The sequence below is a fragment of the Phycisphaerae bacterium genome, assembly GCA_035275405.1.
Lineage (GTDB): Bacteria > Planctomycetota > Phycisphaerae > UBA1845 > UTPLA1 > DATEMU01.
The window spans coordinates 57,672-115,342 of the sequence record DATEMU010000005.1 but is presented as its reverse complement, the minus strand read 5'-3'; the positions used below and the strand labels follow the sequence as shown (position 1 = coordinate 115,342).

The 57,671-nt window shown below is 61.9% G+C and carries 45 protein-coding genes and 1 tRNA gene (2 of these 46 cut by a window edge); 22 read left to right on the top strand and 24 right to left on the bottom strand.

Going from position 1 to position 57,671, the window contains the following annotated elements:
• Nucleotides 1-1,736, bottom strand: the 5' portion of a protein-coding gene (locus VJZ71_08295) for a tetratricopeptide repeat protein (GenBank protein ID HKQ48052.1). It extends 637 nt beyond the left edge of the window; the window shows 1,736 of its 2,373 coding nt (coding positions 1-1,736); it begins with the start codon at nt 1,734-1,736; the stop codon falls past the left edge of the window.
• 210 nt (nt 1,737-1,946) lie between these two features.
• On the opposite strand from VJZ71_08295, the gene ilvC reads away from it, so the two are divergent.
• The 7 genes from ilvC to VJZ71_08260 all read left to right on the top strand — a co-directional run bounded on the left by ilvC (nt 1,947) and on the right by VJZ71_08260 (nt 8,029).
• Nucleotides 1,947-2,945 (top strand): ketol-acid reductoisomerase, encoded by a 999-nt coding sequence (gene ilvC, locus VJZ71_08290; GenBank protein HKQ48051.1) that lies wholly within the window; start codon nt 1,947-1,949, stop codon nt 2,943-2,945.
• A gap of 50 nt (nt 2,946-2,995) precedes the next feature.
• A tRNA-Ala gene (locus tag VJZ71_08285) sits at nt 2,996-3,068 on the top strand.
• A 118-nt stretch (nt 3,069-3,186) separates the two neighbouring features.
• On the top strand, nt 3,187-3,666 hold the full coding sequence (locus tag VJZ71_08280) for a hypothetical protein (GenBank protein HKQ48050.1): 480 nt from the start codon (nt 3,187-3,189) through the stop codon (nt 3,664-3,666).
• A gap of 135 nt (nt 3,667-3,801) precedes the next feature.
• Nucleotides 3,802-4,410: a site-specific integrase gene (locus tag VJZ71_08275; protein HKQ48049.1), complete on the top strand. Its 609-nt coding sequence runs from the start codon at nt 3,802-3,804 to the stop codon at nt 4,408-4,410.
• Nucleotides 4,411-4,455: 45 nt separating this feature from the next.
• On the top strand, nt 4,456-5,004 hold the full coding sequence (locus VJZ71_08270; GenBank protein ID HKQ48048.1) for a hypothetical protein: 549 nt from the start codon (nt 4,456-4,458) through the stop codon (nt 5,002-5,004).
• Nucleotides 5,005-5,201: 197 nt separating this feature from the next.
• Nucleotides 5,202-5,510 (top strand): DUF1580 domain-containing protein, encoded by a 309-nt coding sequence (locus VJZ71_08265; protein HKQ48047.1) that lies wholly within the window; start codon nt 5,202-5,204, stop codon nt 5,508-5,510.
• Nucleotides 5,511-5,959: 449 nt separating this feature from the next.
• Nucleotides 5,960-8,029: a hypothetical protein gene (locus VJZ71_08260; GenBank protein ID HKQ48046.1), complete on the top strand. Its 2,070-nt coding sequence runs from the start codon at nt 5,960-5,962 to the stop codon at nt 8,027-8,029.
• 569 nt (nt 8,030-8,598) lie between these two features.
• Here VJZ71_08260 and VJZ71_08255 read toward each other — a convergent pair.
• From VJZ71_08255 to VJZ71_08245, 3 genes are all read right to left on the bottom strand, one after another.
• Complete coding sequence (locus VJZ71_08255; GenBank protein HKQ48045.1) at nt 8,599-8,772, bottom strand: hypothetical protein; 174 nt, start codon at nt 8,770-8,772, stop codon at nt 8,599-8,601.
• An 85-nt stretch (nt 8,773-8,857) separates the two neighbouring features.
• A complete protein-coding gene (locus VJZ71_08250) occupies nt 8,858-11,902 on the bottom strand; it encodes a serine/threonine-protein kinase (GenBank protein ID HKQ48044.1) in 3,045 nt (1,014 codons plus the stop codon).
• Between the two features lie 105 nt (nt 11,903-12,007).
• Complete coding sequence (locus VJZ71_08245; GenBank protein HKQ48043.1) at nt 12,008-12,643, bottom strand: RNA polymerase sigma factor; 636 nt, start codon at nt 12,641-12,643, stop codon at nt 12,008-12,010.
• Between the two features lie 169 nt (nt 12,644-12,812).
• Here VJZ71_08245 and VJZ71_08240 point away from each other — a divergent pair, with 169 nt between their 5' ends.
• The 3 genes from VJZ71_08240 to VJZ71_08230 all read left to right on the top strand — a co-directional run bounded on the left by VJZ71_08240 (nt 12,813) and on the right by VJZ71_08230 (nt 17,856).
• Nucleotides 12,813-13,145: a helix-turn-helix transcriptional regulator gene (locus VJZ71_08240; GenBank protein HKQ48042.1), complete on the top strand. Its 333-nt coding sequence runs from the start codon at nt 12,813-12,815 to the stop codon at nt 13,143-13,145.
• Between the two features lie 319 nt (nt 13,146-13,464).
• Nucleotides 13,465-15,000 carry a hypothetical protein gene (locus VJZ71_08235; GenBank protein HKQ48041.1) on the top strand — a complete coding sequence of 512 codons (1,536 nt, stop codon included), beginning with the start codon at nt 13,465-13,467 and terminating at the stop codon, nt 14,998-15,000.
• A 243-nt stretch (nt 15,001-15,243) separates the two neighbouring features.
• The gene (locus VJZ71_08230) at nt 15,244-17,856 is read left to right on the top strand and encodes an SBBP repeat-containing protein (GenBank protein ID HKQ48040.1); all 2,613 of its coding nucleotides are present in this window, start codon (nt 15,244-15,246) and stop codon (nt 17,854-17,856) included.
• A 466-nt stretch (nt 17,857-18,322) separates the two neighbouring features.
• Here the strand turns inward: VJZ71_08230 and VJZ71_08225 are convergent, their stop codons facing one another.
• From VJZ71_08225 to VJZ71_08170, 12 genes are all read right to left on the bottom strand, one after another.
• On the bottom strand, nt 18,323-19,375 hold the full coding sequence (locus tag VJZ71_08225) for a PilT/PilU family type 4a pilus ATPase (protein HKQ48039.1): 1,053 nt from the start codon (nt 19,373-19,375) through the stop codon (nt 18,323-18,325).
• A complete protein-coding gene (locus tag VJZ71_08220; GenBank protein ID HKQ48038.1) occupies nt 19,375-20,160 on the bottom strand; it encodes a hypothetical protein in 786 nt (261 codons plus the stop codon). Before VJZ71_08220 ends, VJZ71_08225 begins: the two co-directional genes overlap by 1 nt.
• A gap of 10 nt (nt 20,161-20,170) precedes the next feature.
• Complete coding sequence (locus VJZ71_08215) at nt 20,171-21,202, bottom strand: S26 family signal peptidase (protein ID HKQ48037.1); 1,032 nt, start codon at nt 21,200-21,202, stop codon at nt 20,171-20,173.
• A gap of 65 nt (nt 21,203-21,267) precedes the next feature.
• Nucleotides 21,268-21,471, bottom strand: coding sequence for a DUF2997 domain-containing protein (locus tag VJZ71_08210; protein ID HKQ48036.1), 204 nt, complete (start codon nt 21,469-21,471; stop codon nt 21,268-21,270).
• Nucleotides 21,472-21,506: 35 nt separating this feature from the next.
• Nucleotides 21,507-21,962: a DUF1257 domain-containing protein gene (locus VJZ71_08205; GenBank protein HKQ48035.1), complete on the bottom strand. Its 456-nt coding sequence runs from the start codon at nt 21,960-21,962 to the stop codon at nt 21,507-21,509.
• Between the two features lie 47 nt (nt 21,963-22,009).
• Nucleotides 22,010-23,596: an AAA family ATPase gene (locus VJZ71_08200; protein ID HKQ48034.1), complete on the bottom strand. Its 1,587-nt coding sequence runs from the start codon at nt 23,594-23,596 to the stop codon at nt 22,010-22,012.
• A complete protein-coding gene (locus VJZ71_08195; protein ID HKQ48033.1) occupies nt 23,593-23,790 on the bottom strand; it encodes a hypothetical protein in 198 nt (65 codons plus the stop codon). The genes VJZ71_08200 and VJZ71_08195 overlap by 4 nt, the downstream gene beginning before the upstream one ends.
• 4 nt (nt 23,791-23,794) lie before the next feature.
• Complete coding sequence (locus tag VJZ71_08190) at nt 23,795-24,673, bottom strand: radical SAM protein (protein HKQ48032.1); 879 nt, start codon at nt 24,671-24,673, stop codon at nt 23,795-23,797.
• A 544-nt stretch (nt 24,674-25,217) separates the two neighbouring features.
• Nucleotides 25,218-26,909: a response regulator gene (locus VJZ71_08185; GenBank protein HKQ48031.1), complete on the bottom strand. Its 1,692-nt coding sequence runs from the start codon at nt 26,907-26,909 to the stop codon at nt 25,218-25,220.
• Between the two features lie 62 nt (nt 26,910-26,971).
• A complete protein-coding gene (locus tag VJZ71_08180; GenBank protein ID HKQ48030.1) occupies nt 26,972-27,988 on the bottom strand; it encodes an HD domain-containing phosphohydrolase in 1,017 nt (338 codons plus the stop codon).
• A complete protein-coding gene (locus VJZ71_08175; GenBank protein HKQ48029.1) occupies nt 27,963-31,580 on the bottom strand; it encodes a response regulator in 3,618 nt (1,205 codons plus the stop codon). Before VJZ71_08175 ends, VJZ71_08180 begins: the two co-directional genes overlap by 26 nt.
• Nucleotides 31,581-32,023: 443 nt before the next feature.
• Nucleotides 32,024-32,974, bottom strand: a complete 951-nt coding sequence (locus tag VJZ71_08170) for a hypothetical protein (protein HKQ48028.1) — start codon at nt 32,972-32,974, stop codon at nt 32,024-32,026.
• Nucleotides 32,975-33,373: 399 nt separating this feature from the next.
• Between VJZ71_08170 and VJZ71_08165 the strand changes: the two genes are divergently transcribed.
• From VJZ71_08165 to VJZ71_08155, 3 genes are all read left to right on the top strand, one after another.
• Nucleotides 33,374-34,309 (top strand): OmpA family protein, encoded by a 936-nt coding sequence (locus VJZ71_08165; protein ID HKQ48027.1) that lies wholly within the window; start codon nt 33,374-33,376, stop codon nt 34,307-34,309.
• A 425-nt stretch (nt 34,310-34,734) separates the two neighbouring features.
• Nucleotides 34,735-35,295: an AraC family transcriptional regulator gene (locus VJZ71_08160; protein ID HKQ48026.1), complete on the top strand. Its 561-nt coding sequence runs from the start codon at nt 34,735-34,737 to the stop codon at nt 35,293-35,295.
• 102 nt (nt 35,296-35,397) lie between these two features.
• The gene (locus VJZ71_08155) at nt 35,398-35,559 is read left to right on the top strand and encodes a hypothetical protein (protein HKQ48025.1); all 162 of its coding nucleotides are present in this window, start codon (nt 35,398-35,400) and stop codon (nt 35,557-35,559) included.
• Between the two features lie 59 nt (nt 35,560-35,618).
• Here the strand turns inward: VJZ71_08155 and VJZ71_08150 are convergent, their stop codons facing one another.
• Entirely contained in the window at nt 35,619-37,343 is a 1,725-nt protein-coding gene (locus VJZ71_08150; GenBank protein HKQ48024.1) for a sodium/solute symporter, read from the bottom strand.
• A gap of 119 nt (nt 37,344-37,462) precedes the next feature.
• On the opposite strand from VJZ71_08150, the gene VJZ71_08145 reads away from it, so the two are divergent.
• From VJZ71_08145 to VJZ71_08105, 9 genes are all read left to right on the top strand, one after another.
• Complete coding sequence (locus VJZ71_08145; protein HKQ48023.1) at nt 37,463-38,101, top strand: 2Fe-2S iron-sulfur cluster-binding protein; 639 nt, start codon at nt 37,463-37,465, stop codon at nt 38,099-38,101.
• 21 nt (nt 38,102-38,122) lie between these two features.
• Nucleotides 38,123-39,124, top strand: coding sequence for a xanthine dehydrogenase family protein subunit M (locus VJZ71_08140; GenBank protein ID HKQ48022.1), 1,002 nt, complete (start codon nt 38,123-38,125; stop codon nt 39,122-39,124).
• Between the two features lie 27 nt (nt 39,125-39,151).
• Nucleotides 39,152-39,907 (top strand): SDR family oxidoreductase, encoded by a 756-nt coding sequence (locus VJZ71_08135; GenBank protein HKQ48021.1) that lies wholly within the window; start codon nt 39,152-39,154, stop codon nt 39,905-39,907.
• A gap of 72 nt (nt 39,908-39,979) precedes the next feature.
• Complete coding sequence (locus VJZ71_08130; GenBank protein ID HKQ48020.1) at nt 39,980-40,411, top strand: organic hydroperoxide resistance protein; 432 nt, start codon at nt 39,980-39,982, stop codon at nt 40,409-40,411.
• A 22-nt stretch (nt 40,412-40,433) separates the two neighbouring features.
• Nucleotides 40,434-42,659, top strand: coding sequence for a xanthine dehydrogenase family protein molybdopterin-binding subunit (locus VJZ71_08125; protein HKQ48019.1), 2,226 nt, complete (start codon nt 40,434-40,436; stop codon nt 42,657-42,659).
• 248 nt (nt 42,660-42,907) lie between these two features.
• Nucleotides 42,908-45,109 (top strand): type IV pilus assembly protein PilM, encoded by a 2,202-nt coding sequence (gene pilM / locus VJZ71_08120; GenBank protein ID HKQ48018.1) that lies wholly within the window; start codon nt 42,908-42,910, stop codon nt 45,107-45,109.
• Nucleotides 45,110-45,142: 33 nt separating this feature from the next.
• The gene (locus VJZ71_08115; GenBank protein HKQ48017.1) at nt 45,143-46,405 is read left to right on the top strand and encodes a hypothetical protein; all 1,263 of its coding nucleotides are present in this window, start codon (nt 45,143-45,145) and stop codon (nt 46,403-46,405) included.
• A gap of 21 nt (nt 46,406-46,426) precedes the next feature.
• Nucleotides 46,427-48,088: a hypothetical protein gene (locus VJZ71_08110; protein ID HKQ48016.1), complete on the top strand. Its 1,662-nt coding sequence runs from the start codon at nt 46,427-46,429 to the stop codon at nt 48,086-48,088.
• 128 nt (nt 48,089-48,216) lie between these two features.
• Nucleotides 48,217-49,419, top strand: a complete 1,203-nt coding sequence (locus VJZ71_08105; GenBank protein HKQ48015.1) for a YgeY family selenium metabolism-linked hydrolase — start codon at nt 48,217-48,219, stop codon at nt 49,417-49,419.
• Between the two features lie 10 nt (nt 49,420-49,429).
• Here VJZ71_08105 and VJZ71_08100 read toward each other — a convergent pair whose 3' ends face one another.
• From VJZ71_08100 to VJZ71_08070, 7 genes are all read right to left on the bottom strand, one after another.
• Nucleotides 49,430-50,734, bottom strand: a complete 1,305-nt coding sequence (locus VJZ71_08100) for an amidohydrolase family protein (GenBank protein ID HKQ48014.1) — start codon at nt 50,732-50,734, stop codon at nt 49,430-49,432.
• On the bottom strand, nt 50,731-51,840 hold the full coding sequence (locus tag VJZ71_08095; GenBank protein HKQ48013.1) for an ATP-binding protein: 1,110 nt from the start codon (nt 51,838-51,840) through the stop codon (nt 50,731-50,733). The genes VJZ71_08100 and VJZ71_08095 overlap by 4 nt, the downstream gene beginning before the upstream one ends.
• A 62-nt stretch (nt 51,841-51,902) precedes the next feature.
• A complete protein-coding gene (locus VJZ71_08090) occupies nt 51,903-52,766 on the bottom strand; it encodes a hypothetical protein (protein HKQ48012.1) in 864 nt (287 codons plus the stop codon).
• Nucleotides 52,763-53,752 carry a DHH family phosphoesterase gene (locus VJZ71_08085; GenBank protein ID HKQ48011.1) on the bottom strand — a complete coding sequence of 330 codons (990 nt, stop codon included), beginning with the start codon at nt 53,750-53,752 and terminating at the stop codon, nt 52,763-52,765. The genes VJZ71_08090 and VJZ71_08085 overlap by 4 nt, the downstream gene beginning before the upstream one ends.
• A gap of 20 nt (nt 53,753-53,772) precedes the next feature.
• The gene (locus VJZ71_08080) at nt 53,773-54,726 is read right to left on the bottom strand and encodes a bifunctional riboflavin kinase/FAD synthetase (GenBank protein ID HKQ48010.1); all 954 of its coding nucleotides are present in this window, start codon (nt 54,724-54,726) and stop codon (nt 53,773-53,775) included.
• A gap of 1 nt (nt 54,727) precedes the next feature.
• A complete protein-coding gene (locus VJZ71_08075) occupies nt 54,728-56,935 on the bottom strand; it encodes a heavy metal translocating P-type ATPase (GenBank protein HKQ48009.1) in 2,208 nt (735 codons plus the stop codon).
• Nucleotides 56,936-56,950: 15 nt separating this feature from the next.
• Nucleotides 56,951-57,671: the 3' portion of a nucleoside hydrolase gene (locus VJZ71_08070; protein HKQ48008.1), read on the bottom strand. Its footprint extends 206 nt past the window's final position; only the last 721 of its 927 coding nucleotides appear in the window; the start codon falls outside the window, past its right edge — the gene reads right to left on this strand; the stop codon is at nt 56,951-56,953.

The window sequence follows — 57,671 nt, the reverse complement described above, 5'->3', positions numbered from 1 at the left end:
ACGGTCTTCTCGATCGCGTCGCCGGGCTTGAGGACCGGCCGGGAGTTCATGAGCACTTGCAGGAAGTCTTTGAACTCGATGTTCTCGCGACCGGTGAGCTTCGCGGTGACGGCGAGGAGCGGGCGGGCCATGAAGCCCTCGCCGAAGGTGATGGGGAAGGGGCCGGCGTTTTCCAGGCGGATGACGACGTTGATCGGGCCGGTGGCGGGCAGGCGATCGGTCGCGAAACGAAGCGTGACCTTGAGGAAATCGCCGGTGCGGCGGTAGTAGTCGAAGACGTCGCGCTGGAACTTGTCGAGAGCGGAGACGATCTTGTTGTTGAGCGGCTGGACGGACGCCGTCTCTTGGTGCTGCGCGAGCGTGTCCTTGATCAGGTTATAGGCGATGCCGCTGGGTTGGATCGACGCGGCCTTGTGCAGGATGGTGATGGCCTGGGGCTTGTTGCCGCGCAATAGCTGAATCTTCGCCAATTCGAGCGCGGCCATCTGGTCCGTCGCGGCGAGGGGTTCGAGTTCCTTGACCGCCGCTTCTACCTCGCCGTTCATGGACAGGGCGTAGGCGTGGGCCAGCCTCGCCAGCGAGCCGGGGTTTCGCTTGGTCAGGGCGATTTCTGAAAGCTGCAGGGCCAGGGCCTTATCAGGATGATGAAAGCAAAAATACCAGGCGACTTCGGCCGCGTCGTCACCGTCTTTGTTGGAGGCGATGTCGCCGGCCCGTGCCAGGTACACTTTCAAGACCTCCTCTTGATCGGCGTTGGCCGCGGCGGCATTGCCGAGTTTGGCCTGGGCATTGCCGCGCAGCAGCCGCGCGGGCTGGAATTTCGGGTCGGCCTTGAGGGCCTCGTCCGCGGTTTCCACCGCCTTGGCGTAATCTTCGGAACCGAGGTAGGAGATGGCGAGCTTTTGGAGGAGCGAGGCGGAAAGCGGGCCGGCCTCGGCGCGGCGATGCAGGTCGATCGCCCGGTTGTACCACTCCTGGGCCTGCTTGTGCATCGAGAGCCGATCGAGAAACTCGGCGAGGTCCCAGACGAGATTGACCTGGCTGGGATTCATGGCGATCAGTTGCAGTGCCATCTCCACGCGCTGCAGCGCCGCCTCGGTCTCGCCGTACATCTCATACGCAAGCTGCCGCGCGGGGACGTTCATTGCATTCAGCCGCAGGGCCGTCTCAATCTCGCGACCGGCGGGTTCTTTTTCGCCGCGCTCGTAATAGAACTTGGCCATCCAGCGATGCAGCTCGCTTTCGTAGATCGGTGAGAGGTTCTTGGCTTTCAATTCATTTCCGATGAAGCCCGAGCGCGATTCGGCGGTCTGGCGATCATCCATTTCCATTGAAAGGAGCTTGATGCGGGCGGTGTCGTCGTTTGGGGTTAGCCGGACGTAATTGGCCAGGGCGACCTTCGCCTCGGCCGTGCGGCCCATGCGCTGATACAAATCGTGCAGCCAGAAGTAGGCCTCGCCGCAGTCCGGCGCGATTTCCTTCGCCGCCTCCAACATCGCCATCACGTGCAGCGCGGCGCTGCGAGGATTAGAACGACCGACGAGATGGCCCTGGTGCCGGGCGAGGTGGACGAGCCAGCTTCCGACATCAAGCACTTCGGGCGTCGTCGACCTGGCAGGAGAGACCGGCGTGACCGTGGTTTCGGACGGTGGCGCAGCGGCGGGCTGCGCATTGGCGTCAGGCGGATCACCGGCCCCGAGGAACAACAAAGTACATGTGAGAATCCATCCGGACATTGAGACGCTCCCTCGAAAACACTGCCCGCCGCCGGGGCTCACGGACGATCATAATGCAAGCCTGGAGCGGCACCTACGACGGGTCGGCTGTTCCATTATGGGCACTTGTAACTGGCGCGGGCAAATCCCGCAAGAAGGCTATGATGTGCGGCGGTGCCGCCGTCTGCTTCATTGCAGACGACCCGAACTTTCCGACTGGAGGCCGTACCCATGCCGCTCCCCGTTTATTACGAAGCCGACGCCGATTTGTCGGTGCTCCGGTCACGAACCATCGCGGTGCTCGGATACGGCTCCCAGGGGCAGGCTCACGCGCAAAACCTCCGCGACGCGGGGTTGCGGGTCGTTGTGGCTCAGCGACCGGGCGGACCCAATCATGCGCTGGCGATTCAGCACGGGTTCCAACCTGTCGCCATCCCGGAGGCGACAAAGTTCGGCGATTTGTTAATTTTCGCCCTCCCGGACGAACAGATGGAGGAGATCTTTGTCGGCGAGGTGGCCCCGCAACTTCGCGCCGGTCAGGCGCTGGGGTTCATTCACGGGTTCGCGATCCGGTTCGGGCTCATCACGCCGCCGAAGGACGTGGATGTCATCATGATTGCGCCGAAGGGACCGGGTTCGCTCGTGCGCGAGGCGTTTGTTCGCGGCGGCGGTCTGGCGTGCATTCTGGCGGTTCATCAGGATGCGACCGGCAGCGCGAAACCACTCGCCTTGGCCTGGGGGGCGGGCATCGGCGGCGGCAAGGGCGGGATGATCGAAACGACGTTCGCGGCGGAGTGCGAGAGCGACCTCTTCGGCGAACAGACGGTGCTGTGCGGAGGGATCATCGAATTGATGAAGGCGGCGTACGAGACGCTCGTCGCGGCGGGGTACCCGGAGGAAATCGCGTATCTGGAGTGCATCCACGAGGTCAAGCAGATTGTGGACTTGCAATACGCCGAGGGGCTGGCGGGGATGCGCCGGCGGATCTCCAACACGGCGGCGTATGGGGGGCTCACGCGCGGGCCGAGGCTGGTCGGTCCCCAGACGAGAGCGGAACTGAAGGCGATCCTGGGAGAGGTTCAATCCGGGCGATTTGCAACGGAATGGATAAACGAGTGTCGCTCCGGTAAGGTCCGTCTGACTGAAATGAGCCGAACGGAATCGCTGCATGCCAGTGAAACGGCGGGTCGCCGGGTCCGAGAGCAGGTCCGCAATGCGCTGCCCGAATAGGAGTCAAACTTGCAGACAAGGCCGCGTGAGGCTAAAGTTTATCGCTCAACGGGGACGTAGCTCAGTTGGGAGAGCGTCGCGTTCGCAATGCGAAGGTCGAGGGTTCGAACCCCTTCGTCTCCAATCCGTAAGTTACGCCGATCGCTTGATTAGCATACCGGCGTGCGGCAGTGCGGCTCGTGAGCAGCGGACAAAACGGTAAATACCGTTTTATCCCGCCTTGCTCGCAGGAGTACCGCACATGTCTCGCACAAAAATCACGGACACACCACGCTACCGAAAACACAAGGCCTCTGGCCAGGCGATCGTCAGCCTTGGCGGCAATGATCATTACCTCGGGCCATTCGCCTCAGCGGCGAGCAAGTCGGAGTACGACCGACGCGTCGGTGAGTGGCTGGCGTCCGGTCGCACGTCGCCGGCCGATACCGAGTCCGGCCTATTTGTCGTCGAGATCATCAGTCGGTATCGACAACATGCCCGCGTTTATTATCGCAAAAACGGGCGCGTCACTAAGGAAGTCGCGGGCGTCGACATGGCTGCACGCTACCTCAAGCGCCTGTACGGCCAGACTCCTGCTGCGTCATTCGGTCCGCTCGCGCTGAAGGCAGTTCGCGAGGCAATGATCGAGAGCGACCTTTGCCTCACTACGATTAATACGGCGATCGGCCGGATCAAGCGGATGTTTAAGTGGGCGGTCAGCAACGAGTTGGTGGCGCCGTAGGTCTATCACGGGCTACAAACAGTCGATGGACTCAAGAACGGACGATCAGAAGCACGTAATCCTCGAATCGTCCGGCCCGTCGCCGACAACGTCATCGATGCTGTATTACCCCACGTCTCGCGTCAAGTCGCCGCGATGATCCAGCTTCAGCGACTAACGGGAATGCGGTCGGGCGAAGTCGTGGTCATGCGAGTCTGCGATATCGATACTCCGGGCAAGATCTGGCAATACACTCCGCCAACGCATAAGACGCAGCACCATGGCCACATGCGTTCGATCTATCTCGGTCCGCTCGCCCAGGCGGTTGTGCGGCCATTCCTGAAAGCCGATCTCTCGGCCTTCCTGTTCAGCCCAGCCGAGGCGGAGGCCGAGCGGAAGATTGAAATACGGCAGCATCGAAAGTCGAAAGTGCAGCCGTCGCAAGTCGATCGCCGAAGGCGGCGACCGAAACGCAAGCCGGGCGAGCGATACGACGTGCAATCCTACAAGCGAGCCGTTTACCGGGGGTGCGCCAAGGCATGCCCGCCCCCGGACGGCTTGTCGTCGGAAGAGGCGCGATCGTGGGAGTTGTCGCACCGCTGGCACCCTCACCAGCTCCGGCACAACGCCGCGACGCGGATGCGGAAGGAATTCGGGATTGAGGCGGCGCGGGTCGTATTGGGCCACCGGTCGGCGGCCGTCACAGAGATCTATGCCGAGGCCGATCGCGGTAAGGCGGCGGAGATCATGGCAAGGGTAGGGTAGGATATCAATAGTGAATTTGGTTTTGTAGTCAACGGAGAACCGACAATGGCGCTAGTCAGAGAAGTTGTGAAAAAGACCGGAATCTTTCAAACCGTGCGAGTCCGTCCGGCAACAAATGATCCCGAATCAGCGAAGGATTTCTTCGACAACGCGTTTAGAGCATGGCAGATCGAGAAAAACCTTGCAGAATATGGAGAACATTGCCTAACTATTCTAGCAAAGTATAAATGCAACACCTTTGTCAGGTTCGACACGGCGGCGAAACAGCCAATATACGAAGAGCGAAGTGTGACAGAATTCCCGCACCAAATACTTGATGATGCGCCTCCAATAGCGCATGACGCTCGCAATGTAATGCACACCATCCACTGCCTCCGTATTGGGATGACCAAGAATCGAATTCGCGATTCAGTTGTCCATGCCATAGCGTTGGGTGCTTCTTTAGTACGTTTGCAGGTTCGCCCATTCGAGTCATACGTTGTGAGCGGCCGAAAGGTAATCGAAGGAGGGCGAAGGGTCACGTCGGCGCGTACGGGACCGAAGCTGATAAGGCCGACCGATACGCAAAGTATCAAGCATCAATGGATTTCGTAAGGACCGCCGAGCCTGGAATCTCGTTTTCCTGCGCTTGCGAACGGGTGGCGCGAATCCACAGATGCTCGCCGACGACGATCAAACGGCACACCCAGAACAACAAAAAAAAGTAGTTGGGCCAGACCTCCCAGTGACCCAAGACTGAAAGCAATACTTCGCTAGTGGCCACGTCTTGCGGCCACACGAGGTATTGCCCAATGATCGACATTTCCGTTGAAACGGTCCCGACCTTTACCGAGGCGGCGGCCAAGTTGCCGCGCCGGCGGCACGGCAAGAAGCCACACATCGCGACGCTTTATCGCTGGGCCGAGAGGGGGCTTAAAGGCATTCGCCTCGAAACCATCCAGGTCGGCGGCACCTGTTGCACCTCGCTCGAGGCGCTGCAGCGGTTCTTTGAACGCCTGACCAAGCCGCGATCCGAGGCACCGCCTCCGCCTCATTTCAACCGAGCCCGACTCCGCCAGATCGAACAGGCCGAACGCGAATGTGCGGAGGCGGGTTTCTAGTGGCCGGTTCCAGCCAGAACTCCAATTTTGTTCCGGTAACCGCCACGGCTCCTTGCGTCGTGTGCGACAAAGGCGATTGGTGCCGGCGATCTCGCGACGGCGCGGTTGCGGAATGTCACCGGTTGGACGCCGATCAGTGTCCATCGGGATACGTTTTCCGTAAGAAGACCCGGGGCGGGTTCAGTATCTTCCGGCGGGCGGAGCAGGGCGGCGGCCCTAGCGCCCAGGGCGGCGTTGGCGCAATGCAAAAGTCCAAAAAGGTCTGGACGTCTCCGGATCAATTTGCCTAGCGCTGCCATGGTAAGCATAACGGCACATGGTATTACCAAGGTCCCGATGGGTCCGACGTCTTTGCTGTCGCGCGCATCGACACCGCCAAGGATGAAAAGACCTATCGACCGCTGCACAAGGTCAGCGGCGGATGGGTCGTCGGCGATCCGCCCGGCAAGTTGCCGCTCTACCGGCTCGGAGAATTGACGGAGGTCGCGCATGTCTTTGTCGTCGAGGGCGAGAAATCCGCCGAAGCCGCTCGCGGCATCGGCCTTGTAGTTACAACGTCCGCCCACGGCGCTAGATCGGCGGACATGTCCGATTGGTCGCCGCTGGCAGGCTGCGAAGTAGTCATATTGCTCGATAACGACGAGCCTGGGCGACACTACGCCCAAACCGTCGCCGAGATTCTCACCCGGCTTGATCCGTCGACTGTCGTCAAGATCGTAGAATTACCTGAACTTCCCGAACATGGCGATATTGTCGAATTCATCGCCGCTCGCCCAGGCCAGAGTCCAGACGCCATGAAGGCCGAAATCGATGCACTGATCGCCGACGCCCCGGTGTGGGTTCCGACGAAGCGTGTGGAACCTGCAGAGTCCGATGATGGCGTACCAGAACGGAGACCATCGCAGGCCGATTTTGTCGCTGAACTGGCTGAGCAGGCGGAACTTTTCCATACACCTGGAAGTGAAGGAGAGGCCTACGCCTCCATCATGGTTCGGGGGCACCGCGAAACTTGGGCTGTCAAAAGCAACGCGTTTCGTCAATGGCTTGCGTATCAGTATTGGCGGCGATGGAGAAAGGCAGCTAACAGTCAGGCCATGGCCGACGGACTCGGCGTGATCGCCGGCAGGGCCTTGTTCGAAGGTCCCGAGCACGCGATCCACGTACGCCTATGCCGTGTGGGAAATTCAAACTGGCTGGATCTCAGTAACGACACATGGCAGGCCGTCGAAATAACCTCTGCCGGCTGGTGCGTGCATGACCATCCGCCGGTGCGATTCATACGACGAAAGGGAATGTTACCTCTTCCGACGCCAATTCAGGGCGGCTCAATTGATGAACTTCGTCCCTTCGTGAACATGCCGGACCAGCGGACATGGGTGCTTTATATCGCGTGGTTGGTCGCCGCATTTTGCTCCGGCCGTCCGTTTGTCATCTTGATTGTCAACGGCGAACAGGGAAGCGCAAAGACCACGGCGTGCCGGATCGGCCGGCTCCTGGTCGACCCAAATAAAACTCCGCTTCGTCGGCCGCCAAAGGAAGACCGCGACTTGATGATCGCGGCGAACAACTGCTGGATCGTCGCTTATGACAACCTATCGGGATTACCCCTATGGTTGTCCGACTCGCTCTGCAGCCTGGCGACGGGAGGAGGCTTCGCGACGCGCGAACTCTATACGGACGACGAGGAAAAGCTCTTCGATGCCATCCGGCCCGTAATGCTCAACGGGATCAGCGACGTAGCCACGAAGCCCGACCTCTTGGATCGCTCGATTCCACTCCTACTGCCCGAAATAAACGACGAGAGCCGCTGGGACGAAGAGTCGTTCTGGGCGGAATTCGAGGCCGCCCGCCCTCGGATACTTGGGGCCCTCCTCGATGCCGTTAGCACCGCGCTTCGGAACGAGGGTACGGTCAAGCTGTCGAGTGTTCCTCGTATGGCGGACTTCGCCAAATGGGTGACAGCGGCCGAACCCGCCTTCGGGTGGAAGCCGGGAACGATTCCGGCGGCCTATTTCGAAAGCCGCGGCGATTCGACGCATGCCGCGATCGAGTCGGCCATCATCGGTCCGCCCATCGTGGGTCTGATGGGTAATCGCGACCGGTGGCAGGGCATCGCCAAAGAGCTTCTAACCGAACTCGAGGACCACCATACGGACGAGAAGACCCGCAAGTCCAAGGAATGGCTCAAGAGCGCTCGAAAGGTCTGCGGCGATTTGCGACGGTTGGCACCCGACCTGCGGCGGTTCGGAATCAGCGTCGTCGTTGGCGCACACACGCGGCGCGGCACGCCTATCTCGCTAGAAAATACCCGGAAAACATCGTCACAACTGTCACCATCGTCACCGGACTTGGATTTACAAGGACTTACGCGTGACGATCAAGACTTCGCATGTGCCGCGACATCGTCACACTTTGGCAGAATATCGTCACAGTCCGCCGTCCGATCGTCACCGGAAAACCTCGTTTCCGACGCCGCGGCGCGGGTTGGTGACGGTCGTGACGATGGTGACGATGTTTAATAAACCTCGAGAACCCTGAGCGCGACGGACAAACAGCGTCCGTCTGGGGGAATTGTGTCGTCGCCGCCTCCATCCAGGGCGTCGAGCTAGCGGAGATGTAGTGCAACGCGCACGTCTGATAGGCCTTCTTATGTTGCATCCCTTCCCGCCCTCGGTGAGGCGGCATATCGGCGTGAGTCTCGCCAACATTGGCGCGCTAACGCAACAATGAAAGGCTCTCGACATTTTGGACCCGCGCTGGCGCGCGAACAACGGCCGGTGACCAAACTTCAATCGACGGGCAGCGCGCGAACTGCAGTGGAAATGCAGTGGTGTTCGCTTGACCATGGTGATCATGGTAACTATGCTGTTCTGAGTTAAGCCTCGGACATCACCGAGCTTAGTGCTAAATCCGGGTTCAGTCGGAAGTTGTGAAAATCAGCTTCCGCCATCTCATAACCCGGAGGATCCCCGCCACGGGAATGTCGCCGACCGGCCCGAGCTGGTCTATGCCACACTTCGCGCATCTCCAGAAAAGGTTCAATCGATCGATCATCGGTAATTTCTCCTTGGGTAAAGCCAGCAGCGGGTCACGAACGGCAGGCCACCGTGCGGGGGCCGCCATGATCGGTCGTGGCTCCCACGCTCCACTCCGCCGCCAGCAGATTGAGTTGAATGTCCGCCTCCACCGGCAGGTTCCGCAGGAACTTGGCGAACTGGGCGACCATGAGACCCGGGTCGATGCGGATGGAGGCACAATTCAAACCATCGACTTTAGCAACTCCTCGCCGGTCATAAGCGGTAGTGTTTTACTGACATGCCCGTGTACTTGCGCGGCGAACCACGCAATTATTCCGAACTCTTTGGAATCACACCTGGCCCCGACGGCGGAGTGGCAAGCCGTGCTCGCCACTCGGCGGCCTTTTCCGGGTTTCCCCAGTTCTCGTAAAGCGTAATGATTCGCTCGAGCGCCTCGCCCTTGTCGCGCCGTGGTACCTGTGTTAGCTCCTTGACGACTGAATAACCCGCAAGGACCAACGGCTCCGCCTCCTCGTAATGACCGACCGCCGTCAAGTAGGCGCCGTACAGGCCCTCGGCCGCGGCCAATTCGCGATGCCCGGCCGGCACTGACTTTCGACGGCGGCTCAGCACATCCTCGGCCAGTCTGCGCACCTCGTCATGGAGGGCAGGATCGGAGCGAAGGAGCAGGATCGACGCCAGTTGGGCCATGCCGCTGGTGGTGGCCGCGTGTTCGGGGGGAAGTTTCGCTCGTCGGATTCGCTGTGAATCGCGCATCATGGCTTCCGCATCGCTCAGCTTGCCTTGCTGCTTCATGACCACGCTCAGGTTGTGCAGCGACGCCGCGACCTGCGGATTATCTTCACCCAGCGCCTTGCGTTGAATTGCCAGGACTTCGCGGAATACCTGTTCGGCCTCGTCGAGGCGGTCCTGATCGAGAAGAACCAGGCCAAGATTGTGCATACAAACCGCGGTATTCGGATGCTCCTGGCCGAGAAGCTCCACAAACATGGCCACTGCTTCCCTCGACATTTCCTCCGCCTCGGAATATCGGCCGCGTTGGCGCAGCAAAGAACCGGTGTTGGTGAGGCTCGCGGCGACACTGGGATGTTCATTGCCCAGGAGTTTTCGACGCATCCGAAGTGCTTCCTGGTGAAGGGGCTCGGCCTCGTCAAACTTCTCCTGATTGCGCAGGGCCTCGGCCAGATTGTGCATCGATAAGGCGACCATCGGGTGCTCTTGGCCATACGATTGCTGCGATAGGAGAAGCGCTTCGCGAAGGGTCGTTTCCGCATCCGGGAGCTTGTCCAGCCTTCCCAAGACGATGGCGAGGTTGCTCAGCGTTCGGACCAGTTCCGGATCACCCACACCTGCCTTGGCCCGTCTCTGGGCCAGCGCCTCCCGATACAGAGCCTCCGCTTCGGCCAAATGGCCGCGAGAATCTTCAAGGGAAGCCAGATTGTGGAGTGAAACCGCTAATTCAATGCGATGATCGCCGGAGGACTTGCGGCGAATGTCCAGCGCCCTGCGGAACAATAGTTCGGCATCGTCGAATCGGGAAAGATTCCGAAGCACGAGTCCGAGATCATTCAAAACGTACGCCACTTTCAAATGCTCCGGGCCGAAAAGTTCTTCGCGAATCGTCAAGGCCCTGCGCAGCAAGGGTTCGGCGTCCTTCATGCGGCCTTGCTCCATTCGCAACGTCGCCAATTGCACCAAGTTTTGGGCGATTTCGTCGTCTTGACGTTCGGGAGATTCCTCGCGGATTGCGAGCGCGCGAGTCAGATGCTTTTCGGCGTTCGGCAAATCGCCCAACTCGCGGTACGTACTTCCCAGCGTCAAGCGCACGGCGGCCTCGACCTCGGGTTGTTGCTTGAGCGATTCGTTTTTCAGGTCACCGGCTGCGCGATCCACGGCTTGGCGGACGGTCATGTCGCGTCCTTTGGGATTCTCCTTCGGGTTCGCGGTGGCCAATAGACCCTGTAGAAAACGGTTGACGGCTTCCTGTTTGGACGCTTCCGCGCCGGCCTTCGCCGCGTTTTCCTGGGCGAGCTGCCGGGCATGGGCTTCGTCGCGCGCCGACTTTTCGGACGCGCTGCGGGCCTCATCGGCACGGCGGCGCTGCGTCGCTTGTTGGTTGTACAGGAAGGCTAAGGCGATCGTGGATCCCGTCAAAAGAAAGAGGAAGGCGGCCGTCGCGAACACCGCCGCCCGGTATCGCCCGATCGTCTTGGTCAAAACGTACCAACCGCTGTCGCGCTTGGCTTCGATGGGCTCGCCCGCGAGATAATGACGAAAGTCCCTGGCCAGTTCCCCGGCGCTCTGGTAACGCCGGTCGCGGTCCTTGTGAAGACATTTCAGGACGATGGTGTCGAGATCGTTGTCGATCGAGGGGCGCACGGTGCTGAGAGGCGCCGGCGCGGCCCTGATGATCGCATCCATCACTTCCCGCACAGAGCCGACGGTCTTGTAAGGCGGTTGGCTCGTAAGCAGTTGATAGAGAATTACGCCGAGAGAATAAACATCCGTGCGTACGTCGACATCCTCGGCACCCTCGGCCTGCTCGGGGCTGGCCCAGGGCAGCGACCCGACGAATTGCCCCGTTTGCGTCATGGTGGGGTCGTCGGTCTTGACCGTGAGCTTGGCCAGGCCGAAATCCAGGACGCGCGGCTCGCCCTGAGCATCCACGCGGATGTTGCTAGGCTTCAGGTCGCGGTGGATCACCCCGCGAAGGTGCGCGGCGTTAATGGCATCGCAAACCTTGATGAAGAGCCGGAGCACGGTCTCGATGGGCAGGGGACTGCCGTCGGCAGCCTGATGGCGGACATAGTCATCGAGCGGTCGGCCCTCGATGTAGTCCATCACGAAAAAGCACGATCCGCCGGCACCCACGCCGCTGTCGTGGATGGTCACAATGCCCGGATGCTGGAGCGAGCCGAGGATATGCACCTCGCGCTCGAACCGGGCCAGTTCGTGTCCCTGGCCCAGAGCGGCTTCGTGGCTGACCTTGATGGCGACGGGCCTTTTCGTGGAGCGCTGCGTGGCACGGTAGACTACGCCTTGGCCGCCCCGGTGAATCTCGCCGAGCATGTCGTAGCCGGTGAAAAGGTCCGGCGGTACGGCGGCGGCAGACATTCGGGGCGAAGCGCCTCCGGATCGGGTTTCGACGGCCCGGCGGCGGGCCCGCTCGATCACGCCCAAGCCGCGAAGCTCCTCGGCCAGCTCCGGCAGCAGATCATGATGACCGGAGAGGATTTTCTCGTCCGAAAGCTCCTCCCCCGCGATCCGCCGGTCAATGCAGTCGTCCACCACGCGTTGGATACGCACCAACCTCTCGGATGAGCCGGTCGCCTCCTCGTCGGCGCGTAGCGTCATGGTCGCCCCCTCGATCTGGGTGCACGCTCTTCGACTTCGCCTCCGCGAATCAACCTGGCGTACCTGTCCATCGCTTCACCTTACAGCGAGAGCCGCGCGCGATCGTTACGCCGACGAGCTGAAAAACTGCGCCGAACTGCCGAGGGCCTCCTGCATCTGCCGCAGACCACGGTGGCAGAGCAGGCACAGCGCCCCTTCCGTCCGGTTCATCCGGACGGCCGCCTCGGCTACGGGCAGGCCGTCGATGTAGCGCAGTCGCAGCGCCTGGCGATAATCCTCTTTCAATCCTTCCATGGCGAGTTGCACCTTCGCCACGGCCTCGCGAATGGCGGCCGACTGGCTGGGCGTCCGCTCATTTACGGCCAGCATGCCCAACCATTCCACGGCGGACCCGGTGGCCGGATTGACCGGCGCCTCCACCCTCTCGCGACCGCCTCCGCGCTTAGCGGCGCGTTGAGCCTTGATCATGTCGAAGAGCCGGTTCTCGGCGATCTTCTCGAGCCAGGCATAGAAAGAACCCGGCCCGCGCGGCAGAAACGACCGGATCTCGCGGAACACGATCACGTAGGCCTCCTGGAGAACGTCGTCGACGGCGATGACGCCCTGCAAGTCGCCCGGGAGCATCCGTCCCACCGCAGCCGAGAGGCGGTGATGGTGTTGCATCATCAAATGTTCGACGGCGGCTTCGTCGCCCGTGACCGCCCGCTCCAGAAGCTGGCCTTCTTGTTCTTCCTGGCTCATAGCGACCCGTCGCAGATGGGAAGTCGTCCCGGAACGAACCAAACACCATTGTACTGCAAAAAGACGCTGGGGACAGGTGTAAGGGCGCTGGATGGTTGTCGCTCTAGGAGACGGCGGACCTTCTGCCCACCCCTGTCATCAGAATTAGACACTTGGAGCACCGAACGCGATGGCGTCGCCTGAGCAATTCGAGGACCCGGACCTGTTGCCCGACCTGTTCGGCGAAGCGCGCTGGCGGCGTTTAGTGCGACGGCTGTCCCTGACACGGCGGCAGGCGGAGGTGGCCCGGCTGATCTGCCGCGGCTGCGAAAACCGGCAGATGGCGGCCCGGCTGGGGGTGTCGGTCGACACGATTCGATTGCATGCGAAGAAACTCCTCAAGCAACTGCGGGCGCGGAATCGCGTCGGCGTGCTGGTCAGGCTGTTGCTGGCGGAAAAGACACCGCGACCGAAGATCAGCGGTCGTGCAATTCGTGGGGCACGTACCCCTCGGGGTATCTAGTAATACGGCAGCCACATCGCTAGGGTTGACGTTAATCGTATTTCGTCGATGGGAGCGGGATGAGACGGGCAAGGTCTCACGCCAGTCACCATCTGCGCCCGTCCAGGCGATCCTCTCAAACGGTCGGAGCGACTCCGTATCAAAGGGAGCGTGCGCGGTCAAGGGACCCTCCGCGCGCTCAACGGACGAAAAAAACTTTGCATGAACTGCGTAATCCAGCGAATTGGTTTGCACTATGGAGAGAGCGGACGGTTTGCCAAGCGGCCGCCGCGTGGCGCCGCGACCCATCAATCAGGACCCTGACAATCGGAGAGAGCCCATGAAACAGTCTTTGACCAGTGCGATAGTGGCGATCGGCCTCACCATCACCTGCACGGGCGGCTTCGCAGGCGCGGACACTTTCGGTCCCTCCGATGGGTCAGGCAAAGTGTCGGGCGTTGGTAACCACCACCGCGTCCCCCTGCACTTTGAGTTGAACGAGGGACAGACGGACTGCGCGGTGGCCTATCTGGCGCGCGGACCGGGCTACGCACTCTTCCTGACGCCTGATGAGATGGTCTTTCGACTCGCCCCGGGGGCTGCGCCGGACGGCGACGAGACCATGGCGTCGGCCGTGCTGCGCATGAAATTGGAAGGCGCTGATCCGCACCCGGCGATATCGGGCCTCGACGAGCTGCTGGGAAAAGTCAACTACTTCCGCGGGAGCGACCCGGCGCAATGGCGCACAAATATCTCCACGTACGGGAAGGTGCGCTATCACGACGTCTATTGCGGAATCGACCTGATTCACTATGGCAATCAGCGCCAACTCGAATTCGATTTCGTGGTTTCGCCGCAGGCCGATCCATCCGTTATCACGCTCGTGTTCGAAGGCGCCGACGGGCTCGAGATTGATGAGGGCGGCGACCTGGTGCTGCATGTCGGCGAAGGCGAGGTGCGACAACACAAGCCCGTGTTGTATCAGGAGATCGATGGCCGACGGCGCGAAATCGCCGGCGCATTTGAGCTGCGCGGACCGGACCGAGTGGGTTTCTCGATCGGTGATTACGACCCAACGCTGCAGTTGGTCATAGATCCAACGCTCGTTTACGGCACGTATCTCGGTGGAGCCTCCACGGAGCGCGGTTGGAGCATTGCCGTAAATGGATCGGGGGAGGCCTGTGTCGTCGGCCACACCGTATCCACGGACTTTCCGGTCACACCCGGCGCATACGACACCTCGCGGGAGGGCACTAGCGATCTCTTCGTTGCCAAGCTCAGCGCCGATGGCACCGCGCTCATTTTTTCGACCTATCTCGGCGGATCGTTGGGCGAGGGCGGCACCAACACGCAACAGCGGCCGAACATTGCAGTGGCCGACGACGGAAGCGCGTTCGTCTGCGGCACAACCGCCAGCAGTGATTTCCCGGTGACGCCCGGGGCTTTCGACACCACGCTGAACCCCGGTGGAGCTGGTTTCGTCACGCGTCTCACTCCGGACGGCTCTGGGCTGATCTACTCGACGTTCATGCAAACCATCAACAGCTTAGATGTAGAGTTCAATCGTGGCATCGCAGTGGACTCGGACTTCAACGCCTACGCCTGCGGCAACGGATTGCCCGCCAACAACGGCATTGGGAGCGGGCAGGGGCAGATCCAGACGATCACCCAGTTGGGCGCGACGGCGGGCGTACGGGTCTGCAAGATCGAGCCGCAAGGCAGGTACCTCAAGTATTGCGTCACCCTGGGTCCCACGAACACGAGTTCCGGTGATCAGGGCGCGCAATGTATCGCCATCGACTCGCTGGGTTGCGCGGTGGTCGAGTCCTTGGCCACTTCCACCGGTGCAGGGCTCCCCGTCGTCAACGCGGTGTAACCGGTCGGTCATTCCGTTGGGGCCGACCTCTACATCGCGAAGATCAACGCGGCGGGGACGGGACTGGATTTTGCGACGTTTTACGGAGGGTCGAACGGCTCCGAAGGGGGAGATCGCGACGGCGCACTCGCGGTCGATAGCGCCGACAACATTTACCTCACATCCAGCAGCACTGCCAGCGATTTTCCCGTTACGGCGGGGGCCTACCAAACGACCGCGGGCGGCTTCTCCAACGCGCTGGTGGTGAAGTTCCGGCCCGACGGAAGCGTCGCCTACTCCACGTATTTAGGCGCGTCCGGCAACGATTTCGGTGAGGACATCGCGGTCGACGCGCACGGCAACGCGGTGGTTGCCGGCACGACGAGTTCGGGCAATTTCCCGATCGCCGGTCTGGCGGTGCAGACGACGAAGGGCACTCCCGCCGGCGGGGAAGACGCATTCCTGACGAAACTCAATCGCAACGGGAGCAGCTTGCTCTTCTCCAGTTTCATCGGCGGCGGAGGCGCAACGACCACCGGGGGTGATGCCGGCTATGGCGTGGCGCTCGACGCGGCCGGCGATGCCTACGTAACAGGTTGGACGAATTCCACGAGCTTCCCCGTAACGCCGGGGGCGTTCCAGACAATCAAGGCGGGCGCCGTCGGGACCTTCGACGCGTTCATTTGCAAGGCGGTCGTGAACAACCCGCCGACGGTCAATTGTCCGGAAACTGCCACCGCCGAATGCACCTCGTCGGCCGGCGCTACGATCGAGCTGACCAGCCCCATTGCCGACGCCGATGGCGATCCGCTGACGGTCACCTGGCTGGTTGACACCTTCGTGGTCCAGACCGACAACGTGCCCGACGGTGGCAGCCTTGCAACAACGGCGACGTTGGCCCTCTCTCGGGCATATTCCGTCGGCGTGCACACGGTCGAAGTCCAGGTGAGCGACGGCTCGGCCCCACCGGTCGCCTGCACGACCCAAGTGACCGTCACGGAGTCGCAGCCCATCATCAGCAGTCCGCCCGCAAGCACGCAGCTCTGCATCGGTGGAACGCCGGGGGCGTTCAGCGTCGTCGCTTCGGGGACCGAACCGCTGTCGTATCAGTGGCGCAGGGAGGGCATAGACATCTCCGGCGCGACCAGCGACACGTTCCCGCTTGCGCCGGACAGCCTGGACGATGGCGGCTCGTACGACGTGGTAATAACCAACGCCTGTGGCTCGCTGATCACCAGTTCAGCGGCGACACTGACTGTGCATCCTCACGGGCCGGATATCACCCAGCAGCCGGTCGATGCCACGCGCTGCCCGGGCGAGATGGTCTCCTTCAGCGTCGCAGCCAGCGCCCGCATCGGCGGCGAAATCACGTACCAATGGCGCAAGAATGGGCTGCCGATCAGCGGCGCAACGAGCGACTCGTATTCCTTCACAGTCACAAGCATCGCGGACGGCGGTCAATACGATTGCGTGGTGGACGAGTGCGACTGCGGTGTCACCACGAGCACGCCGGCTGTCCTCACTGTGCGCAACGACGCGCCGGTGCTCACGCTGAACGGGCCGGCGGAGATCACTCTGGAGTGCCACGTCGATACATACGCCGAGGCGGGGGCAGCGAGTGAAGACGATTGCGACGGGCCGCTCCCGGCGGACATCGGCGGAGACTTCGTCGACGCCAACACGATGGGCCATTATGACGTCCTTTACGACAAGACGGACTCCCAGGGCAACGCTGCGGTACAGGTGACGCGTACGGTAAACGTTGTCGACACGCTGGCGCCGACACTCACTGTGGATACCACTCCTCTAACGGTGGAAAGTCACGGCTCTTGCCAGGTCGCGGTCACGCTGCCGACTGCTACGGCCGAAGATGATTGTGATCCGAACCTAGTGGTGACCAACGATGCTCCGGCGCTGTTCCCGGCGGGCGAGACCACCACCGTGACCTTCACCACTAGGGATGCCGCGGGGCACACGACGACTGCCGAGTTGCCGATTACCGTGACCGTATGCGGCTGCGCCACCCTGCTGGTCCAGGTCGATCAGCACACGGTCGGCACGGGCGCGCGTCCCGTCACCACCAAGCTGGGTATCGCCGGGATGCAGGTCTGCGTCTTCGACAAGTCCGAAGGATCATGCGCCCGCGAGCTGGGCGTGTCGTGGCAGAACTACCCCGCGATCTACGAGACCTGCCCTTCGGCCGCCTGCGGGATGACTGCTGCCGACGGCTCGTTGCGCCTCGTGCTGCCCGCCGGTGATTACATCGTCATCGGCAAGTACGATCCGGATGGCCTGCCGCCAAACGACGATGGCGACGAACTGTACTTGGGCGTCTCTGCCAGCGACTTCCAGTGCTCGACGGACAATAACCCCGACACGATCACCATGCGGAAGTACCTGCAACTGGTCCAGACGGGGGACGGCAAAAAGGTCCCGGCCAAGTACACCATTCGCACCGGTTCGGAACTCTTGATCATAGAGCCGGAATATGTCGTGTGGGACCAGACCGAACAGTCTTATCCGTTTGTGTTCCAATCGGTCGGTGACTGGGGCGTTACGGCGACGGTCGCGCCGCCAGAGGGTTTCGTGGCTGACCATGACGCGCTCTCCGCAGACGTGAACAACGAAGTGGAGGCCGTCCAATTTACCATCACCGAAGTGGGCAGCGACTTGGTTCCGACAGAGACGACCTTCGACGTGACCCACAAGGGCAAGCACGAGAAGATCCGTAGCCGGGTCGGCATCCTGCTCACGCCGGACTACGCTACCTCACGCGGATTCAACGTTGGGGAGCTGCGCGCCCGCGGCCTGATAGTTGACCCGCCAACCAGGCCTGGGACTGGGCCGAACCACGGAGCAGGTCAATCGGGCAAGTAATGGTCGCGACCTGTCCGCCGCCAACTCGGCCAAACCTGGGACCGCTGACCGGCGACTTTTCGCTGGTCGGCGGTCTCTGACTTCATCATCACTCCCGCGCATATTTGTAGAAGCAAAGTCGGCGGCGACTACCTGTAAGATGCGGCCGTCCACATTCGGTGCGTCGACTTCGCCCCATCAGGCAGCGCGGACTCGCCCGAGCGCCTTCCCTTTGCTCGATGACCCCCCAAGAATTCCCTTCAACATTTCACAGCCCTCTTGGGGGGTATTCCGCGCCTCGCAAATCGATGGGGTTGGGTTCGCCTGAGTAAACATCACAGGAAAACTGTCTCTACGGCGCGCTGCGCCCTCGTTCGAAGACGGTGTGGTCCCCTCGGTCGGTAGCAAATTGGGCAGACCCGTTGGTTAGCCACCTGCGTCGGCGGAGCTTGTCGGGATCAACGGTCTTGGCCACGGCGGTTGCGGTTCATGCGGTTCGCTTCTGAATCGTCGTCGGGTCGCGGGCCATGGACACTGCCGAGTCGTAAGTAATGTCTCCGCGCTGGTAGAGATCAAGTAACGCGTGATCCATCGTGATCATCCCGAATTTGCGGCCCGCCTGCAGGTCGCTATACATCTTGTGAATCGTATTTTCACGAATGTTGTGCCGGACGCCGTTTGTTCCTACGAGAACTTCGCAACACAGCACCCGCCGGCCTCCCTGGGCACGCGGCAATAGCTGTTGAGAAATGACCGCCTGTATTGTGTTCGCGAGCATGTAGCGGATTTCATCCTGCTGGCCGGACGGAAACACTGACACGATGCGCTGTACGGATTGCACCGCATCCGGTGTATGCAGCGTCGCGATAACCAGGTGTCCGGTCTCGGCGGCCATCAGCGCCGTGTAGATCGTCTCCTGATCGCGCATCTCCCCGACGGCGATGACGTCCGGGTCTTGCCGCAATACGTGTACCAGCGCCGTAGAGAAACTCTTGGTATCCGTCAACACTTCCTGCTGAATCACAATCGCCCGCTTGGCGGTATGCGTGAACTCCACGGGGTCTTCGATGGTGACGATCTTGCACCGGAATTCCTGGTTAATGCGGTCAATGAGATAATGAAAGGTCGTCGTCTTCCCCACGCCGGTCGGCCCCGTCAGGATGATGAGGCCATTGGGCTTGCGGGCCAGATCGTCAACGAGGGCTGGTAGGCCCAGTTCCTCGCGTGAAGCGATGTGCGGCTCGCTTAAGCGAATGGATAATTCCGGGCATCCGTTACGGTAATAAACCGTAATGCGCGACCGATCGGTCTCGCCGAACATCCTGGAAAAGCAAAGCTGCCATGTCTGCTCCAGCGTTCGTTTTTGATCGTCATTCAGGCACTCATAGACCAAAGAGCGAACCGCCTCGGCGTTCATCATGTCGCCCTTGGCCAGCACGATTTCGCCGTCCACGCGGAAGATGGGTGGCATTCCAGCAATGATGTGGATGTCGCTCGCGTTGTGCTTCCGGCCGTGACGAAGCAAGGAATCGATGAGCATCAGCGCCTCCGGAGGCTAAAAAAAGACCGCAGACGCTGCATCATTGAAGAGCCCGTGGCAAGTGCATCCAGCGCGAGCCGGGCTTCTCGGTAATCGGGTCGAAGTTCCAGGCAGGTTTCATAGCTGCCGGCCGCCGCCGAGGCCAGGCCGAGTTCGCGCTCGCAGTTCCCTTTTTCGAACCAGACGTAACCGTTGGCAGCGGCCAATTCCATGGCGGCTTGGATGTAATACAGGGCATTGCTCGCGCGGCGATAATAGAGGTATATTCGGCCGACGATGACCCGGTCAAACCAATCGGTGTGCGGTTCCAGCAGCGCCTTTTGGAAACAGTCCTCGGCGTGCTTCTGCCCGGTGGCGAGCAGCACTTCGCCCCGGGCGGTCCAACGCCACGGCGAACTGCCGGGCACCTGCAAGGAGGCATCGCTGCACGCGAGTGCGGCCTGCTTGTCCTTGAGTCGCATGCATGCCTGCGATTTGGCGGCGAGCAGCTCGCCGTTGTTGCGAAATAGCTCCAGGGCTTTGTCAGACCAGACGCGGGCTTCGTGACACTCGTCGAGTTGCACGAGCATTTGAACCTGACCGACCCACGCCGGAATCATAGTGCGGCTCCGCTCAAGACTGCGCGTGTAGAGCCGCAGCGCCTGCTCAAACTGTCCCCAGCGATATTCCTCGTTCGCCTGCGCGAGGTAGGTGTCCGCGTCGTATTTCTTGGTTGCGACGGCGGAATCCTTGGTAACGCGCTTCTCGCCGTCGTCAAACTCCAAGTTGGCAAATCGACCGGGCATCCTGTTCCGCCTATTTCACGCTTCCGAATCGAGAATAAGGACGAATGCGTAGCGCCACGCGCCCCAGAATATCCACTGGCGCGACCCGTACGAAGTTAGTCAATTGGTCCGCGGGAATCTGGGGTTGATACCCCGGCATCCTCAGCGTCGAAGGAATGACCAGGTACTCCCCTAGGCCCAACGCAACATCCAAGCCGTTGCCCCAGACTGACCGCAGACCGGCCAGTGGATAGTGTTCGGCGGACAACGGCTCGCCGTTAACGAGGAGCTTGCCGTCAATTGCCTGCACACGGTCGCCGGGCAGCCCGATGATGCGATCCACGTTAAACCCTTCGACCGCCGCGAAATAGAAGTTCGCGTACCCGCCCATCTGCCAATCGACGCGATACACGACAATCTCTCCGCGTTCGAACCGATCGGGCCTTCGCCAAGGGCCTTCGTGAAGAATCACGTCACCGTTCAGGAGAACATCTGGTCGCGCCATTCCGTCCAAAGGCAGGGGTTGATAAAAGCGCGTTCCGAGCCAGCCGATCGGCGCATAAATGAAATACCAGATGCCGAAAAAGAACGCGAGGCCGGTTAGCAACCGGATAGGAAGCCGCTCGTAGTTCAGATTCGCGCCGAGCACGAGAAGTACGGTGACCGCGTGGACGACGCATGCGGCGGAGAATAGAAACTGCGTAAACCCGCTGCCCAGTGAGAGTATCGCGCTGAGCAGCAGCGATAACCAAACTATGAGAATTGTGCGCCCAAGCGCCTTTTGACCGTGCCAGATCTGTGCGAGACCGGGGATCGCGCACCGCACGACGCTTCTCAGGGCGATGGGATGATAGACAGTCGGGCGCCAGCGGGGCAGTAGATCGGCGAGGTTGGGGATGTTGTTACGAAAGGCGTTCCAGAATCGCCGCAGACCGGTTCCCAACTGAATGGCGGACGCGCGCGGCGGCGTCACGTCGATCTCACCTAGCAGCAGCGAGCTTTGGCAGCGGGCGCAGACCTGCAGGCCCGGGATGTTCTCAAAGCCGCAATTGATACACTGCACGATCCGTACTCCCGAAGGCTCCCCACGACAGCCATCGTGTCCCACTTGCCCGCATCAGCGTGGAATCAAGACGTCCTGGTCTTAACGTCGATACGCACCTTGCCATCGAGCGCGTAAAAGTCATCCGTCAGTTTCCGTTCATCCTCGCGGCCGACGATCTCCTTGATCAAGTCCGCCAGTTCGACGCATCGCTGGCCCTTCACGCCCTTGACATGGACCTTTACTTTGCCCGCGCGGGTGATCGTGATTTCGAATTCAGGCCGTTCCATGAAATGATCTCCTTGGGGGATTCCTGCTTTACTTTCTACAGTCGAATACGAACCTGAATCGATTGGTCTTGCATGACTTTCTCATCGACGACGCTGTAATTTCGCTTCTTCAGTTCGGTCATCAGCTTGTGATAGGCGTACTGTTGCACGACGCGGCCGGCGATCTCTTCGCCGATCTTGTGCAACTCCTTTTCGGAATGGCCCTTTCCGCTGACACAGACGGTGCAGGCGCCGCGGTTGTCGCGGCCGAACTCCACGGTGATGTCGTCCTTCGTGATGACGACCTTTTCGCCGCGGTTCATCTGCTCGGCAACCACCTCGCTGTTCTCGATCTCCGTCTCGATCTTGTTGGTTCGAGTCGCCTCTTCTTCCTGCTCCACGGTGGGAGCCGATACGGCAAAGCCCATGCTTGCGGCAGCACCCATAATGGCGGCGGCGACCGCCGGCCAGGCGGATATGACGAGCGGCGTCAGGACAAGAATCGCGCCCATGGTTGATCTCCTTTTTTCCCGTTGGTGCAAGAGTTCGTAGGTCTTGCTTACATTTCCAATTTACGTCGCGTGACACCTACCGCGTCGTCGTCACGCCGCGAGGCGTAACGCGCGCGGTTCGAAGCCCACTCCCGCAGCGCTGCAATGTTCTCGCTCATGGTCCGGGATAGCGGAACGGTCTCGCGGATGCTCTTGACGATGTCCCCCGTTTCTAACTCTTTTTTGGCGTAAAAGACGTCATACAGCGCGCTGATGATCGCCTCTTCGATCTCCGCCCCGCTGAATCCGTCGGCCGCCTCGGCCAACGCCGCCAGATCAAATTTCGTTACGTCACGCCGCCGCTTGGTGAGGTGAATGTGGAACACCTGCTTCCGCTCGCTGAGAGTCGGTAAATCCACGAAGAAAATCTCGTCGAGCCGTCCCTTGCGCAGCAGTTCGGGTGGAAGTTGAGCGATGTTGTTCGCCGTCGCCATGACAAAGACGGGCTTTTGCTTCTCGTTAAGCCACGTCAAAAACGTGCTCATCACCCGCGCCGTCGTGCCGCCGTCGGTGTTGGCCGATCCCTGTGAGCCGGCGAAGGCCTTATCGATTTCGTCGGCCCAAAGGACGCACGGCGCGACGCTCTCGGCGACGTTGATCGCCCGGCGGACGTTTTCTTCCGATGAGCCGACTAGGCTTGCAAACATTCGGCCCATGTCAAAGCGCAGCAGTGGCATGTCCCACAACTTGCTCACGGCCTTCGCGCAGAGGCTCTTGCCGCATCCTTGGACGCCGACGAGCAAGACTCCCTTGGGCGCCGGAAGCCCGAATTTCCGGGCATCATCCGAAAAAGCCAGCGATCGCTTCCCCAACCACTCCTTCAGCACGTCCAGGCCGCCGATATCTGCCGCGTTGGTTTGCGTATCGTAATATTCAAGCAGTCCACTCTTGCGAATGATCTGTTGCTTTTCAGAGAAGACGACGGAAACGGCATCGGCCGACAGCCTTCCGTCGGTAACGATCGTCTTGGCAAAGACGTTCTCGGCCTCCTGCAACGTCAATCCCAGCGCGGCCTGTAAGACTTTTTCTAACTCGCCCTCCTTAAGTTCGATCTTGAGCTTGGTGTGCTCGGACACATCCTTGCAGATCCTCTGAAGCAACACGTGGAGATCTCGAATATCGGGAAGTGGGTAGTCGAGAACCGAGACATCCTTCTCCAGCTCCGAGGCAATCTCCAGCACAGGCGACGTGACGACGAGTGTTTTGTAGCTGTCGCTCAGGGCTACCGCGACCTCGCGGAGTTTGCGGACCACGGCCACATTCGAATCCCGTGACCGCATGAACGGGTGAAAGTCCTTGAAGAGATAAATCGCGGGCTCCTTGTGCTCAATCACGGAGTCCAACGCTTCAATGGGATCGGCAAGCCCTTTGGTCCCTTTGGGAAGCGCCCCGGTCTTCAAGAGGCCGGTGGTAACCGACCAAAGATACAACTCCTTGTTGCGGCGTTGGGCGATCTCCTTCAGATGCAGCTCGACGCGCCGCTCTTCCCACGAAACCACGTAGATGATGGGATAGCGGGCGCGGATCAGCACCTCCAGCTCCGCAAAGACGGAAGGTTGAACCCGGTTCTTTTCCTTCGCCGGCTCTTGGCTCATGCGTTGTTCCGCTCACTTTCCTTGATCGCGACCTGTCGCGCCATTACTTCGGCATTGTTGGGGCAAATGGCCGCGGCAATGGGCACTAATTCCGGAGTCAAATCGTGAAAGTACATTCGACCGTCCGCGCCGATGGTGATCGTGACGTCGAGTCCCGTCGCCGACATGGTCTCTTGTGGTTTTGAATAGCTCATCGTTTCACGAATGCCAATTGAGGTTAAGCGATCGAAGATATTCTTCGGCCTCCCGCTGTTCGTCTCGTCCCATCATGCGACCGAGGGTCGGATCGGACTGCGCCTTCCAACAGGGGACATAGCCACAAGCCAAATGGAATTTCACTTCTGACAGGTTGGCTGCTATCCAATCTGCGACCGGTCTGAAACAGCATTCTACATGACCGGGCATCAGGAGGTGGCGCACGATCAAGCGAGTTCGATTGGAGGCAAAATGCAGGAGGTTTCGTGTAACGACCTCCCAGTAACGCGGCACGCCCGCAAGCTTCTGCGCGCAGTCGTCGTTTCCAAACTTAAAATCGCCGATCACGCAGGTAAAAACGCCGTCGAACCAATCGATGACCTGCGGTGACATGTAGAGATTCGTATCGAGGACAAGTGGGAGCGGTTTCTCGGCAGACGCGGCGATTTCGAGGATTGTGTGCGGATGAAGACTGGGCTCACCGCCGAGCAGGTCTATGGTTTTGGCGCCTTGCCGCACCGCCGCGGTCAATTCATCAGCGAGTTTCCGGGCATCGATTTTCTCGCCCGCGCTTGGCTCGAAGCAGGTCGGACCCGTATCGCAAAACCGACATCGAAAGTTGCAACCTGCGAGATAAACACGAAGCGTGGGAACGATTTCGATCTCGTCCGTCAGGCTGAGGTATCGCCGGAACGAATAGGTGTCGGAGCCCAGGCGACAGGGGGCATGTTCTCCTCTGGTGCGATCAATCCCGCATCGCCACTCGCACAAGTGGCAGGAGGCCAATGCTGAGCGTGCCTCCGCCAGCCTTCGGCCGAGTTCGCCCCTGCTGACGCGGGGGACGCAATCCGATTCGGTGCCTGCCGCCGCAGAAACCGTCATCGTCCGCTCCTCGGGAATTGAAGCCACCCCCGATTCATTTTATCCCCAAGGGGCACTGATTCTACCGCCGGTGTATTCACAATCGCTAAGGGCCCATCACCCCAATACCGATCCATGCGCGCTGCACGACGGCGTGATCGACTCAAGGAATTGGTCGGTCGCAACGAAGACCGGGCTGCTGCGGATCGTACGCACGCGCTTCGCGATTCGTCTCGAAGTTTTCCCACGCTAGAGGAGTCGGTGGGGGTGATTCTGCGCAACGGTATATACCGTTTTATTTTTGAAAAACCGCGTTTCTAGGCAAAAAACCGCGATTTCTCGCGAAGGCTGGTAATTGAAATGCACTCCCGGTAGGTTACGTCAGAGCAAGGAGCTTACGAGCTTTTTGGCGGTGGTTGACGGCGAATTCGCAATGCGAAGGTCGAGGGTTCGAACCCCTTCGTCTCCAATCCGTAAGTTACGCCGATCGCTTGATTAGCATACCTGCCGGCGTGCGGCAGTGCCGCTCGCGGGGCGGACTCGAAGACTCGTCCCGGTCGAATACTCAAGTGCAAAGCTTGGTGATCGCACTCATAAGGTCCGTGTATCGTCCGGGGATCGCCACGTTCGAAATCGAACGTCTCACCGCAAGATTCGGCGGCAGCGACGCCTTTCCGTCTTGTGACGCGACGATGGCCGGGATGGGACTTTCAAACTTCGCGTCCAAGAGTTCAAGCTCGGAGACTAGTTGGGAAGCCTCATTCGATTCGGCGGCATAAACGACGACTCCGCGAGGGTTCGTTTGGTCCCACCAATCCAACTGTTGCAGAAACAGCGTCAGCGGGTCACCGTGCGCGGGGTTGGCCAGTACCGCCACCTTTGGCGCGACCTTTTCGCGTTGGGCCAGTTCCTGATGCAGGGGGCTACGAATCCGTCCGGCGAATCGAGACGCACAAAGTAATTCGGTGTCTTGAGCGTCCTTAACCCCTTGACGGGCCAGGCGCTCGATCGATTCACCGTCCAGTCCAAGGGCCTGTGCGTACTGATGGAATGGGACAAGCGACATTCCGCCGCTGTCCCCGCACGCCATGGCATGCGCCAGGGCATTCGCCAGGGCCACCACGAATGCGGCGCGCGGTTCGCAGGCGATTGATTTGATGTGTGCGACCGACGAATGATGCAGTGACGCGGCCTCGACCAGTTCGTTGGGCAGCTTCCACTGCTGCAACAATCGTCGAGTCACGTCTGCATGCGTGACGCCGAAACATTCGATTTCCACGGTCATCAGGTCTGCCCGGGAATCCGCCGCCGCCTTGAGCGCGGAGTGATGCAGTTCGGGAAACAACCTGCACAGCGCAACGCGGCCAATATCGTGGAGCAGCCCGGCCAGAAAATAATGCTCCGCAGCCTCCTTGGCCAAAGTCGGCGCGAGCAATTGCGACAGCATGGCCGTCGCCAAAGAATGTTCCCAAAAGCGCTGAGGAATCAGGCCGCCCTTGGCCACGTCGCTGAACTGGCTCATCGCGGTGGCCGTCATCACGATAATCCGGAGCCCCGACAGCCCGATCCGCTGGGCGACTTCGGACAGGTTCTTTACAGGCTTGCCGTTGTTGTAAAAGCTGGAATTGGCGACCTGCATGACGCGCAGGCTCAAGGCCTGGTCCATCCGCATCGCCTGGGCGATGTCGTCCATGCTGGTCTCGCTGCTATTGATCATCGCCAATACGTGGTGCAAGGCCGGGGGAACGGCCTCCAAATGAAGTTCCTGCCCGATGCGTTCCCAGACAATTTCCTTCGAGACCCGCTCTCGGAGGTTCAGATCCGCAGCGGAAGTCAGTGGTATTAAAGCGGAGTCTGTCGCTGGTTTGACTGGACCGGCGTTGCCATGAGATGGGCCGACATACTGCTCGACGCGGGCCAACATCTCTTTGAGACAGAATTGCGATTTCAGAAGGTAGCCGCTGACGCCCAGTTTGGCCGCCTGGGTGACGTGGTCGCGGTCGGACGAGGCCGTAAGCAGGATCACGGGCAGATCCCGTAGCCTGGCGTTTCCGCGGATCGCCTTCAGGCAGGCCAGGCCGTCCATGATGGGCATGGAGACGTCGAGTAGAATCAGGTCGGCTGGATGTGTTTCCAGGGCCTCCATAGCCTCCCTGCCGTTGGACGCACAGACCGTGGAATAGCCCCTTGATTGAAGAGTGGACGCAATCGGCTCCCTGAAGATCTCCATGTCATCGACGATCAGGATGGTGCTCATGTAATCACGACTTACCTATTTTTTGCCCTTGGACTTCGGATACTGACGTCCCCTGGCAGGGCTCAAACCGCTACCAGCTCCGGCTCGGCGAAGCGCTCGCGCACCGCGACAAACGCCACTTCGTTCTCGACAAAGGCCTTGATGACATCCGGATCGAAGTGCTGCCCGCTCTCTTCAAGAATGATGCCGCGCGCCACATCGTGGGCGAACGCCTGCTTATAGACCCGCTTGGAAGTCAGGGCGTCATAAACATCGGCCAAGGCCACGATCCGCCCGCTCAGCGGTATTCGCTTGCCCTTCAGCCCGGAGGGATACCCGCTTCCGTTAAACCGCTCGTGATGAGTGAGAGCGATTTCCTGAGCCATTTGCAGAAAGCGAACTCCGGGAAACTGTCGCCGGGCCGCACCCAGGGTCTCGGCGCCGATCGTGACGTGCGTTTTCATGATCTCGAATTCGCGATTGCTGAGGCGGCCGGCCTTGAGCAAGACGCAGTCGGGGATACCCACCTTGCCGATGTCGTGCAACGGGCTGGTCAAGTAAATCAGCCGCACAAATTCCGCATCGATCGGCTCCGGGCTATTGGAACTCTCCAGGAAATGCTGGGCGATGATCCGGGAGTACATCCGAACGCGGTCTAAATGTGCACCCGTCTCCGGATCGCGGGATTCGGCCAGCCGCGCCAAGGCGAAGATGGCCACGTCGCGCGTTTCGAGCGCGAGGATGCGTTCCGCCGCCCGCAGCCGAACGCTCAACTCCGCCGGATGGAAAGGCTTGGTCAGGAATTCGTCGGCCCCGGCGGACAGGCCTTCGACAATGCACTCGGTCCCGTCCCGCGAAGTCAGCAGGATGAAATAGACGTAGGCAGGGAACTCTTCGCGGCGAATCCGGCGGCAAAGTTCCAGACCGTCCATGCCGGGCATGATCCAGTCGGAGATCACCAGACGGACATGGCCTTCGCGGAGGATTTCCAGTGCCTCGTGGCCATCGCGCGCAAACTGCACGTCATGACCCGCCCGGATCAACGCCTGATTCAGCGCCTCCAGGCAGATGGCGTCATCGTCGAGAATCAAAATATTCACGGTTGTTCTCCGAGTTCGGCGCGTCGGCGGCTCCGGGGTCCAGTTCTATCGTTCGTTTGGGGTTGTAATCCATCCAGCGTCCCAACTCGGCCCGAACGGCCGCCGCGCCCGCAGCGATGCCGGCCAAGTCCTTGTTGCGGCATTGCGTTTCCAGATTCGCGGCCAAGCGGCGCAGTTTTTCTGCTGCGAGGTAGCCGGCGGCCCCCTTGAAGCCGTGCGCCAGCCGGGCGGCTTCATCCATGTCTCCAGCCGTAATGCTTTGTTCCAACTTCTCCAGGTCGGCCTTTGATTGGGTGCGGAATTTGGCGATTAGCATTTTGACGAGTGCTTGATCGCCGCCCCATTGCTTGAGGAGGAACTCCATGTTGAACGGGGGACCTCCGTCATCCGCAGGACCGTCCATTTCCGAAATCGATGAACCCGTACAGGGAGTGGAAGGTTTTTCGATGGGCCCGACGGCGCGCGATAAGTTGTGTTCAATGAGTCGAATCAGCTTTTCCGGATTCAGCGGTTTGCTGAGGTAGTCGTCCATGCCCGCTTCCAGACAGCGCTCACGGTCGCCTTTAATGGCGTTGGCCGTCAAGGCGACGATGCACAGCCTTGCCTCCCGGGGGCCGGCCACCCGTCCTTCTTTTTCGGCCTGGCGGATGGCCCGTGTGGCAGTGAACCCATCCATCTGCGGCATCTGACAATCCATCAGGACAAGGTCATAGCGATGTCGCGTCACCGCTTCCAACGCCTCCTTGCCATTACCGACGACATCACATTGATAGCCCGCCTGGCGCAGAATTGTCGCGGCCACCTCCTGGCTGATCGGATGATCTTCGGCCAGGAGGATGCGCGCGTCAGTGAGAGCCACGGGAGGTTGCTTGATCCGCCGCGTCGCCGTCACCGCGGTCGTCACCGAGACCGGGGCCGTGGGCGCCTTCGACGAATTAAGTGAATCGGTGATCGTGTCCAGTAATTGTGAAGGCCGTAACGGTTTGGAGGCGTAACCGGCGAAGCCTCCGGCATGCAGATGTTGGGCGTCCGGCTCATCGTGCGCGGGTGCGATAAGCACAAGGATCGTCTCTTGCAGGGCGGAATCCGCCTTGACCTCCTTGGCCAACTCCCAGCCGTTCATGCCGGGCATCTGCATATCGACGATAACCAGTCCAAATTTTCTGTCTTCGGCGGCGGCGGCGCGGAGGGCGGCGAGGGCTTCGCGACCGCCGGGGACCGATTCATGTTCCATGCCCCAGCCGGTCAATTGTTCGTGGAGGATTTCGCGACTGATTTCGTTGTCGTCCACTACGAGAACGCGCTGGTTTCGAACCTCTTCGCATATGGCGCGAATCTGGGAACCGTCCGTCCTCTGTTTTTCAAGCGGGACCGTGAACCAGAACGTCGAACCTTTGCTTTCTTCGCTCACCACACCGATCCGACCTCCCATGAGTTCGACCAGTCGTTTGCTAATGACCAGTCCCAGGCCGGTCCCACCGTATTTGCGGGTGGTTGAGGAATCGACCTGCGAAAAGGTGTTGAAGAGACGGGGTATTCGATCCGGGGCAATGCCGATTCCGGAATCCTGAACGTTAAAGCAAACGTCGACATGCCCATCGTTTTCCCGCTCCAGAGCGGCCCGAACCACGACTTGGCCGCACTCGGTGAACTTAATGGCGTTACCGATCAAGTTCGTGAGAATTTGCTGCAGGCGGCCGGTGTCGCCACGCACGAGCGCCGGTACTTTCGGGTGAACCCCTACCACCAGTTCCAGCCCCTTGCCCTGCGCGCGCGATGCAAACGAGGCGGTCACGCACTCCACGGAATAGCACAGGTCAAAGTCGGCATGTTCCAGTTCAATTTTGCCGGCTTCAATTTTGGAGAAATCGAGAATGTCGTTAATCAAGGCGAGCAGGGCATCGCCGGAGGACTTGGCCAGCCAGGCGTAGCGTCGCTGCTTCGCATCGAGATTCGTGCTCATCAGGAGTTCGGCCATGCCAATCACGCCATTGAGCGGCGTCCGCAATTCATGGCTCATGGTCGCCAAAAAATCACTCTTTGCGCGATTCGCGTTTTCGGCTTCGATCCGGGCGGCTACGACCTCGGCGGCGCGTTTCTGATCTTCGATGTCGGTGCACGCTCCGATCCACTGAGCGATCGCGCCGTTGGGATCACGTACCGCGACTCCCCGGATCAAAAACCATCGATAGGCTCCGTCGGAGCCCCGCTTGAATCGGCACTCCGCACTGTATGGCGCGCCGGTCTGAAGACATCGGCCCCACGTTTCCATAATGGAGGGGACGTCATCCGGGTGCATGACCGCTTTCCAACCCCAACCCCGAGTCTGCTCTGGACTCAACCCCGAATATTCAAGCCATCGTGCATTGCTATAGTCCGCGTTACCCGCCGGATCCGTCGTCCAGAGCAACTGGGGGACAGTGTCGGCAATCGTCCGAAACCGTTGTTCGCTCTCGCGAAGCGCCTGCTCGGCCCTCTTGCGCTCGATGCCCCCGGCAATATAATTGGCCAGAGAGCCGAGCGTCTGAAGCGTCAAGTCACTGAGGTTGTGGCGGGCGAACATCGCCACGACGCCGACAATTCGGTTTTCCAGAATTAAGGGGTAGCCTGCGAAAGCGACCATGCCTTCCCGCTTGGCCCAGTCCTGATCGCCCACCCGGGGGTCCCCCACCACGCGATTGGTCAGGTGGGGCCTTCGGTCTTCTGCAATCTTCCCGATCTTGAATTTTCCAACCGGTACGCGGCTATGTGGACCGTCGAGATGGGTGTATTGTCCGGCGCTGGCCTGCAATTCCAGCACGTCTTCTCGTTCATTGAGGGTCCAAATGCGCGTAAATGCGGCATCGAGGTAGCGCGTAATGGTCTCGCAGCAAAGTTGAAGCGTTTGGCAGAGCGTGCCGCCGCGGGCGAGCGAGGTCCCGATTTCGGCCTCCAGCGTTGCCAATCGTGTTCGTTCCAACAGCGACTGCTCAGCGCGCTTGCGCTCGGTGATGTCGCTGCGGATCGAGACATACTTCGCCATCTTGCCATCCGCACCCTTAAAGGGCGCGATGATGCAGTCGACCCAGTAAAACGAGCCGTCTTTGGCCCGATTGCAGACCTCGCCGTGCCACGGCCGGCCCGACTGGATGGTCTTCCACATCTCCACCCAAAAGCTCCGGGGGTGATGACCGGAATTGAGAATGCGATGGTCCTGGCCAATCAGTTCTTCACGGGAGTAACCGCTGATCCGGCAAAACGTATGATTAATCGCGGTGATTCGCCCCTTGGCGTCGGCGACCGATACGATGGCATGTTCATCGAGAGTCGTCCGCAGAGCCTCCGTCTCGCGGAGTGCGGATTCGGCCTGCTCTTTGGCGAGGGCGAGGTCCGATGTCATCTCCCGGGCCAATATCTCCGCGCGCGTCCGGCTGCGACCCAGCGACCAGACTAGTCCTCCGAACATTAAAGCGCCCGACAGCAGTAGCGCATACGCCGCGCCTTCAAGCCCGGGCGCAATCTGCGGTAGCAGGAAAACGATGACAACCAGCACTAAACCAACGATCCCGAGAGTCTCGACAAGAAAGCGGCGGTCAAAGCGAACCGGTTTCATAATGGGAATCCTCGCGTGGGGCCGCCGATCGCCGGCGGTGTGGTGACCACCACGCGCGCATTTGTGTTTCGACGGCTGGTCGCTTCAGTTCCATGCTGGTATTGCTCGACGGCCAACTCGAGGATGAACCGGGTTGAATTCCAAGCCGGCAATGGTGGAGCGACGGATCGCGACTTCTGATTCGACATGGCCAACTCGTGGATAATCCGGCTGAATTGAGACGTGGCAGGAACGCCAGATCCTGGGCCCTCGTTCCTCCGGATCGACCACGACTTCAACGGCCGCTAACTGCCCTTTGGGTAATTTATCGGTGTGACGGTAGGCTTGGTTAACCATCGTCTCAGAGTGTAGACAATTGGAGACGACCCAACATCGATATTGGACTCAAGTCGGATTCAATCGGGCGGGAAGTCGAAAGCGTGTCATCCGCGATACGTTGGATCCTATTTGGTTTTTGCGGCAACCACGCGGGTAGGCTCGGCGGGCTCGGGCGGGGGGATGATGTCGCCGGAGGCGGAGCGGTTTCCGTTGGCGAGGAAACTCGCGATCCGGCGGTCGTCGTTGAGCGAACCGCGGTTCATGTCGAAGAACTTGGGCACGGACTCCCAGCCGGCCACGACGATGGCGTTCTTGCGGAACTTGGGGCGGGCCCCGTTCACGATGACCGGCAACATGTCGTTGGCGATGCAGGCGTCCACGTCGGCGTGCTTGTCGCCGATGCCGATCCGCAGGTTGGGCCACTTCTCGCGAAGAGAGGCCAGGAGCTCGGCCTTGGCCGACGATTGTCTCAGGGCGGCCGTAAAGTCGCTGGGGAAGACGACGGGCCCCGGCGGGAACCCGTACTTTTCAAGCCATTCGTGGGTCCGCCGGATCATGAATCGCGGTCGCGCGCTGTAATACAGGAGCTGGTAGTTCTTCGCCAAGCTGCGGAGGGCTTCGGGCGAGCCTTTGACCGGACGCGAGACGAGGCCATCGCCCCAGATGACGTTCAGGTAATTCGTGAGGCTGATGGTTTCATCGACGTCGACGGCGATGGCTGTACGGTTCGGATCCCAGCCGAAGAGCGTGGCCCTTTCCTGTAGATTCCGGATATCGCCGTGGGTCCGGGCGATAAAGGACTCACCGGTAACGCCCGGCTTCAAAGTGATGCGAGCGCGCCCCTGCTTGTTCGTCCGGGCACGGCCGACCTCCTTTTCATCGATCAGAAACTGAACCTCACGACCCGGCACACCGCTGGTAAAGACGACCAGCCACTGCTTATCGACGTAGGCGGCCAGTTCGTGGGGCCGGTCGGGGCGGACGACGGCGTCCTCGGCAATCAGGATGGTGCGGGCACAGCCCGGCAGAACGGCGAAGCCGGCGCAAACCGTGATGATTTCGAAAATACGAACCATGGCTGTTCGCCAAGGCCCCTTCCGGGCGGATTCTAGTTCTTGTCTGCCCATGGTCGCCTCCATCGTTAAAACTTTATGGGGGAAGGGGTAACTCGCCGTTTAAATGCGGGTGAAGAGGGAGTAATCGCCTACGGATGATGCGTTGGCGGACGATTCCCGGGTCCGGGGAGCGTCGGACTCCCCGGGGTCTCGTCCTGATTGCGAGGGGTCCTCTCGACAACTCACAACCGCAAAACGGCCTGGCCTACGGACGTGCCGGTCAGCGGAAACTCGATCTCAAATCGTCGGGCGGCGTAAAGAAAGCATTGCGATGCGGCAGGGCGATGGCATAATGCGCTGTGGAAAAACACGCGGGGCGTCCGCGCGGAAGAAAAACAGGGATGTTCCAGGGAGGAACCAATGAGCAAGTACAGGATGTGGATGTTGCTCGCAGCCATGGCGGGCGGATGGATGACGACGACGGGATGTGTGTCGCGCGACGAGTACCTGCGGACCGAATTCGCCCGGCGCAAGGCGGCCGAGCGGGCGGACGCGCTGGAGCGCGATCTGGCGGATGAGCGCAACAAATCGCTGGCGCTGGAGGCGGAGCGCGAGGCGCTGCGCCGCGAACTGGATTCCAAGGAGGCGTACCTCGCGACGCTGCGGGGCGAGAACGAACGGCTGGATGCGTTCGTGAAGAAGCTGCAAGGGCAGATGGATGGCGTCCTGGCCAAGGGCATGGGCGGGATTGAGGTCGTCGAGGTCAAGCTGCCGCCGGAATTGGACAAGGCGCTGAAGGAACTCGCCGCGAAGTATCCCGACACAATCGAATACGACGCGAAGAAGGGCGCGGTCCGTTGGAAGAGCGACCTGACCTTCGCCAAGGGAAGCGACGAGGTGAAGGACGAGGTCAAGGGTTCGCTCAAGGCGTTCTCCGACATCGTCAACTCCTCCGCGGCAAGCCAGTTTGAGGTCGTCGTCGTCGGCCACACGGACAATCTGCCGATCGGACCGATCACGGGCCGCAAACACCCGACCAACTGGCACCTGTCGGTGCATCGCTCGATCGCGGTGATGTTCGCGCTGAAGGGATTCGGCGTGGATTACCTGCGCATGGGCTGCATGGGGTACGGCGAGTTCCGACCGCGGATTCCGAACCCGGCCCGGGGCGGCGCCGAGGAGAATCGCCGCGTGGAGATCTTCCTTGTGTCCAGCAAGGAGCACGTGCCGGGGATGGATACGGCGATGTACAAGAACCCGAACGACGGCTCGGTCTATGCGAAGATGGCCGATCCCAACGCGGCGCCGGCGCCGGTGACGGAGGAACCGACGAGCGAGGACGCGGAGACGCCGTAGACGATCGCTTGGCGTTCATTCAAGTGTTTTGATAAATGCCCGGTGACTTTGGTCATCGGGCGTTTTTTTTTGGACAGAAACAACCCGATTGAACACATGTTTTCGGATTGTGGATGTTGGGCAGGGATATAATGGAGTGGATGGCGGAACAAGGATATCGCTCGCGTGCAACATCGCCGGGACCGTCTTCCCCTTTGTCGACGGTAGACTGGTCGATTACGTCCAATGGTATCGACTTCCGGGAACGGCACGTTGCGGCATGTGCCGAGAATCCGCGGCATGAGCATGAGTATCAATGTGTTGGTTTTGTGCTCGTAGGATTGGGCACGGCGGAGTTTTCGCGTGAGAACTGAAGGGTCCATCCGGGCGACCTCAACGTGATCCCCGCGGGGATCGCGCATCGCGAACGATTCGGAACTCCACGCGTGGGTTGGTGCAGCATGGAGTTCGTGAATCCGCCGGAGGAGCTTGATCGCCTGTCGCGCCGGGCCTTTGCGCGACCGGTGCAGATTTCGCGCGGGCCGGCCTGCGAGATCGCGCGGCGGATCGCCTGCGAAATGCGCATCCGCGATGACTTGTCCTCCCTCTCGCTGTGGGGACTGGGAATTGAACTTCTGACTACGATTGCTCGAGGCGATGATCCGCCCCGACAGGAGTCGAATCCTGTCTGGCTCGGCCGGGTCATTGACTTGCTCCGCGCGCGGTGCTGCGACGCGCTATCGGTCCGCGAACTCGCCCTCGAGGCCGGCGTTCATCCGGGCCATCTGGCACGCGCGTTTCGTCGCGCGCGGGGTTGTAGGATCGGCGAGTTCCTCCGCGGCGAGCGCATCGAGCGAGCCAAGTCTCTCCTCGTCCGTAGCGACGAATCGATCGCCCTGATCGCCGCGCGCGTCGGTTTCAGCGACCAGGCGCATCTTACGCGGGCCTTCAAGCGCGAGACCGGCACGACGCCGGCGGTCTATCGAGCCTCCGCTCGGTGGCGCTAAATTCGTGCAAGCGCCGCGCATTCGCTGTTCAAGATCATCTCCCTCGGCATGACTTAAAGTGAACTGTATCAACGCGCCATCGACCAGCGCAGGAGGTCTGACTTGAAGCCTATTCATGGACTGGTACTGACCTGCGCGATAGTGCTCGGAATGACGGCGGGTATCGCGCGCGGCCAGACCGCGAGCTTTCGGCGCCTGGGCGACCTGCCCGGCGGGGGAGTGCAGAGTCTGGCCTTTGGCCTCTCGACCACAGGATCCAATTGAGTGCCGATCGGCAGTTTGACTTCGTTAAAGTAATCCGCGTCGAGTATCGGATCAGATGTCTATTGCATCTGTTTTTCCTCATCGCGTCGCCCCAATAGATAACCGACAGCAAATGTCATCAGCGCCGCAATCGGGTAGTGCCAGTACGCGGCCATGCGAAGTGGGTCGCCGTGCGGCGTTGTGCCTACTTGGAGATGGTGGAGCAGGACGATAAGGACGGAGGTTGCCGCGACGATCGCCGGGCGCCAAGCGTCCAGACGGAAACGAAACCAGCCGACCAGGGAGGCGAGCGCGGCGGCAGACCAGACAAAGGCGTCCGAAAGATCCTGCATGCGGCCCAAGATGAGTACGGGTTTCAGGTCGTGGATCGACATGCCGATGACGGCCATGATCGCCAGACCGACGGCCCAGAAGAGACCGCGGTCGTCCGGTGGGCGACGTAGGAACGCGAGCAGGAAGATGCCCAGGAGCGGGCCATACGTGTAGCGCACGAGCGAGAGCGCGAGGTCGATGACGTTCTTGTACTGTTTGGCGATGGTGATGCAGCCGATGGCCATGAGGCAGAGCGCGACGCCCCAGCCGATGACGAGGAGCTTGGAAAGGACCACGAGGCTCATGCGGCCGGCCGCCGTACGGCGATCTTCCTCGCCCGCGAGCCGATCGGCGGGGTAGACAAGTCCGACCGTGGCCTGGGAGAGGGCGGCGAGGGCGCCTTCGAGGGTGGAGATGGCGGCGGCGAAGATGGCGGCGACGACGAGACCGCGCAGTCCGACGGGAAGCTGATGGACGATGAAGAGGGGCAGGAGGTAGTTCTTGTCCTGTTTCATCAGGGCCTGTTCGGTCGTCGTGAGGGATGCGTGCTGGAAGTAGGCGGCGATGGCGATGCCGACGAAGAGCATCAGCACCGGGATGAACAGGCTGATGTTGCTCCAGAGCACGGCCTTGCGGGCGTCGGCCTGGGTCTTGCAGCAGAAGAAGCGCTGGGCCATCACCTGATCGGTGCCGAACGCGGCGAGATTCAGGAAGGGCAGCGCCAGGAGTCCACACCACAGCGTATACTCCACGGAAAGGTCCGGGCTGAGATTGAACAATCGGAGTTTGTCGGTCTGGTCGGCAAAGCGCGCCACTTCGGCGAACCCACCGGGGACCGCGACGACGGCGGCGATGAGCGCGGCACCGGCCCCGACGACCATCACGACGAATTGAATCACGTCGGTCCAGATGACGGTGACCATTCCGCCGATGAGCGTCCAGCCGACGGCGAAGGCGCCCATGAGCCAGATCGCAGTGGTCAGATTGATGCCGGCGACGACGCTGAGGACGAAGGCGGTGATGTAGAGGCGGGCGCCCTGGCCGAGGACGGCGCCGACGAAGAACAGGCCGGTCGTGGTCTGGCGGACGCGGGGGCCGAGGCGCGTTCCCACGTAGTCGTAGGGGCTGTAGATTTCGTGTTCGTAGTAACGATTGATGAAGTAGCGGGCGATGATGAACCGCGCGAGGATGCTGCCGAGCGCGAGTTGCAGATAGGTGAGGTTGCCGCCGGCGGCGAAGCTGATGGTGGGCACGCCGACGATCGTGGCCGCCGAGACTTCGGTCGCGACGATGGAGCCGCAGATGGCCCACCAGGGGAGCTTGCGACCGCCGAGAAAGAAATCGCGAATCGTCGAGGCGCGGCCGGAGAGGGCCGCCCCGAGGATGGTCGTCAGCACCAGGTAGGCCGCGACGACGAGCCAGTCGGGCCAACCAAACCCATTAAGGGGAGGGGAGATTTCCGCCAGGAGCATTGGGAGAATATGCCCGCAACCGCGGATTTTGGCGAGTGTCTATTGTCATCATCTTTACGAAAAAAGGATGGACTGTCGGACGCACTTTCCGATAGGCTGGCTGCTCGAATGGAGGATCCATGCGTCACGATCCGTCATCGAGCCCGTCACGTCCGACCCGCCGGGCATTTCTTCAGGCCACCGGTGGCACGGCGGCGGTTGGAGCGATCGCGGGGTATCTACCGGTGAACGCGGAAAGTGCACTCGCGCAGAGCGAATCGGCGGCGCCTATCTCAGACGGGCCGAATATCGAGGGCGCGGTTCCGCTGACGCTGCGCATTAACGGCACCGTCCGCAAGCTTCGCGTCGATCCGCGAACGACGCTGCTGGATTGCCTCCGCGAGAATTTGACACTGACCGGAACGAAGAAGGGTTGCGATCACGGGCAATGCGGGGCCTGTACGGTACACGTCAATGGACGGCGCGTGAATTCATGCCTGACGCTCGCTTTGATGCACGACGGGGAGGAGATCACCACCATCGAGGGCCTCGGTACGCCGGACGCCCTGCACCCCATGCAGGCGGCGTTCCTGGCCTGCGACGGATACCAGTGCGGATATTGCACCTCCGGCCAGATCATGTCGGCGGTCGCGCTCCTGAAAGAACCGTGCGGAACGGATGATGCGGCCGTGAAGGAGCTGATGAGCGGCAACATCTGCCGCTGCGGGGCGTATCCCAATATCGTGTCGGCGATTCAGCGGGTTCGCAAAAGCACATAGCTGCGCGGAGGAGCGGCCGTTATGAAGACATTTCAATTCATTCGGCCGGAAGACCCTGCGGCGGCGGTGGAGACCGCGGCGAAGTCGAAGACGGCGCAGCAGGGCGCTGACGTGCGCTTTCTCGCCGGCGGAACGACGCTGATTGACCTGATGAAGCTGAACGTCGAAACCCCCGAGCGCCTGCTCGACATCAATCGCCTGCCGCTCGGCAAGATCGAGGTCACGCCCGATGGCGGGCTGAAAATCGGCGCCACGGTGCGCAACGCCGATCTCGCCCACCATCCGACGGTGGCGCGAGACTACGCCGTGCTGTCGCAGGCCATCCTGTCGGGCGCTTCCGCTCAGCTTCGCAACATGGCGACGACGGCGGGGAATCTGCTCCAGCGGACCCGCTGCGTGTACTTCCGCGATACGGCCATGCCGTGCAACAAGCGTGAGCCGGGTACCGGCTGCCCGGCCATCACCGGCTTCAATCGGTCGCTGGCCGTCCTCGGCACCAGTGAACACTGCATCGCAACAAACCCATCAGATATGTGTGTGGCGATGGCGGCGCTGGAGGCGACGATCCACGTGCAGGGGCCGAAGGGATCGCGCGCCGTCCCCTTCGGCGAATTTCATCTGCTACCCGGCGACACTCCGCATCGCGAAACGGTGCTGGAACCCGGCGACCTCATCACGCACGTGACGCTTCCGCCGCCGGTGGCGAGAAGCAAGCAGCTTTATCTGAAGCTGCGCGACCGCGCGTCGTACGAATTCGCCCTGGCGTCAGCCGCGGTTGTGATGACGATCGCCGGCGGGATGGTGACGCGGGCGCGTGTCGCGCTGGGCGGCGTGGGGACCAAGCCGTGGCGATCACCCGAGGCCGAAGCGGCGCTCGTCGGTCAGCCCGCCGACACGGGCAACTTCCGCAAAGCAGCGGAGGCGGCGCTACGCGACGCCAAACCGCAGAGCGAGAACGGGTTCAAGATCGAACTGGCCAAGCGCTGCCTCGCGCATGCCCTGCGAATGGCGGCTACAGGCTGATTTTTTCGACTTGCCAGGAGATTTGCCATGAAGATTGTGGTCATCGGCGGCAGCGGGCTCATCGGAAAGAAGCTGGTGAACAACCTTCGCCAGCGTGGGCACGAGGTCGTGGCGGCGTCGCCCTCTTCGGGCGTCAACACCGTCACTGGCGAGGGACTGGCTGAATCGCTGGCCGGGGCTCAGGTCGTCGTCGACGTGGCGAACTCGCCTTCGTTCGAGGACAAGGCGGTTTTGGAATTCTTCGAGACGTCGGGGCGCAACCTGCTTGCGGCCGAAGCGGCGGCCGGCGTGCGCCATCACGTCGCGCTGTCGGTCGTCGGCGCCGACCGGCTGCCCGACAGCGGCTACTTGCGCGCGAAGATGGCCCAGGAGAAGCTGATCAAGGCATCCCGGATTCCGTTTACCATCCTCCGAGCCACTCAGTTCTTCGAGTTCGTGGGCGCGATCGCCCAATCGGCCACCGACGGGCCAACCGTCCGGTTGCCGCCGGCTCTGATGCAGCCCATCGTGTCGGATGACGTCGCGGCTGCGCTGGCCGACGTTGCGGTCGAGCAGCCGTTGAACGGCACGATCGAGGTGGCGGGCCCCGAACCGATCCGTCAGGACGACCTTGTCCGGCGATTTCTGACTGCCAACCGGGACGCACGGAAGGTGACCACTGACGTCCAGGCACTCTACTATGGCACAAGGCTGAACGATCAGAGTCTCACCCCCGGCCAGAACGCGCGCCTCGGACCGACGCGTTTCGAGGACTGGCTCAGGCGGTCCATAGTTCAGACATGAGCGAACAGTGGCGGCGGCGGGCATAGGGTCGGCGCGTCGATCGCTACACAAAGCAATCTTGAGGTGAAAACCATGGCCGTACTCGCATCCGAAACCGCCGGCGCCACTGCGGGCCGCGAAGGCAAAGCTAACAGTCCGGACGGCAAGATCAATCTCAATCTTTGGCCGCCGGGGTCGAAAGGCCCCGGCACCAACCCGGAGCAGTTGTTCGCGGCCGGTTATTCGGCCTGCTTCGGCGGCGCGATCAAAGCGGCGGCAGGGCTTGCGAAAATCCCCGTGAGTGCCAATGACATCAAGGTGACCGCGATCGTGAACCTCAACAAGGACGAAAGCGGGTACTTCCTGGACGTGACGCTTAATTCGGAGCTGGACGGCGTAGACCAGGCGCAGGCCGAATCCCTCGTCGCCAAAGCGCATACCATCTGCCCCTATTCCAGGGCGACGCGCGGCAACATCGAGGTGAAGCTGCAGGCGAACGGCAGGCTGGTGGAAGCAGCTGCGTAGATACTCGGCAAAAGGTGCTAACATGCAGACATCACGAGATGCCCCAACCGCTTCGCCAATTGGTCGAAGCGCGCCGCGCGTCGATGGCCCGCTCAAGGTGAGCGGTGTCGCGCAGTACACGTCCGATTTCAACTTCCCCGGGCAGCTTTATGCCGTGCCGGTCGAGGCGACGATCGCCAACGGCCGTATCGAAAAGCTGGACACGGCTGCGGCCGAGAAGATGCCCGGCGTGCGCGCGATTCTGCATCGCGGCAACATCGGGAAGATCTTTCGTTCGATACCGGGTCCGGGTTTTTCCGGCATCTGCGACGAGCGGCGCCCACCCTTCGAAGACGACGTCATTCGCTATTACGGACAATACGTCGCGCTCGCGGTTGCGGACACCTTCGAAACCGCCAAGGCCGCCGCCGATGCGGTCCGCGTGACGTACGTGAAGGATAAACCGAACGTCGCCACCGATCTCACGGCGGATGACGAGCCCGTCGTGCATAGCCATCGCGGGGATGCCGAGGCCGCGTTCGCGAAGGCACCGATCAAGCTCGACCAGACCTATGTCACGCCGGCCGAGACGCACAACCCCATCGAGCTGCACGCCACGACCGCGATCTGGGATGGGTCGACCTTGACGCTGTACGAGGCCTCGCAGGGAATCACCAACCTGCAGGGCATCCTTGCGCAAATGTTCGGCCTGCCCCAGGAGCGCGTCCGCGTCATCACCAAGTTTCTGGGCTCGGGTTTCGGGTGCAAGCTGTGGCCATGGACTCATTGTTCGCTGGCCGCCGCGGCGGCGCGGCAGCTGGGCAAGCCCATCAAGCTGGTCATCAGCCGCAAGATGATGTTCCAGACAGTCGGTCATCGGCCGCGCACCCAGCAACGGGTACGCCTCGGTGCCACACGTGAAGGCCGGCTCGTCTCACTCCAGCAGGACTACGTTAACGACCGGGCCATCCTCGATGACTACCACGAAGACTGCGGCGAATCGACGGCGTTTCACTACAGCGTGCCCAATCTCCGCGTGACGATGGGCCGCGCCAAGCGCCACATCGGCTCGCCCACCCCGATGCGCGGACCCGGCGCGGTACCCGGGCTCTACGCGACCGAGTCGGCGCTAAATGAGCTGGCCGATCAACTCAAGATCGACCCCGTCAAACTGCGCGTCGTCAACGAGCCGAAAATGGACGAGGGGCTGGGGATTCCATTCTCTTCACGCCATTTGCTCGAGTGTTTTGAATTCGGCGCGGAGAAGTTCGGCTGGTCGAAGCGCACGCCGGAGGTCGGTTCGATGAAGCGCGACGGCCTTGTCCTCGGCTGGGGAATGGCCGGGTGTTCGTGGATGGCCGGGCGCTTCCCCGCCGACGCCAATGTCCAGCTTCGCGACGATGGCACCGCCCGCGTGGCGTGCGGCACGCAGGACATCGGCACCGGCACGTACACTATCCTCGCGCAGCTCGCCGCGCAAAAGACCGGCGTGCCACTCGACAAGGTCGAAGTGGCGCTGGGCGATACGGCGCTTCCGGAGGGCCCCATCTCGGGTGGTTCGCTGGCGACGTCGTCGGTGGTTCCGGCCGTCCTCGCCGCGGCGAATAGCGCCATCGCATCGCTTCTGACCGTTGCAACCTCGACGCCGGGATCGCCGTTCGAAAAACGAAAGCCGACCGATCTGGGTTTCGAAGAGGGCCGGGTCTTTGTGAAGGCGGACGGCTCGGCCGGCGCCGTGCCGTTCGCGGATTTACTGCGCCGCGCCAACCTCCGCCTGGTCAGCGGCAACGGTAAGTCAGAAGGGACGTTCGGTCTGCCCAACCCGAAGGTGTCCATGCACTCGTTCGGCTGTCACTTCGTCGAGGTCACGTGGCAGCCCGAGATTGCCCGGTTGCGCGTCAGCCGCGTGGTGAGTGTCTTCGACGCCGGCCGCATCCTCAACCCGCTGGCGGGCAGGAACCAGATCGAGGGCGCCGTCGTGATGGGAATCGGCATGGCCCTGTTCGAGCACACGACTTACGACCCGCAAAGCGGCGCCCCGATCAACAGTAATCTGGCCGACTACATTGTCGCGGTCAACGCGGACGTCCCGCCCATAGACGTTCATTTCATCGAGTTCCCCGACAAGGAGGTGAATGAGCTTGGCGCACGCGGGATCGGCGAGATCGGACTGGCAGGCTTGGCCGCCGCGATCACGGCGGCGGTCCACCATGCCACGGGCGTTCGCGTGCGGGAACTGCCGGTGAAAATCGAGAATTTGCTCGTATGAGTCGGTAGTCTCGGCGTGGCGATGGTCCGAGAAAGCCGGGGTGACGTTGACGCGGACCTTCCGGCAAGATAAAGTATGGAGACAAGGCATCCCCGCCCTCCCTGCTGGATTGGCCCGCGGCGCATGGTACGGCGCCGGCCGCCGGTTCGGCCCGCCCGCCAGCGCCGACTCGTGAAGCACCGCAAAGCGTAATTTGGTCAAGGGGATGCCCGACAACGGATCAGCCGCTCCGTTTTTTGGAGATCGCCATGGCATCCAAACAACCCGTCTGGGGGATCGACGTCGGGCAGTGCCTGCTCAAGGCCATCAAGCTCCAGCATGCGGGGGACGGCGTGGAGATGCTGGCGTTCGATGTCGTCGAGCACGAGTCGATCCTTTCCGAGGGCGAGACCGACGCGGCGGGGATGATCGCGAAGGCCCTGCAGACGTTTGCCTCGCGCAACAATCTCAAAGACAGCCGCATCGTCGTCTCGGTACCCGGTCAACAGACGCTGACGCGATTCACGAAAATGCCCCCCGTCGAAGCGAAGAAGATCCCGGACATGGTGCAGTACGAAGCGAGCCAGCAGATCCCGTTCGATCTGGACGAGGTCGTGTGGGATTATCAGGTGTTCGCGGAGAAGGATTCGCCGGACGTGGAAGTGGGGATCTTCGCCATCCGCAAGGAGTTGATTCGCAATTATCTGATCCACTTCACGGATCAGGGCATCGAGCCGTTCATTGTTCAGACCAGTCCGATGGCCTCGTACAACGCGGCCCGCTTTGAACAGGGGACGGAGCCACAGAAGGCGTGCGTTCTGCTCGATATGGGCGCGCTGGCCACGGACCTGATCGTGATGGAGGGAAATCGCATCTGGTCGCGGCCGATTCCGATCGGGGGCAACCGGTTCACGGAGGCGCTCGTTTCGGCGTTTAAGATTTCGTTCAAGAAGGCGGAGAAGCTCAAGCGCAACGCGGCGACATCGAAATACGCCCGGCAGGTCTTTCAGGCGATGCGGCCGGTCTTCGCGGACCTCGTGTCGGAGGTACAGCGGTCGGTCGGGTATTACACGTCGACGCACCGCGAGGCGCAGATCACCCGCGTGATCGGCATGGGCAATGCCTTCAAGCTGCCGGGGCTGCAGAAGTTCCTGAATCAAAACCTGCAAATCGAGGTGGAGCGTCTTTCGGGCTTTAAGAAGATGGCCGCGGCGAACCTCGAACAGTCATCGCCGTTCGTGGACAACATTGCCAGTTTTGCCGTCGCCTACGGTCTGGCGATACAGGGGCTCGGACTGGCCGGCGTGCAATCCAACCTGATTCCGCTGGAGGTCCGCAAGACGCTGCTGTGGCGCAAGAAGCGGCCATGGTTTACCGGCGCGGCGGCCTGCCTGGCGGTGGCGGGGGCTTCGCTGTGGGTCGGCAACGTCCTCGCCGAGGGTCAGATTAACAGCGCGAAGGGCAACCTCTCCAGCATCAGCGTCCAACGGGTTTCCAGCAAGGACGAGGCGGAAAGGATCGTGAACGGGAGCGCCGGCGAGGCGCCGCTCGAAAAAGGGGCCAAGGTCGCCGGCGCGGCCGAGTGGTTTCAATCGGAATTAAACAAGGTGAACGCCGGTCTCAAAGGCGATCAGAGCTTTCTCAAGGCCCTCGCCAAGCTTCCCGAGAACAACGTTTTCGTGCCGCGCATCATGGATGTGATCCATCGCGCCGCGGCGGCGGCGGCCCCCGCGGATCTGAAGACCGCGGCGACGGCGGGAGAATATCGCAAGGTCGCTGAACAGGTCGCACGGCCCGAACGCCGCTACCTGTGGATTGAAAAGCTCGACATGCTGTATCACCCGCAGGATCCTTCGATTTTCTTCCTGCAGGCCGGACAGAAACCGACCGGGCCGCGCAAGGCGGGTTGGGCGGTGCAGATTACCGGCGGGACCAGCGATCCGAAGCCGGCCAAATGGCTGGACGAGACGCTCATCAAGACGCTGGATACGCTGGGCAAGGCGCCGGGCAAGGGCTTCTACGTCGAGAAAGTGTCGCTGGCCAAAGTGATGAAGCGGCCCGCCGAATCGGCGACCGTTGTCGAGCCGGAAAAGCCTCTGGCAGGAGGAGGCGGAAATACTCCCGGAAGCGGCGGAGGACGTGGAGGTCGTGGGCGAGGCCGGGGTACGGACGGCGGCGGTACCGGCGGCCGCGGTGGGCGGGGCGGGGGACCGGGCCTTCCGAATTTCGGCGGAGGCGGCCCGACTGAGCCTGTGGAATCCGCGGGCGGGGGATCGGTCGCGGAAGAGACGAGCAAAGTTCGAGACAAGGCCAAGGACGCTGATCCTGTCACGGGCGAGAAGATGACCGAAGATCAGCGATTTGTCATTGAAGTCATCATTCGCAAAGGTGATACGCCGGCCAACCTGATTCCGGAGGAGTTCAAGCCCAAAAAGCCCGACGAAAAGAAGCCGGCGGCAAAGCAGTCGTAGCGCGATTCGAGGATTCGCGCGGGAGCGCAGGACATGGATTTTCTCAAGGCGCAGTGGCGCCCCATTGCATTCGGCCTCGTCTGCCTGGCGTCGCTCGGCGCGGGCGGCTGGGCCTATATGGCGGGCTCCTCAATTGAAGAGGAGCTCCAGGCCATCGATCGGCTGCGCAGCTCGGTTGAGCAGGGTCGTCGAAATCCCGCCAACCTGCGAACGATCGAACAGCGCCAGAAAGAAGTACAAGCCGCCAACGAGGAGTTCGAGAACGCGTTGAACGGGGCGCTCTCGCGACAGCGCTACAACGCGTTTCTTGAAAATGTCGGAGCGGACGACAAGATCGAGCGCGTCGAGCGAAAGCCGTTGACGGACAAGGTCTTGACGACGCAGCCGGCCAGCCAGGCGGACGCCATCGACTTTCGGACCGCCTACGAAGCGGCGATGGCCGAACTTCCCGAGCGATTAAGAGGCCGATCGAAGCCGACCAACGAGGAGATCGCCTCCTTTGCGGCGCGCATGGCGGCGCTGAAGCAGAATTCGAGCCAGGATGGCGGGGGCAATCCGTGGGGGCCGCGCGAGGTCACGGCAACGGACGACGCCGCCGCGCCATCCAAAGAACGGCCGCTGGCGGAGCTTCTTCGCGAGTACCCGCGGGCGCGGGTCACGGAGGAGATTGCGCGTGGGCATTACATGTACATTGACACCGGGGCGTTCGGCAAACACCCCTTGACCCAGAGCGAAGATGCGCCAAACGAAATCGCGATCTGGCAGGCGCAGATGTCGCTCTGGATTCAGCAGGACATCGCCGCGGCCCTGGCGCGGTGCAACGACGAACGCGCGGCGGAGTTATCCAAACAGGGACAGACTGATCCGCCTTGGGTTGCCCAAATGCCGGTGAAGCGGCTCATCCGCCTGACGATCGACAATCGACTGGGCAAGGGCGGCGGGTCCAACTTGACCAGCGAGGGCCTGGCCACGAGCTTCACGGGCATTCAGAACGACGACAAGATGTTCGTGGTGCCGATGGCGGTGGAACTGGTGGTCGAGGAGGCGTCGCTGATGCGGGTCCTCGACGCCCTGTGCAGCGTCGGATTTTACACACCCGTGGCGATCAGCTATCGGGCCATGAAATCGAATCCCCTGCAAGAAGACTTTATCTACGGCGATCAGCCGGTCGTGCAGGTGAAGATCGATCTGGAAGGGTATTACGTGCGGAAGATATTCGAGCCGTGGATCCCGAAGCCGCTGAAGGAAATTCTCAAGCGGCCGGGGGCCCGCGACGACATGGAGCGCGGGGCGTAAGCCCGCCGGGAGTTTTTAACCGTGGCGAAGAAGAGCGCGAGTTTCATCGACCTGCATGCCGAGAAGATCGTCGTCGGCGTCTGCGCGCTGGTGATGATCGGGGCGGTCGTGTACGGCCTGGGCGGCGGGCGATTCGCGATGAATGACAAGAGCACCGGTGAGCTTTGCCAGTCCGTCGAAGAGGCCGCCGATCTGACCCGGCAGGCGATTGCCAGCGCGCAGCCCAAACCGAAGGAATCGACCACTCCGCAACCGGGAGGCGGCGACGACCCTGTCGTCCGACTCGCCGAGTGGTTCGGCGGGGAAGCCAAGGGGCTTATCAAGATCGCGGACGTCTCCACCCAACTCGCGCGCACCCAGCCTTATCCGATGCCGTACGTGCCCATTGTCGCGTCCGGCGGATCGACGAGGCGGCAACTGGCGCAATGCATCGCACCGGACGTACCGATCGTCTCCAGCGGTCGATCGTCGTTCAACTTTCCCGCCGAGAAACCCGAGTTGCAGGGATTCGACGGAAGAGTCCAGGGCACGGGAAAGCCGGTGGAGAAGAATTGGGTGTCCGTCGCCGCGCAGGTCGACCTGACCAGTCAGGACGCCAATTTCCGAGCCGAGTCGTACCCGGAGGGGTCCTTTCTCGAAGTGGTGCAGGTCCATCTGCAGCGCAAGGATCAGACCGATCCTCGACGGGGATGGGAAGACGTCGAGACGTATGTGTCGTACAAACCGCCGACGCGCCCGCCGATGATGGTCAATGGCGCGCCCAACATGGAAGGAATGGTCACGTTTCGCAGCCTCATCAACACGGCGGCGGAGTACATTGCCCGGCCGCGGCTGCCCAGCGATGCGGCGACGCTGCCCGCCGTCCCGTTCCTTGACGAATCGCCCCGCTCGACGGCGCAAACGCCCGACGAGGCGGAACAAGAAGCGTCGCGGCGGGTGAAGAAATGGATGGACCTCGCCAAGGAAGCGCTGGCCGGTCGGCGGAAATTCAAGACGCCGGATCTCGATGCCGCGTACCTCCTCGCCCGTGCCGCGGCGGGAACCGTCGGCGCCAGAGCGAAGGACACCGAGGATGCCCGAAAGCTGCTTGCTGAAATCAAGGCCAAGATGCCGAAGGGCCGGCGGCCCGATCTGCAGGATCAGGTTCGTTCGCCCGATCGGCTGATGCCGATTGTCGCGCACGATCTCAACGTGGAGCCCGGTCACAAGTATGTCTATCGAATCCGCTATGAAGTGTACAACGTGTACGCCGGCAATCCGGGCGAACTCGCCAATCCCGACGACGCCCGGCGGCTCACGATCTTCAGCGGCTGGTCGCCGGCGTCGGGACCCGTCGAAGTGACGAGCGATACCTACTTCTATCTCACCAAGGCCGATCGGGCGAAGAAGGAAGTGACGGTCTCAGTGTTCAAAGTCACTCGCCGCGAAACCCGGCGCAAGGACTATCGGGTCCAGGTGGGCGACGCCATCGGTCGCAAAGAGACCACCGGCAGCAAGCTCAATTTTTCGACCGGCCTGGAGTGTGTGGACATTGATTTTGATCGCGTGGTGGACGGCCAGAAGGACGTATCCATGATTTATGTCGATCCCCGCGACAACAGCCTCGGCGAGCGGCTGCTCTCCCGCGACAAAAAAGACAAGTCCTTTCAGCGTCTGACCGAGGCCAAGACCGCCGCGCGCTAGCGCGACTTCCCCCTCTTACCAGTTTCACTTTACACTACGCGTACCCATGGGCCCATTGGAAACGGCCGGGGGAACGCAGGCGTCGGCCCGCTTTAACCGAGCGGGCCATTTCGGGAGTTATCAGCAAGATGAATTTCAAGGCGATCAAGGCGCGGGCCAAGCACTACGAGCCCGCGATGGTACGGTTTCTCCGCGACATGGTCGCAATCCCCAGCGAGAGCACGCAGGAAGGCAAGGTCATTGGCCGCATCAAAAAGGAGATGCTGGCGACGAAAGCCTTCGACAAGGTCTATACGGACCCGATGGGAAACCTGTATGGCAAGCTCGGCCGTGGCAAGACGATCATTGCCATCGACGCGCACTGCGACACGGTCGGCATTGGCGATCGCAAACAATGGAAGCACGATCCGTACAAGGGGAAGGTGGCGGGCGGCAAAGTCTGGGGGCGCGGGGCGGGCGATCAGGAAGGGGCCATCCCGGCGATGGTCTATTCGGCCCGGATCATGCGCGATTTGAAGCTGCCGCTCGACAAGTTCACGCTCTACGTCGTCGTGACGGTGATGGAGGAGGATTGCGACGGGTTGTGCTGGCAGTACATCGTGAAGGAGGAGAAACTGCGGCCGGACGTGGTGGTGGTGACGGATTCGACGGATTGCAAGATCCTGCGCGGCCAGCGGGGGCGCATGGAGATTGGCGTCCACGTCGACGGGAAATCCTGCCACGGCTCGATGCCGCACCTGGGGGACAACGCGATTTACAAGATGTCCCGCGTCGTCCGGGAGATCGAGTCGCTCAACGGCAAGCTGGCGAAGGACAAGTTTCTCGGGCCCGGCACGATCACGGTCTCCTACTGGGAGTGCAAGACGCCGAGTCTCAACGCCGTGCCGGACTATGCATACATTCATATCGATCGGCGGCTGACGACAGGGGAAACGGCCGACGGGGCCGTGCGCCAAGTGGAGCAGGCGGTGCGCCGCGCGGGTGTGAAGGCGCGGGTGGAGGTGCCGATGTACGCGCGGGCGAGCCATACGGGCCTGGTCTATCCGACGAAAAAATATTTCCCCACCTGGGTGGTTCCCGAAGAATCCAAGCCGGTTCGGGCCGCGGTTTCAGCGTACAAGGAGCTTTGGGGCAAAACGCCGAAGGTCGGGCGCTGGACGTTCAGCACGAATGCCGTGTCGATCAACGGGATGTTCGGGATTCCGTGCGTGGGGTTCGGCCCGGCACCGGAGTCGGTCGCGCACACGGTGAACGATTCGGTGCCAATCAAGCACCTGGTGGATTGCGCGGCGTTCTACGCTACGTTTCCGCAGATGTATGTGAACAAGTAATCCACCCGAATCAGCGGCGGTCGATAGCGACCTTCCCATCCTTCAGGACCATCAACGGCTTGCGGAGCGCGCCGACATCTTTGAGAGGATCGCCGCGTACCACGATCAGATCCGCGAGGTAGCCCGCGTCGATGCGGCCCACGTCTTTTTCGCGATCGATGACGCTGGCGGCCGTGGTGGTTGCGGCGCGGAGGGCGGCGGCGGGGGTCATTCCGCCGGCGACCATCAATTCCAATTCGCGGGCGTTTTCGCCGTGGGCGAAGACTCCGGCATCGCTGCCGCAGGCGATTCGCACACCGAGTTTGACGGCGCGGGCGAAGGTCTCCTGCGATCGGCGTAAGTCCTCCGGCGGTGGAGTGCCGGGCTTCCAACCCTGGTAGCGAGCATACGCTTCGGCCGCGGCCAGTGTCGGGCAGAGCGACACGCCGCGCTCGATCATCAGCTTGAGCACTTCGTCTGACGCTTCGTAGCCATGCTCGATCGTTGCCACGCCAGCGTGTACCGCGCGGCGGATGCCTTCACTCGTGGTCGCGTGAGCGGCGACCCTCAGGCCGGCGCTTTTGGCCTCATCGACGATCTCTTTCATTTCTTCCACGGTGAAGGTCGGCGTGACCGGAGCGCCGGCGCGGCGATGGTAATCGGCGTAGAACTTGATCCAGTCCGCGCCGGCGGCGATCTGCTTGCGGACCACGCGGCGACATTCATCCACGCCGGTTGCCTGGTCGGCGCCGTAGGGGACGTCCCAACGCGGATCGAAGCCCTGCGGCCCGTAACAGCCCGTGGCCACGATCGCACGCGTCGTGGTCAAGACGCGCGGCCCGGGCGTAAGACCGGCGGCGAAGGCGTCACGGAGGGCGACATCGGCGTTGGCCGCGCCTTCGGTCCCGAGGTCGCGGATGGTCGTGAAGCCCGCCTCCAGCGTGGCGCGGCCGGCGGCGACGGCGCGGATCGTCCGCAGCTCCAGCGACTCCTTGAGGACCTGATCATTCCACGGGGCTTCGTTGTAGGGGTGCAGCAAGAGATGTGTGTGCAGGTCCATGAGACCGGGCAGGAGGTAGAGACCGGAAAGGTCGATCGTTTTCGCGCCGGCGGGGGCCTTGGTCTGTGCGACAGGGGCGACTGAGACGATTCGGCCGTTCTCAATGAGCACAGCCCGGCCCTCCAACCAACGATCACCCATGAGGTCGAGCACGCGGGCGTTGGTCAGGAGGAGCGTATTACGATCGGCGGGTTCAGCGCGTGAGTTGTCCGCCGAAAGGACTACGAATACGAGCGCAATCCGGACAAACCACCTTGTCGGCTTGGTCACGTTCATATCAGATTCCGGAGAAAGGCGATTGCCGGGCATCGGCGAACGCCCTCACTATTCACATCGTCTTTCGAACCGATCGCTGAAATCTGCCACGCCTGGGCGGTTGGGAATCGGTTCCTCAAATAGCGTAACCCCTTACTCACCTCCGCGTCGTTCCATTTGCACTCGACGAATTGTACCGGGCGGTGTTCCTCGGTGATGACAAAATCGACCTCGCGGCCGTCGGAGTCGCGAAAGAACCGCAGTTCCACGTCTCGACCGGCGCGGTCCTGCTCGAAGTGCACCCATTTGAGGAGGTGCGCAGCGACGAGGTTTTCGAAGCGGGCCGCCTCGTTCGGAACAATCGACCAGTCCAGATGATAGTGCTTTTGTTCCTTTTTCACGGCGCGAATCTTCGGCGCGCCGAAGGGCGAGAGTCGAAAGACGGCGTAGAGACGTTCGAGGATGTCGATCCAGCGGGCGACCGTCGCATGATTGAGGCGCAGGTCCTCTCGCAGGGCATTAATGGAGAGAGGGCTGCCGACGAGTTCGGGAAGGCGCAGGCTGAGCAGTTCGAGATTGCCGAGGTCCTGCACGCGTTCCAGGCTGGTGAGGTCCTCGCGAATGAGGCGTGAGCGATACTCGCGCGACCATCGCCGGGCGTGGGTCTGCGATCCTGTCAAGAACGGCTCCGGAAAGCCGCCGAGGGCAAGCAAGGATTTGAAATCGTCAAGTTTTTGAATATCCAACTCCGCGACCGACAGGGGATGGAGCCGGAGGTAGTGGTAACGTCCTTGGAGCGAGTCGCCTCCGAAGCGATAAAAGTCGAGGCGGGCGCTGCCCGTGACGAGGATTTGATGGCGGCCCTTATTCTTGTCGTACAGGCCCTTGAGATAATTGCGCCACGAGCGATATTTGTGCAATTCATCGAAGGCCCAGAGCCGCGTGGTCGGCAGCGAGCGATTCAAGATCTTGGCGCGATCCTCGTCGTCGTCCCAGTTCAAATACCCGCGGGCCTTGCCGAGGACCTGCTTGGCCAGCGTGGTCTTGCCGACCTGGCGCGGACCGCCGACGAAGACCATCTTGCGGGCCAAATCGGCCTTTACCTGGGCATTCAAGTAACGGAGCATCACAAGGGAGTATACGGGTGTTTTACGGTGGGGCGTAAAATTGCCGTGAGTTTTTTACGGTCCTACGTAAAATCGCCGTGCCCCGGCGGAGCGGGGCGGCGCCACATATCCCATGCCGTGACAAGGATTTGGATGCCGAAGGTGACGCCAAAGACGGCCCCACCGGCGGCGATGAAATAGATGAATCCGCCGGACCATCGGGCGAGACCCCAGCCGGCGAAGTCGAAAACCAGCGCGAGCATCGGCAGCGGCGCGAGTCCGCTGCGCAGTCCCCAGGGCAGTCGCGTCATCATGAAGAGCAGCCCGACGACGAGCGTGAACATCGGGATGGCGAGCATGTGCATGTGGCTGACGAGCACCAGTCGGGGCATCGTGTACTGCGGCGGTGAAGAAGCCGCTTTGCCGTCGGCGCTCTTTTCCATGGCGGCCAGGGGCGCGATCATGGCGTAATCGACGGTGAATTCGTCGGGACCGAAGGGTGCGATTCGAGAGATGTCCGTTCCGGTGCTTTTGGCATGGCAGCGGAGGCAGTCGCGAAGGATGACGCGACGCGGCGTCTTGCGGCCTTCACCTTCGTCCAGGCCCTTTTCCGACGCCCCCTCGGTCAGCCACGTCTCGAGGATCGAGAAATCGGATTCCGACGAGACGTACTGACGCATCTCGCCGCGGAGCATCGTGAGCATTCGGGAGACAGCCGGCGTCGGGGCTCCGTCGGCCGTCGACAATCCGCTGTACACTGCCCGGATGTCGCCCAGCGACAAACCCGCGCGACCGTCCGCCGCTTGATGCCGGTAGTAGATATTCGCCACGGCCGCGAGGTAACCGAAGCCGACCATCGCGAGGAAGGCCGTCAGCATCAGCCTCACGGCGACCGGCAACTCCGCGAGGCGGCCGGTCCATCGATCGTGCGCGGACGCGTCGCTCATTTCATCGCGTCCATTTCGGCCGTGAGCGCGCGAACGACATCGTCGCAGACGGGATTGAACGCGCCCTTAATCTTTGCCCCCGCCGCCCGGGCGTGACCGCCGCCGCCCCACTTTGCCGCCAACGCCGCGACATCGAGGTCGCGCTTGCTGCGCAGGCTGATCCGCACGGGGTCGTCTCCTTCCGGCTCGACGAGCATCGCGCAGGCCACCACGGACGCAATCCGCATCGGCTCGTTGATGATGTCCTCGGTCATCGATCGATTCGCGCCGCTGGCCTTGAGCATGGCGTTTGTCAGTTTGATGACGGCAAGGCGATCGTCGCAGAGCAGCTCGAAGGACGACATGATCGCGCCAATGAGCCGGGCTCGCGCGGGAAATTCGCACAGGAAGAGCCGCTCGTACAGTTCGTTGGGGCGGACGCCGGCGTGAATGAGCCGCGCCGCCGTTGCGTAGGCCGCGCTTCCGGCATTCGAGAATCGAAACCAGCCGGTGTCGGTCGCGAGTCCGACGTAAAGATGCGTCGCCGTCGAGGCGTCGATCGGCCAGCCGGCCTGATCGAAGAGTTTTGTCAGGATCTGCGTGCAGGCGGCGGCGGATACGTCGACATGGGCCTCGTCGACGATGTCGTCGCGCGTGAGGTGGTGATCGATGGCGAGCTTGGGCAACTTCGCTGCCCGTATCGCCTCGGCCATCGGACCGAGCTGCACGGCCGCGCACGTATCCAGCACGAGGAGCAGGTCCGCATCGGCGACGATCTTTGGCGCGTCCGGCCCCCAGACCGCCAGCGGTTCGATGTCGGACATGAATCGATAGCGTTCGGGGATTTGCTCGTGGAGGTAGGCGGTCGCTTGCTTGCCCCGGGCGCGGAGGACGCGCTGCATCGCCGCGACGCTGCCCAGCGCGTCGCCGTCGGACCGCTGATGTGTTGTTATGACGATGCGCGCAGCGCGGTTGAGGCGGTCTATGGCCGCGGGCAGACCAACCAAGAGGGGTTTCCGCTCGCTGCTCACGTCGCGACCTGCGCCATGGCCCGGACTCGTTCCACGTCCTGGCCGATCTGCTCCGTCAGGGCTTCGCGGCTGTCGAACCGCACCTGACCGCGTAGCCGCTCGACCAATTCCAATCGGGCGGACTCGGCATACCAGTCACCGGACTCATCCAACACGAACGCCTCGATCACCAGCGGCGACTCTTCGCCGCTCGTCAGTGTTGGCCGACGGCCGATGCTGATCGCCGCGGGGCGCCGCATCCCGGCCACTTCGACCCAGCCCGCATAGACGCCCTCGGCCGGCACGAGTTGATCGCCCACTTCCAGATTGATCGTGGGGAAGCCGAGTTTCTTGCCAGCGCCGGCGCCGTGAACAACGCGGCCCACGAGGGCATAGGGCCGTCCCAGGCAGCGCGCCGCGTGCTCGACATCGCCGGTCGCCAGTGCGCCGCGTACCACTGTGCTTGAAACGATGATGTGTGTGCCATCCGGCATCGCCAGCCGGTACGGCTCGACGACGCGTACTTGAAACCCGCCCTTGCTCGCAAGGGATTGGAGCGTTTCGACGTTTCCGGCGCGGCCGCGACCGAATCCGAAGTTCGGGCCCTCGACGATGTAGGAGGGGTGAATCCGCTTGACGAGGATCTGGCGGACGAAATCTTCCGCGGAGAGCGAGAGCAGCGGCCAGTCGGTGTCCAGCCGGATGACTGCGTCTACGCCGACACGCTCCAACTGGTGGGCCTTTTCTTCCCACGGAGTCAGGCGAGGCGGTGATTCGGCGGGCCGTAGTATGGCGATGGGATGTGGCTCGAAGGTCATGGCGACGACGGCGGCGCTGGAGACGCGGGACAGGGCATGCGCGGTGCGGAGAATTCGTTGATGGCCGAGGTGGACGCCGTCGAAGTTACCGACGGAAAGCACAGCGCCGCGAAGCGAGTCATCGACGGACGAAATGCCGCGGTAGATCTTCATACTACGCTGCTGCTCGATTCCAGCGCTGCAAGCGAAGCGCGTTGAGCACGACCGTGAGCGAACTGAGCATCATCGCGCCGGCCGCGATCATCGGCGGAACCATCCCGATCGCCGCCAAGGGGATCATAAGGATATTGTAGAAAAACGCCCAGAAGAGGTTTTGGCGGATGATTCGCAGGCTCGTTCGGGCCAGTTCAATGGCATCGGCGACGAGGTGTGGCGTCGAGCCGACGAGGTTGATACCTGCCGCCTCGCCGGCGACATCGGCGCCGGTGGCGAAGGCGATGCCGACGTCGGCTGCGGCCAGCGCCGCCGCGTCGTTGACTCCGTCGCCGACCATCGCGACACGCTGCCCCGAGCGGCGCAATTCGTCAATGTAGGCCACCTTTCCCGCCGGATCGACGCCGGCGCGGACCTGCGCGAGGCTAAGCTCCCGCGCCACGCGCTGCGCGGCCGGTTCCTCGTCGCCCGTGAGCAGGTCGCTTTGCACGCCGAGACTGCTTAATCGTGCGACCGCGAATTGCGCCGAGGGCCGCAACGTGTCGGACAGGATGATGGTGGCGGAGAGGCGACCGTCGAGGGCGACGTAGGTTCGTATTGCGGCCGGATTCGCGGTCGTCAAGTCGGCGAGCCCCGCGTCATCCATAGCAATATCTTGCGCGCGGAGGAACTTTGCCCCGCCTACGAGCACCTGACGGCTGTCAACTGTCGCTTTTACACCTGAGCCCGGGACGGACTCGAACGCAGTTGGTTCCGTAATCGCCATGCCTTCTCGCCGGGCTTGTGCGACGATGGCTTTCGCGATGGGGTGGGGCGAGAGTTGCTCCGCAGCGGCGGCGTATTTCAGCACGGTTGATGCATCACAGCCGCTTGCGGGGAAGATCCGCTCAATGTTCGGCGCGCCTGTCGTCAGCGTTCCCGTTTTGTCCCAGACGACGCGCTGGACTGCGCCCATGGCTTCCAGGCTGGCAGCGTCGCGCACAAGAATTCCGCGGAGGGCGGCCACTCCCGACGCAACGAGCACGACCGTGGGCGTTGCCAGACCAAGGGCGCACGGGCAGGCGACGACGAGCACGGCGACCCCGCAGCGCATGGCCATGGCAAGTCCCTCGCGTCCTTCAATGAGGAGCCAGCCGACAAAGACCAGCACCGCGATGGCAATGACGATCGGCGTGAAGATGGCGGCCACGCGGTCGGCCAGGCGTTGCATCTGCGTTCGGCCGGCTTGCGCCTGCGAGACCAGTTGCACGATTCTCCCCAAGGCTGACTTCGCGCCGACGCTGGTGGCGCGCATCACAAGGGCGCCGTCCGTCACGATCGTCCCGCCCAGCACGCGATTGCCGGATTCGCGGGCGACGGGCATCGCTTCGCCGGTCATGAGGCTTTCATCGACCGCCGCGCGGCCTTCGATCACCTCGCCATCGACGGGGATCGTCGCATGAGTGGGCACACTGACGACGTCGCCGACGACGATTTGATTGACGGGCAGGGAGACGAGCTGATCGTCGCGGCGGACAAGCGCCGTCTTCGGCGCGCGCGCGGCCAAGGCCGACATGGCCGCCGAGGCGCGGCCGCGGGCGAGCGTCTCGAGATATCGTCCCACGCAGACGAGTCCGAGGATCATCGCGGCGGCGTGGATGTGGACGAAGGCGTCGTCGCGGGCGATGAAGACGCCGTAGAGGCTGCTGAGGAAGGCGACGACGACGCCCATCGTGATCAGCAGGTCCATGTTGCCGGTGCGATGGATCAACGCACGAAAGCCGCCGACGAGTATCGGGGCACCGGCGGGGCTGACGCCCAACATTACGAGGAGCGCGAATTCCAGCACTCGCGCGGCGATCTGGCTCTCCGGGCGATGGCTCCAGAGTGAGTGGCGGAAGTGGTCGATGGCCAGAATTGGAAGGACCAGGCCGATCGCTTGAAACAGCGCCTGGCGATTGCGGCGCAGCTTTTCGCGCAGGTCGGCGTCGGCGGTTTCGGCGGTCGGGCGGGCGCCGGATTGAATGACCTCCGCGTCATAGCCCGCCCCGCGGACGGCCTGCACCAGGGCTTCGCGGTTCGGCGCTTCGGCCGAGACGCGGGCCGATTCGGTCAGGAGCTCCACGGCGGCATCGCGGACGCCCGCCACGCCGCGGAGGGCTTGTTCGACGCGCGCGACGCAGCCGCCGCAGGTCATTCCGTGGATTCGAAGGGTGAGGTGTTCAGACACGTTGGCGCGATTGTTCTAGACCACGAACGCCTCGTGGCAGAGGGATTCTAGCAAGTTTTCGAGCAGGTCGGCCGCGTTCACCGCCGTGAGCAAGTTTATTTTTTGCGCAGGAGCGCCGCCCAGGGCAGGTTTCGAGCGCCCCGCGTCCGGGCCCGTGGTGACGATATCCAAACGCATTTTCGTTTTCAGGAAAAGCTCCGGCCATAGGAGTCCGCCTACGGCCACCGCGTCGTGAATAAAGGCCTTGCCGTGGCCGGGGGCGGTGCCCTGCTCCAGGCGGAATCGCAGAAGCTTCGCGAGCACTTCGCCGGTGCGATACCCACTGGCCGCCATCCGCGATACGTGCGAATCATCGACCTGCACGAGATTGGTGACATCGAGCGGGGCGACGGTGACGGGTAAGCCGGAGGAAAGGACCTTCTCCGTAGCCGGCGGATCGCACTGGAAGTTGAACTCGGTCACGCTGTTCACACTGCCCCGCGCCCAGACCGCGCCGCCCATGACGTGAATATGTTTGATTTTCGCCGCGAGGTCGGGCGAGTCGCTGATGATCTTGGCCAGATTGGTGAGCGGGCCCAGGGCAATCACGACGGCTTCGCCCGCCGCGCCGTTGAGCACTTGCTCGTAAACGTCGCGGTAATCCGCAGTTTTCAGCGAAGGATCTTCCGGCAGGTCGGAGTCGCCGAAGCCATCAGTTCCATGCACCGCGCGGGGCTCGGGATTGTCTCTTTGCGGA

What these genes read in the sequence shown, in the direction of transcription:
- ilvC (HKQ48051.1), top strand. Translation starts at nt 1,947, where the DNA reads ATGCCGCTCCCCGTTTATTACGAAGCCGACGCCGATTTGTCGGTGCTC.
- VJZ71_08185 (HKQ48031.1), bottom strand. Translation starts at nt 26,909, where the DNA reads ATGAGCACCATCCTGATCGTCGATGACATGGAGATCTTCAGGGAGCCG.
- VJZ71_08140 (HKQ48022.1), top strand. Translation starts at nt 38,123, where the DNA reads ATGAAGACATTTCAATTCATTCGGCCGGAAGACCCTGCGGCGGCGGTG.
- VJZ71_08225 (HKQ48039.1), bottom strand. Translation starts at nt 19,375, where the DNA reads ATGCTCATCGATTCCTTGCTTCGTCACGGCCGGAAGCACAACGCGAGC.
- VJZ71_08205 (HKQ48035.1), bottom strand. Translation starts at nt 21,962, where the DNA reads ATGGGCGCGATTCTTGTCCTGACGCCGCTCGTCATATCCGCCTGGCCG.
- VJZ71_08220 (HKQ48038.1), bottom strand. Translation starts at nt 20,160, where the DNA reads ATGCCCGGTCGATTTGCCAACTTGGAGTTTGACGACGGCGAGAAGCGC.
- VJZ71_08115 (HKQ48017.1), top strand. Translation starts at nt 45,143, where the DNA reads ATGGATTTTCTCAAGGCGCAGTGGCGCCCCATTGCATTCGGCCTCGTC.
- VJZ71_08190 (HKQ48032.1), bottom strand. Translation starts at nt 24,673, where the DNA reads ATGACGGTTTCTGCGGCGGCAGGCACCGAATCGGATTGCGTCCCCCGC.
- VJZ71_08145 (HKQ48023.1), top strand. Translation starts at nt 37,463, where the DNA reads ATGCGTCACGATCCGTCATCGAGCCCGTCACGTCCGACCCGCCGGGCA.
- VJZ71_08195 (HKQ48033.1), bottom strand. Translation starts at nt 23,790, where the DNA reads ATGAGCTATTCAAAACCACAAGAGACCATGTCGGCGACGGGACTCGAC.
- VJZ71_08095 (HKQ48013.1), bottom strand. Translation starts at nt 51,840, where the DNA reads ATGCTCCGTTACTTGAATGCCCAGGTAAAGGCCGATTTGGCCCGCAAG.
- VJZ71_08200 (HKQ48034.1), bottom strand. Translation starts at nt 23,596, where the DNA reads ATGAGCCAAGAGCCGGCGAAGGAAAAGAACCGGGTTCAACCTTCCGTC.
- VJZ71_08125 (HKQ48019.1), top strand. Translation starts at nt 40,434, where the DNA reads ATGCAGACATCACGAGATGCCCCAACCGCTTCGCCAATTGGTCGAAGC.
- VJZ71_08245 (HKQ48043.1), bottom strand. Translation starts at nt 12,643, where the DNA reads ATGAGCCAGGAAGAACAAGAAGGCCAGCTTCTGGAGCGGGCGGTCACG.
- VJZ71_08250 (HKQ48044.1), bottom strand. Translation starts at nt 11,902, where the DNA reads ATGACGCTACGCGCCGACGAGGAGGCGACCGGCTCATCCGAGAGGTTG.
- VJZ71_08210 (HKQ48036.1), bottom strand. Translation starts at nt 21,471, where the DNA reads ATGGAACGGCCTGAATTCGAAATCACGATCACCCGCGCGGGCAAAGTA.
- VJZ71_08090 (HKQ48012.1), bottom strand. Translation starts at nt 52,766, where the DNA reads ATGAGCGACGCGTCCGCGCACGATCGATGGACCGGCCGCCTCGCGGAG.
- VJZ71_08080 (HKQ48010.1), bottom strand. Translation starts at nt 54,726, where the DNA reads ATGAAGATCTACCGCGGCATTTCGTCCGTCGATGACTCGCTTCGCGGC.
- VJZ71_08130 (HKQ48020.1), top strand. Translation starts at nt 39,980, where the DNA reads ATGGCCGTACTCGCATCCGAAACCGCCGGCGCCACTGCGGGCCGCGAA.
- VJZ71_08270 (HKQ48048.1), top strand. Translation starts at nt 4,456, where the DNA reads ATGGCGCTAGTCAGAGAAGTTGTGAAAAAGACCGGAATCTTTCAAACC.
- VJZ71_08280 (HKQ48050.1), top strand. Translation starts at nt 3,187, where the DNA reads ATGTCTCGCACAAAAATCACGGACACACCACGCTACCGAAAACACAAG.
- VJZ71_08265 (HKQ48047.1), top strand. Translation starts at nt 5,202, where the DNA reads ATGATCGACATTTCCGTTGAAACGGTCCCGACCTTTACCGAGGCGGCG.
- VJZ71_08170 (HKQ48028.1), bottom strand. Translation starts at nt 32,974, where the DNA reads ATGGTTCGTATTTTCGAAATCATCACGGTTTGCGCCGGCTTCGCCGTT.
- VJZ71_08240 (HKQ48042.1), top strand. Translation starts at nt 12,813, where the DNA reads ATGGCGTCGCCTGAGCAATTCGAGGACCCGGACCTGTTGCCCGACCTG.
- VJZ71_08235 (HKQ48041.1), top strand. Translation starts at nt 13,465, where the DNA reads ATGAAACAGTCTTTGACCAGTGCGATAGTGGCGATCGGCCTCACCATC.
- VJZ71_08275 (HKQ48049.1), top strand. Translation starts at nt 3,802, where the DNA reads ATGATCCAGCTTCAGCGACTAACGGGAATGCGGTCGGGCGAAGTCGTG.
- pilM (HKQ48018.1), top strand. Translation starts at nt 42,908, where the DNA reads ATGGCATCCAAACAACCCGTCTGGGGGATCGACGTCGGGCAGTGCCTG.
- VJZ71_08105 (HKQ48015.1), top strand. Translation starts at nt 48,217, where the DNA reads ATGAATTTCAAGGCGATCAAGGCGCGGGCCAAGCACTACGAGCCCGCG.
- VJZ71_08150 (HKQ48024.1), bottom strand. Translation starts at nt 37,343, where the DNA reads ATGCTCCTGGCGGAAATCTCCCCTCCCCTTAATGGGTTTGGTTGGCCC.
- VJZ71_08175 (HKQ48029.1), bottom strand. Translation starts at nt 31,580, where the DNA reads ATGAAACCGGTTCGCTTTGACCGCCGCTTTCTTGTCGAGACTCTCGGG.
- VJZ71_08100 (HKQ48014.1), bottom strand. Translation starts at nt 50,734, where the DNA reads ATGAACGTGACCAAGCCGACAAGGTGGTTTGTCCGGATTGCGCTCGTA.
- VJZ71_08135 (HKQ48021.1), top strand. Translation starts at nt 39,152, where the DNA reads ATGAAGATTGTGGTCATCGGCGGCAGCGGGCTCATCGGAAAGAAGCTG.
- VJZ71_08165 (HKQ48027.1), top strand. Translation starts at nt 33,374, where the DNA reads ATGAGCAAGTACAGGATGTGGATGTTGCTCGCAGCCATGGCGGGCGGA.